At 69.3% G+C, this 57,671-nt stretch carries 52 protein-coding genes and 1 tRNA gene (2 of these 53 cut by a window edge); 40 read left to right on the plus strand and 13 right to left on the minus strand.

What is annotated here, in order from left to right; translation table 11 throughout:
• From carB to pyk, 16 genes are all read left to right on the plus strand, one after another.
• Positions 1-8 carry the 3' end of a carbamoyl-phosphate synthase large subunit gene (gene carB, locus R3I40_RS04505; protein WP_239374319.1) on the plus strand. Its footprint begins 3,337 nt before the window's first position, so only the last 8 of its 3,345 coding nucleotides appear in the window; its start codon lies beyond the left edge, outside the window; it ends in the stop codon at positions 6-8.
• Positions 5-844: an orotidine-5'-phosphate decarboxylase gene (gene pyrF / locus R3I40_RS04510; protein WP_183374287.1), complete on the plus strand. Its 840-nt coding sequence runs from the start codon at positions 5-7 to the stop codon at positions 842-844. The genes carB and pyrF overlap by 4 nt, the downstream gene beginning before the upstream one ends.
• A gap of 142 nt (positions 845-986) precedes the next feature.
• Positions 987-1,313: an integration host factor, actinobacterial type gene (gene mihF / locus R3I40_RS04515; RefSeq protein WP_183374289.1), complete on the plus strand. Its 327-nt coding sequence runs from the start codon at positions 987-989 to the stop codon at positions 1,311-1,313.
• A gap of 80 nt (positions 1,314-1,393) precedes the next feature.
• Positions 1,394-1,951, plus strand: coding sequence for a guanylate kinase (gmk, locus tag R3I40_RS04520; RefSeq protein WP_239374316.1), 558 nt, complete (start codon positions 1,394-1,396; stop codon positions 1,949-1,951).
• Between the two features lie 80 nt (positions 1,952-2,031).
• Positions 2,032-2,373 (plus strand): DNA-directed RNA polymerase subunit omega, encoded by a 342-nt coding sequence (gene rpoZ, locus R3I40_RS04525; RefSeq protein ID WP_285261572.1) that lies wholly within the window; start codon positions 2,032-2,034, stop codon positions 2,371-2,373.
• A 17-nt stretch (positions 2,374-2,390) separates the two neighbouring features.
• Complete coding sequence (gene coaBC, locus R3I40_RS04530; protein ID WP_285261573.1) at positions 2,391-3,722, plus strand: bifunctional phosphopantothenoylcysteine decarboxylase/phosphopantothenate--cysteine ligase CoaBC; 1,332 nt, start codon at positions 2,391-2,393, stop codon at positions 3,720-3,722.
• On the plus strand, positions 3,719-4,921 hold the full coding sequence (metK, locus tag R3I40_RS04535; protein WP_183374297.1) for a methionine adenosyltransferase: 1,203 nt from the start codon (positions 3,719-3,721) through the stop codon (positions 4,919-4,921). Before coaBC ends, metK begins: the two co-directional genes overlap by 4 nt.
• On the plus strand, positions 4,918-5,307 hold the full coding sequence (gene hisI / locus R3I40_RS04540; RefSeq protein ID WP_285261574.1) for a phosphoribosyl-AMP cyclohydrolase: 390 nt from the start codon (positions 4,918-4,920) through the stop codon (positions 5,305-5,307). The genes metK and hisI overlap by 4 nt, the downstream gene beginning before the upstream one ends.
• Positions 5,308-5,327: 20 nt before the next feature.
• Positions 5,328-6,947, plus strand: coding sequence for an anthranilate synthase component I (locus tag R3I40_RS04545; RefSeq protein ID WP_183375309.1), 1,620 nt, complete (start codon positions 5,328-5,330; stop codon positions 6,945-6,947).
• Positions 6,947-7,540 (plus strand): Trp biosynthesis-associated membrane protein, encoded by a 594-nt coding sequence (locus tag R3I40_RS04550; RefSeq protein ID WP_183374301.1) that lies wholly within the window; start codon positions 6,947-6,949, stop codon positions 7,538-7,540. The genes R3I40_RS04545 and R3I40_RS04550 overlap by 1 nt, the downstream gene beginning before the upstream one ends.
• A gap of 97 nt (positions 7,541-7,637) precedes the next feature.
• Positions 7,638-7,871, plus strand: a complete 234-nt coding sequence (locus tag R3I40_RS04555; protein WP_183374303.1) for an HGxxPAAW family protein — start codon at positions 7,638-7,640, stop codon at positions 7,869-7,871.
• A 76-nt stretch (positions 7,872-7,947) separates the two neighbouring features.
• Positions 7,948-8,772: an indole-3-glycerol phosphate synthase TrpC gene (trpC, locus tag R3I40_RS04560; protein WP_183374305.1), complete on the plus strand. Its 825-nt coding sequence runs from the start codon at positions 7,948-7,950 to the stop codon at positions 8,770-8,772.
• Positions 8,769-10,073 carry a tryptophan synthase subunit beta gene (trpB, locus tag R3I40_RS04565; RefSeq protein WP_239374310.1) on the plus strand — a complete coding sequence of 435 codons (1,305 nt, stop codon included), beginning with the start codon at positions 8,769-8,771 and terminating at the stop codon, positions 10,071-10,073. Before trpC ends, trpB begins: the two co-directional genes overlap by 4 nt.
• A gap of 1 nt (position 10,074) precedes the next feature.
• Complete coding sequence (gene trpA, locus R3I40_RS04570; protein ID WP_239374307.1) at positions 10,075-10,884, plus strand: tryptophan synthase subunit alpha; 810 nt, start codon at positions 10,075-10,077, stop codon at positions 10,882-10,884.
• Complete coding sequence (gene lgt, locus R3I40_RS04575; RefSeq protein WP_183374311.1) at positions 10,881-11,825, plus strand: prolipoprotein diacylglyceryl transferase; 945 nt, start codon at positions 10,881-10,883, stop codon at positions 11,823-11,825. The genes trpA and lgt overlap by 4 nt, the downstream gene beginning before the upstream one ends.
• A gap of 136 nt (positions 11,826-11,961) precedes the next feature.
• Positions 11,962-13,440, plus strand: coding sequence for a pyruvate kinase (gene pyk / locus R3I40_RS04580; protein ID WP_239374304.1), 1,479 nt, complete (start codon positions 11,962-11,964; stop codon positions 13,438-13,440).
• 122 nt (positions 13,441-13,562) lie between these two features.
• On the opposite strand, the gene R3I40_RS04585 is transcribed toward pyk, so the two are convergent.
• A tRNA-Leu gene (locus R3I40_RS04585) sits at positions 13,563-13,643 on the minus strand.
• A gap of 135 nt (positions 13,644-13,778) precedes the next feature.
• On the opposite strand from R3I40_RS04585, the gene R3I40_RS04590 reads away from it, so the two are divergent.
• A complete protein-coding gene (locus R3I40_RS04590) occupies positions 13,779-14,444 on the plus strand; it encodes an ANTAR domain-containing response regulator (protein ID WP_183374315.1) in 666 nt (221 codons plus the stop codon).
• A gap of 22 nt (positions 14,445-14,466) precedes the next feature.
• Here R3I40_RS04590 and R3I40_RS04595 read toward each other — a convergent pair whose 3' ends face one another.
• Complete coding sequence (locus R3I40_RS04595; protein ID WP_183374317.1) at positions 14,467-14,904, minus strand: PaaI family thioesterase; 438 nt, start codon at positions 14,902-14,904, stop codon at positions 14,467-14,469.
• A 26-nt stretch (positions 14,905-14,930) separates the two neighbouring features.
• Between R3I40_RS04595 and polA the strand changes: the two genes are divergently transcribed.
• The 6 genes from polA to aroD all read left to right on the plus strand — a co-directional run bounded on the left by polA (position 14,931) and on the right by aroD (position 23,172).
• Entirely contained in the window at positions 14,931-17,621 is a 2,691-nt protein-coding gene (gene polA, locus R3I40_RS04600; RefSeq protein ID WP_285261575.1) for a DNA polymerase I, read from the plus strand.
• Positions 17,622-17,829: 208 nt separating this feature from the next.
• Entirely contained in the window at positions 17,830-19,287 is a 1,458-nt protein-coding gene (gene rpsA / locus R3I40_RS04605) for a 30S ribosomal protein S1 (RefSeq protein WP_183374321.1), read from the plus strand.
• A gap of 156 nt (positions 19,288-19,443) precedes the next feature.
• Entirely contained in the window at positions 19,444-20,679 is a 1,236-nt protein-coding gene (gene aroC, locus R3I40_RS04610) for a chorismate synthase (RefSeq protein WP_285261576.1), read from the plus strand.
• Positions 20,676-21,236 (plus strand): shikimate kinase, encoded by a 561-nt coding sequence (locus R3I40_RS04615; RefSeq protein ID WP_239374296.1) that lies wholly within the window; start codon positions 20,676-20,678, stop codon positions 21,234-21,236. The genes aroC and R3I40_RS04615 overlap by 4 nt, the downstream gene beginning before the upstream one ends.
• Complete coding sequence (aroB, locus tag R3I40_RS04620; protein WP_183374327.1) at positions 21,233-22,321, plus strand: 3-dehydroquinate synthase; 1,089 nt, start codon at positions 21,233-21,235, stop codon at positions 22,319-22,321. Before R3I40_RS04615 ends, aroB begins: the two co-directional genes overlap by 4 nt.
• The gene (gene aroD / locus R3I40_RS04625; RefSeq protein WP_285261577.1) at positions 22,321-23,172 is read left to right on the plus strand and encodes a type I 3-dehydroquinate dehydratase; all 852 of its coding nucleotides are present in this window, start codon (positions 22,321-22,323) and stop codon (positions 23,170-23,172) included. Before aroB ends, aroD begins: the two co-directional genes overlap by 1 nt.
• On the opposite strand, the gene R3I40_RS04630 is transcribed toward aroD, so the two are convergent.
• On the minus strand, positions 23,143-24,099 hold the full coding sequence (locus R3I40_RS04630) for a trimeric intracellular cation channel family protein (RefSeq protein WP_259923028.1): 957 nt from the start codon (positions 24,097-24,099) through the stop codon (positions 23,143-23,145). The genes aroD and R3I40_RS04630 overlap by 30 nt on opposite strands.
• Before the next feature lie 17 nt (positions 24,100-24,116).
• Between R3I40_RS04630 and coaE the strand changes: the two genes are divergently transcribed.
• The 3 genes from coaE to R3I40_RS04645 are packed head-to-tail and all read left to right on the plus strand — an operon-like array spanning position 24,117 to position 27,348.
• Positions 24,117-24,746 (plus strand): dephospho-CoA kinase, encoded by a 630-nt coding sequence (gene coaE, locus R3I40_RS04635; RefSeq protein ID WP_259923027.1) that lies wholly within the window; start codon positions 24,117-24,119, stop codon positions 24,744-24,746.
• A gap of 9 nt (positions 24,747-24,755) precedes the next feature.
• Positions 24,756-26,849: an excinuclease ABC subunit UvrB gene (gene uvrB, locus R3I40_RS04640; protein WP_285261578.1), complete on the plus strand. Its 2,094-nt coding sequence runs from the start codon at positions 24,756-24,758 to the stop codon at positions 26,847-26,849.
• Between the two features lie 28 nt (positions 26,850-26,877).
• Complete coding sequence (locus tag R3I40_RS04645; RefSeq protein WP_285261579.1) at positions 26,878-27,348, plus strand: YbhB/YbcL family Raf kinase inhibitor-like protein; 471 nt, start codon at positions 26,878-26,880, stop codon at positions 27,346-27,348.
• A gap of 491 nt (positions 27,349-27,839) precedes the next feature.
• Here the strand turns inward: R3I40_RS04645 and R3I40_RS04650 are convergent, their stop codons facing one another.
• Entirely contained in the window at positions 27,840-28,550 is a 711-nt protein-coding gene (locus R3I40_RS04650; RefSeq protein WP_183375311.1) for an MBL fold metallo-hydrolase, read from the minus strand.
• A gap of 76 nt (positions 28,551-28,626) precedes the next feature.
• Here R3I40_RS04650 and uvrA point away from each other — a divergent pair, with 76 nt between their 5' ends.
• From uvrA to secG, 9 genes are all read left to right on the plus strand, one after another.
• Positions 28,627-31,464: an excinuclease ABC subunit UvrA gene (uvrA, locus tag R3I40_RS04655; protein WP_285261580.1), complete on the plus strand. Its 2,838-nt coding sequence runs from the start codon at positions 28,627-28,629 to the stop codon at positions 31,462-31,464.
• A complete protein-coding gene (gene uvrC, locus R3I40_RS04660) occupies positions 31,461-33,389 on the plus strand; it encodes an excinuclease ABC subunit UvrC (protein WP_285261581.1) in 1,929 nt (642 codons plus the stop codon). Before uvrA ends, uvrC begins: the two co-directional genes overlap by 4 nt.
• Before the next feature lie 48 nt (positions 33,390-33,437).
• Entirely contained in the window at positions 33,438-34,331 is an 894-nt protein-coding gene (rapZ, locus tag R3I40_RS04665; RefSeq protein ID WP_285261582.1) for an RNase adapter RapZ, read from the plus strand.
• A complete protein-coding gene (locus tag R3I40_RS04670) occupies positions 34,328-35,353 on the plus strand; it encodes a gluconeogenesis factor YvcK family protein (RefSeq protein ID WP_431834780.1) in 1,026 nt (341 codons plus the stop codon). Before rapZ ends, R3I40_RS04670 begins: the two co-directional genes overlap by 4 nt.
• Before the next feature lies 1 nt (position 35,354).
• The gene (gene whiA, locus R3I40_RS04675; protein WP_183374349.1) at positions 35,355-36,344 is read left to right on the plus strand and encodes a DNA-binding protein WhiA; all 990 of its coding nucleotides are present in this window, start codon (positions 35,355-35,357) and stop codon (positions 36,342-36,344) included.
• A 156-nt stretch (positions 36,345-36,500) separates the two neighbouring features.
• Positions 36,501-37,505: a type I glyceraldehyde-3-phosphate dehydrogenase gene (gap, locus tag R3I40_RS04680; RefSeq protein WP_239375394.1), complete on the plus strand. Its 1,005-nt coding sequence runs from the start codon at positions 36,501-36,503 to the stop codon at positions 37,503-37,505.
• Between the two features lie 98 nt (positions 37,506-37,603).
• Entirely contained in the window at positions 37,604-38,800 is a 1,197-nt protein-coding gene (locus tag R3I40_RS04685; protein ID WP_431834781.1) for a phosphoglycerate kinase, read from the plus strand.
• Position 38,801: 1 nt separating this feature from the next.
• Positions 38,802-39,572, plus strand: a complete 771-nt coding sequence (tpiA, locus tag R3I40_RS04690) for a triose-phosphate isomerase (RefSeq protein WP_183374353.1) — start codon at positions 38,802-38,804, stop codon at positions 39,570-39,572.
• Between the two features lie 112 nt (positions 39,573-39,684).
• Positions 39,685-39,933, plus strand: a complete 249-nt coding sequence (gene secG, locus R3I40_RS04695; RefSeq protein ID WP_183374355.1) for a preprotein translocase subunit SecG — start codon at positions 39,685-39,687, stop codon at positions 39,931-39,933.
• On the opposite strand, the gene R3I40_RS04700 is transcribed toward secG, so the two are convergent.
• The 5 genes from R3I40_RS04700 to R3I40_RS04720 form a co-directional block, all read right to left on the minus strand.
• Complete coding sequence (locus tag R3I40_RS04700; RefSeq protein ID WP_239375389.1) at positions 39,908-40,807, minus strand: MurR/RpiR family transcriptional regulator; 900 nt, start codon at positions 40,805-40,807, stop codon at positions 39,908-39,910. The genes secG and R3I40_RS04700 overlap by 26 nt on opposite strands.
• Positions 40,800-42,929 carry an N-acetylmuramic acid 6-phosphate etherase gene (locus R3I40_RS04705; RefSeq protein WP_285261583.1) on the minus strand — a complete coding sequence of 710 codons (2,130 nt, stop codon included), beginning with the start codon at positions 42,927-42,929 and terminating at the stop codon, positions 40,800-40,802. Before R3I40_RS04705 ends, R3I40_RS04700 begins: the two co-directional genes overlap by 8 nt.
• A gap of 7 nt (positions 42,930-42,936) precedes the next feature.
• On the minus strand, positions 42,937-43,764 hold the full coding sequence (locus tag R3I40_RS04710; RefSeq protein ID WP_239375384.1) for a carbohydrate ABC transporter permease: 828 nt from the start codon (positions 43,762-43,764) through the stop codon (positions 42,937-42,939).
• Positions 43,761-44,711 (minus strand): carbohydrate ABC transporter permease, encoded by a 951-nt coding sequence (locus tag R3I40_RS04715; RefSeq protein WP_239375381.1) that lies wholly within the window; start codon positions 44,709-44,711, stop codon positions 43,761-43,763. The genes R3I40_RS04710 and R3I40_RS04715 overlap by 4 nt, the downstream gene beginning before the upstream one ends.
• Before the next feature lie 65 nt (positions 44,712-44,776).
• Positions 44,777-46,069 (minus strand): sugar ABC transporter substrate-binding protein, encoded by a 1,293-nt coding sequence (locus R3I40_RS04720; RefSeq protein WP_285261584.1) that lies wholly within the window; start codon positions 46,067-46,069, stop codon positions 44,777-44,779.
• Positions 46,070-46,192: 123 nt separating this feature from the next.
• Between R3I40_RS04720 and R3I40_RS04725 the strand changes: the two genes are divergently transcribed.
• Entirely contained in the window at positions 46,193-47,158 is a 966-nt protein-coding gene (locus R3I40_RS04725) for an N-acetylglucosamine kinase (RefSeq protein ID WP_239375375.1), read from the plus strand.
• On the opposite strand, the gene pgl is transcribed toward R3I40_RS04725, so the two are convergent.
• From pgl to tkt, 4 genes are all read right to left on the minus strand, one after another.
• Complete coding sequence (pgl, locus tag R3I40_RS04730; protein ID WP_285261585.1) at positions 47,141-48,847, minus strand: 6-phosphogluconolactonase; 1,707 nt, start codon at positions 48,845-48,847, stop codon at positions 47,141-47,143. The genes R3I40_RS04725 and pgl overlap by 18 nt on opposite strands.
• A complete protein-coding gene (gene zwf / locus R3I40_RS04735) occupies positions 48,844-50,298 on the minus strand; it encodes a glucose-6-phosphate dehydrogenase (RefSeq protein ID WP_221187164.1) in 1,455 nt (484 codons plus the stop codon). The genes pgl and zwf overlap by 4 nt, the downstream gene beginning before the upstream one ends.
• A gap of 86 nt (positions 50,299-50,384) precedes the next feature.
• Complete coding sequence (tal, locus tag R3I40_RS04740) at positions 50,385-51,509, minus strand: transaldolase (RefSeq protein ID WP_183374367.1); 1,125 nt, start codon at positions 51,507-51,509, stop codon at positions 50,385-50,387.
• A 50-nt stretch (positions 51,510-51,559) separates the two neighbouring features.
• Positions 51,560-53,650: a transketolase gene (gene tkt, locus R3I40_RS04745; RefSeq protein WP_239375366.1), complete on the minus strand. Its 2,091-nt coding sequence runs from the start codon at positions 53,648-53,650 to the stop codon at positions 51,560-51,562.
• Between the two features lie 354 nt (positions 53,651-54,004).
• On the opposite strand from tkt, the gene R3I40_RS04750 reads away from it, so the two are divergent.
• The 4 genes in view from R3I40_RS04750 to R3I40_RS04765 are tightly spaced (at most 17 nt apart) and all read left to right on the plus strand, a layout consistent with a single transcriptional unit that may run on beyond the window.
• The gene (locus tag R3I40_RS04750) at positions 54,005-54,916 is read left to right on the plus strand and encodes a heme o synthase (protein ID WP_317700121.1); all 912 of its coding nucleotides are present in this window, start codon (positions 54,005-54,007) and stop codon (positions 54,914-54,916) included.
• 17 nt (positions 54,917-54,933) lie between these two features.
• Entirely contained in the window at positions 54,934-55,923 is a 990-nt protein-coding gene (locus R3I40_RS04755) for a site-specific tyrosine recombinase XerD (RefSeq protein WP_239375361.1), read from the plus strand.
• On the plus strand, positions 55,920-56,792 hold the full coding sequence (locus R3I40_RS04760) for a ParA family protein (RefSeq protein ID WP_239375359.1): 873 nt from the start codon (positions 55,920-55,922) through the stop codon (positions 56,790-56,792). The genes R3I40_RS04755 and R3I40_RS04760 overlap by 4 nt, the downstream gene beginning before the upstream one ends.
• Positions 56,793-57,671: the 5' portion of a pseudouridine synthase gene (locus R3I40_RS04765; protein ID WP_285261586.1), read on the plus strand. The gene runs 15 nt beyond the window's last position; only the first 879 of its 894 coding nucleotides appear in the window; it begins with the start codon at positions 56,793-56,795; the stop codon falls past the right edge of the window. It abuts the gene before it with no gap.

The following is a 57,671-nucleotide window of genomic DNA, read 5'->3' on the forward strand; positions in this document are numbered from 1 at the left end:
GCCGATGAGCTTCGGAACCGATCTGCAGGCGTCCGTCGCCGAACGCGGCCCGATCGTCGCCGGCATCGACCCCCACGCCTCCGTTCTGGAGCAGTGGGGCCTGCCGAACACCGCGGCCGGTGCCCGTGACCTGTCCCTGCGCATGCTCGAGGCGGTCCAGGGCCGGGTCAGCGCGATCAAGCCGCAGGCCGCGTTCTTCGAACGCTTCGGCGCCGACGGGTTCGCCGTCCTCGAGGAGCTGCTGCAGGCCGCCCGCGCCGCGGGCGTCCTCACGATCCTCGATGCGAAGCGCGGCGACATCGGCTCCACGATGGGTGCCTACGCTGAGGCGTTCCTCGCGCCCGGCGCACCGATGGAGGTCGACGCCCTGACCGTCTCCCCGTACCTCGGCTACGGCTCCCTCGAGCCCGCCGCCGAACGGGTGTGCTCAGCCGGCAAGGGCATGTTCGTCCTCTCCCTCACCTCCAACCCCGACGGCCCCGAAGTGCAGCACGCCCGCACCGCGGACGGCGTTCCGGTCGCCTCCGTGATGGCTCGCCACGCCGCCGAGGCGAACGCTCAGGCGCGCGCCGCGGGGGAGTGGGGGAGCGTCGGACTCGTCGTCGGTGCGACCATCGGCTCGGCCGCCGCGGACCTCGGCATCGATCTGGACGCCGTGGGCGGGCCGCTGCTCGCTCCCGGATTCGGTGCCCAGGGCGCCGGTCCCGCACAGCTGCGCAGCGTGTTCGGCTCTGCCGCGCCGCGCGTGCTGGTGTCGATGTCGCGTTCGCTGATGGCGGCCGGCCCCGATGCCGGTGCGATCAGCGCTGCCTGCGAGAGCACCCGCGCCGACTACGCGCTCTGACCGGCCACGCGCCTGTCTGGGGATTCATCCCCGAGAGGGTGGGTTCTGACCATATCGCTCCGCTATCCTCAGTCGTGAGCGGGATCGCAGGCACACCCGGTGCTGTGCACCCGTCGGCCATTGGAATGAAGAGGTGACGAAGATGGCTCTTCCGACACTGACCCCCGAGACGCGCGCCGCTGCGCTCGAGAAGGCGGCGCGGCTCCGTCAGGAGCGGGCCGCGGTCAAGGCGCGCCTGAAGTCCTCGACCGGCAGCCGAGCGGACGAGATCCGCCGCCTGCTCGGCGAGGTCGACGAGTCCGAGGCCGTAGCGCGGCTCAAGGTCTCCGCCATGCTCGAATCGCTGCCCGGCATCGGCAAGGTGAAGGCAGCGCAGATCATGGAGGAGATCGGCATATCGCCGTCCCGCAAAATGCGCGGCCTGGGACGCCACCAGGCGCAGAAGCTCCTTGACCACTTCGCCGACTGACTGACTGATTGAGACACGTGACGACCCCTTCCTCTCGAACCCCCCGTACGACCCCCTCGCCGGCGGCTGAACCAGCCCGCGTGACCGTTCTGGCCGGTCCCACAGCCGTCGGCAAGGGCACGGTCGTGAACCGCCTGCTGGAGAAGCAGCCGAACCTCCACCTGTCGGTCTCGGCGACCACCCGGCCGCCGCGCCCCGGTGAGAAGGACGGCGAGCACTACCACTTCGTCAGCGAGGACGAGTTCACCTCCCTCGTGGACGCAGGCGACATGCTGGAATGGGCCATCGTGCACGGCAAGCACCGCTACGGCACCCCGCGCGGCCCCGTCGTCGAACAGCTCCAGGCGGGCCGGCCCGTCCTGCTCGAGATCGACCTCGCCGGCGCCCGCCAGGTGCGCGCCTCAATGCCGGAGGCGCAGTTCGTGTTCCTCGCCCCGCCGTCCCGCGAAGAACTGGTCCGCCGCCTCATCGGCCGCGGCACCGAAACCGCTGAGGAGCGCGAACGCCGGCTGCTCACCGCTGAGACCGAGATGGCGGCCGAAAAGGAATTCGATCTGACGATCGTCAACGACGACCTCGACCGTGCCGTTGAGGAGCTCGCCCGCGTCATCGGCGTGGGAGACGTCACCGCCGCCTGAGGCGGCCGCTCCTTCCACCCGAACACCCCACCGCCTATGATGGTGGGTTGCAGTACGAACCGCTCGATGAAAGGACACCTGTGTCCGGAACAGTCGCACAGCCCGAAGGCGTCACGAATCCGCCGATCGACCGTCTCCTGGAGACCGTCGATTCGAAGTACGCTCTCGTGCTCTACTCGGCGAAGCGTGCTCGCCAGATCAACTCCTACTACTCGCAGATGGAGGGCGGCCTCCTCGAGCACGTGGGACCGCTGATCGACACTGATCCGCAGGAGAAGCCGTTGTCGATCGCGCTGCGCGAGATCGATGAAGGCCTGCTCACCGCCAAGGAGCATGATGACTCCGAGCCGGAGAAGCCAGCGCGTCAGCCGCTCAAGCTCGGCGATGACGCCCCCGAGGCACCGATCAGCTTCGAACTCTGAGCACCCCCGGACCCGGCATGACGCATCAGCCCCTGGCAGGTGAGCGCATCGTCGTCGGCGTCACTGCGGGAATCGCCGCGTACAAGGCCGCGCATATCGTGCGCGGCCTTGCCGCGTGGGGAGCGGACGTCCGCGTCATCCCCACCCCGTCCTCCCTCGAGTTCGTCGGCGCCGCCACCTGGGAGGCCCTCACCGGGCACCGCGTCCTCACCTCCGTGTTCGAGGACGTCGACCAGGTCGCGCACGTCGCCACCGGCCAGGACGCCGACGCGATCCTCATCGCCCCCGCCACTGCGGACTTCCTCGCCCGCGCCCGCATGGGCCGAGCCGACGACCTGATGACCGCCTCCCTCCTCGTGGCCCGCGGCCCCGTCATCATGGCGCCCGCCATGCACACCGAAATGTGGGAGCACCCCGCCACCCGCGACAACGTGACCGTCCTGCGCGAGCGGGGAATCGACGTGATGGAGCCCGCCGTCGGCCGCCTCACCGGCCCCGACTCCGGGCCCGGCCGCCTGCCCGAACCCGAGCAGATCCTCCACCGCGTCCTCGCGACCCTGCGCGCACCCCGCGCCGCCGCACCCACCGGCAGCGCCCGCGCTGCCGCTGCAGGCGCGCCCCTGCGCGACCTCGCCGGCCGACGGGTCCTCATCACCGCCGGCGGCACCCGCGAAGCGATCGACCCGGTCCGCTTCATCTCCAACCACTCCTCCGGCAAACAGGGCGTCGCCCTCGCCCATGCTGCCGCAGCCCGCGGCGCCGATGTCACCCTCATCCTCGCCGGCGCCGTCACCGAACCGCTGCCCACCGGCATCGCCGTGGAGCGCGTCGACTCCGCTGCCGAGCTCGCCGAGGCCGTCCACCGCCACGAAGCAGACCACGACGCCGTCGTCATGGCCGCCGCCGTCAGTGACTTCGCCCCGACCGGTGGGGGAGCGGGCAGCAAGCTGAAGAAGACCTCGCCGAAGGCCGGCCTCACCCTCCAGATGGAACAGACCGAGGACATCCTCCGCAGCCTTGTGACGAATCGTGAACGCGCCGGCAGCGGGCCTACTGTCATCGTCGGCTTCGCCGCCGAAACCGGTGACGAGCACGCCACCGCGCTGGACCATGCGCGCGACAAGGCCCGCCGCAAGGGCGCGGACCTCCTCGCATTCAACAACGTTGCGGAGCACGCATTCGGCTCCGCGGACAACGCCGTCGTACTGTTGGACGGCTCCGGCAGCGAGATCGACCGTGCTGACGGCACCAAAACGGATGTCGCCCACGCCATCCTCACCGCCATAGCCCGCCTGCTCACCCCGAGCGGCGGAGCCTCTGACCCCGAACGAAAAGGACGCCGAGAATGACCCAGGGACTGCGCTACTTCACCTCCGAGTCGGTCACCGGCGGCCACCCGGACAAGATCTGCGACCAGATCTCCGACGCCATCCTCGACGACATGCTCGCCCAGGACCCCAGCTCCCGGGTCGCCGTCGAAACCCTCGTCACCACCGGCCTCGTCCACATCGCCGGCGAAGTTCGGACCGAAGGCTACTCGGACGTCAACCGCATCGTCCGCGACACCATCCGGAAGATCGGCTACGACTCCTCCGAGAAGGGCTTCGACGCCGACTCCTGCGGCATCGAAGTGTCCATCGGCAACCAGTCCGAGGACATCGCCCTCGGCGTGGACACCTCCCACGAGCACAAGTCCGGCCTCACCGAGACCGGCAACCTTCAGGGCGCCGGCGACCAGGGCCTCATGTTCGGCTACGCCTGCAACGACACCCCCGAACTGATGCCGCTGCCGATCCACAGTGCGCACCGCCTCGCCCTCAACCTCACCACCGCCCGCGAAGACGGCATCCTGCCGTTCCTCCGCCCCGACGGCAAGACTCAGGTGACCATCGGCTACGACGACGACAACATCGCCCGCAGCGTCGAGGCGATCGTCGTCTCCAGCCAGCACGCCGCCGACGTCGACCTCGCCGACCAGCTCACCCCCGGCATCCGCCAGGTGGTCATCCAGCCCGTCCTCGACGAGCTGGCCGAGCTCGGCCTCGACACCTCCCAGACCCGCCTCCACATCAACCCCACCGGCCGCTTCATCATCGGCGGTCCAAAGGGGGACGCCGGCCTGACCGGCCGCAAGATCATCGTCGACACCTACGGCGGCATGGCCCGCCACGGCGGCGGCGCATTCTCCGGCAAGGACCCGTCGAAGGTGGACCGCTCCGCCGCGTACGCGCTGCGCTGGGTGGCGAAGAACGTCGTCGCCGCTGGGCTCGCTGAGCGCTGCGAAGTGCAGGTCGCCTACGCCATCGGTGTGGCGGCGCCCGTCGGCCTGTACGTGGACACCTTCGGCACCGGCAAGGTCGCCGACTCCGCCCTCGCCTCCGCCATCACGAAGGTGTTCGATCTGCGACCCGATGCCATCATCGAGCAGCTCGACCTGCTGCGCCCGATCTTCTCCCAGACCTCCGTGGGCGGCCACTTCGGCCGCGAGCTGCCGGACTTCGAGTGGGAGAAGACCACCCGCATCGACGAGCTCACCCGCGCCCTGTGAGCGCCGAGGCCGCCTCCATCCGCTGGGGGGCCGACGGGCTCATCCCCGCCGTCGTGCAGGACCACACCAGCCGTGAGGTGCTCATGCTCGGCTACATGGACGCCGAAGCGCTGCGCCGCACCCTCGAGGAGGGCCGCGTCACCTTCTGGTCCCGCTCCCGCCGCGAATACTGGCGCAAGGGCGACACCTCCGGCCACGCCCAGTACGTGCGCCGCGCCCGCCTCGACTGCGACGCCGACACCATCCTCATTGAGGTGGAACAGATCGGCGCGGCCTGCCACACCGGCACCCGCACCTGCTTCGAGGAGGAGGGCGCCGACGGGTCCGTGCGCGGCCGGGACCTGCCCGCAACCATCGACGCTTCCCCAGAGGAGACCACGCAGTGAGCACCGAGCAGTCCCGCACTATGCAGAGCGCCCAGATCTACCCCGAGCAGATCCAGGGCCTCACCAGTGAACGCCTCGGCGAGGTCTGGCCGGACCGCGAACAGTTCCGGGTCCTCGCCGCGCAGCAGCGTGTGGTGCCGGTGGTGCACCGCGTCCTCGCTGACCAGGACACCCCCATCAGCGTGTACCGCAAACTCACCGCCGCCACCGGCACCGACGGCACGTTCCTGCTGGAATCCGGTGGCGAAGGGGAGGACGCCCGCTGGTCGTTCATCGGCACCCGCGCCCGCGCTTCTCTCACCGAGAAGGACGGCGCCGCCCGCTGGTTCGGCGACGTCCCCGCCTCCGTCCCCACCGACGGGGACCCCCTGGAGGCACTGCGCGCCACCGCGGATGAGTTCCGTGCGGCGCGCCTGCCGAACCTGCCGCCGTTCACCGGTGGCCTCGTCGGCTTCATCGCGTACGACGCCGTCCGCCGCTGGGAGCGACTCGGCGAGAAGCCCGCCGACGAGATCGGCACCCCCGATCTGTGCATGCTGCTCGCCGAAGACGTCGCCGTGTACGACCACGTCGACTCCACCGTGCTGCTCGTCGCCAACGCCCTCAACATCAACGCCCTCGACACCGGGGTCGACGCCGCCTACGACGCCGCCCTGCAGCGCCTCGAGGTGATGCGCCGGGCTCTCGCCGCCCCTGTGGACACCGCGCCCGTGGTGTACGAGAACCGCGACGGCGACGGCGGCACCTCCCACCTCGACCAGGCCCTCTTCGAAGAGATCGTCCGCACCGCTGTGGACCGCATCCGCGACGGCGACATCTTCCAGGTGGTGCCGTCCCGCCGCGTCTCCCACGACAGTGCCGCCGACCCCCTGGACGTGTACCGGGTGCTGCGCCGCCTCAACCCCAGCCCGTACATGATGCTGGTGCGCGCGCACGACGGCGACGGGAACCCGATCGACATCGTCGGCGCCAGCCCCGAAACCCTCGTCCGCGTCCGCGCCGGCGAAGCGATGACCTACCCCATCGCCGGGTCCCGCCCGCGCGGCCGCACCGCGGAGGAGGACGCCCACCTGCGTGACGACCTCCTCGCCGACCCGAAGGACGCCAGCGAGCACGTCATGCTCGTGGACCTGTCCCGCAATGACCTGCAGAAGGTGTGCGAACCCGGCAGTGTGGTGGTGCGCGAATTCAAGCACGTGGTGAAGTACTCCCACGTCATGCACATGGTCTCCACCGTCACCGGCCGCCTCCGGGACGGAGCCACCAGCTTCGACGCTCTGCGCGCCACCTTCCCCGCCGGCACCCTGTCCGGCGCGCCGAAGCCCAGCGCCATGCAGATCATCGACGAAGTGGAGCCGGTTTCCCGCGGCATCTACGGCGGCACCGTCGGCTACCTCGACTTCGCCGGCGACATGGACATGGCGATCGCGATCCGCACCACCGTCATGAAGGACGGCCGCGCCCACGTGCAGGCCGGCGGGGGAGTGGTCGCCGACTCCAACCCCACCATGGAGTTCCGCGAATCCGAGCAGAAGGCTGCCGCCGCGGTCCGCGCCGTCGCCTCCGCCGCCACGCTCCGCCCCGACACGCCCGCGCCGCGCACGGAGCCGGGGGCCGACGGGTCCCGAGGGGACGCCTGATGCGCTCACTGAAGCTCCTGCCGCTGCTCGGCATCGCCCTCGGCGCCGGCACCCTCGGCCTCACCCGCACCGTGTGGCTGCACGCCACCGCTATGGACCTGACCGGCACCGCTGTCGCGCAGAACGTCGTCGGCTCCTCCGCCGCACCCGCCGCCGCAGCCCTCGCCGTGGTCGTCATCGCGGCGTTCCTCGCCTCCGCGCTGGCCCGCGGTACCGCCCGCACCGTCATCGCCGGGATCGCGGTCCTCGCCGGGGTCAGCGCCGCCGTCGCCTCCCTGCTGGTGCTGCTCGACCCGGAGGCAGCGGCCGCAGGCGCCGTCTCCGAAGCAACCGGTGTGCTCGGTGGTGAGGTGGTCGCCCGCACCACCACCATGCCGATCCTCGCCGCTCTCGCGGCCTTCGCCGCCGCAGCGGTCGCCAGTGCGCTGACCGTGACGAGCCGCCGCGCCGCACGCGCGGACGGGCAGGACCCGTCGGCCCCCACCGCCAGCCGCTACAGCCGCTCCGCCGACCGCTCCGCCACCGGCGCGAAGACCGCCCGGTCCGACGCCTCCGATTGGGACGCCCTCAGCCGCGGTGACGACCCCACGTGAGCGTGCGCGGCCGAGTCCCTGGCACATGGCACAATAGGGGAGGAGCAGCCCGCTCCTCCCGACCCCTTCCGATCCCGTTCGATGGAGAGATCACCTGATGTCGAAGACCTACATGGTTCCGCCGTCCCCGCCCGCGAACGAGGGCAAGACCCTCGCAGCCTGGGTGCTGTCCGTGCTGGTGGTCGTCGGTGCGATCGTGGCGGCCTTCGGCCTCGCCACCGCGTCGCAGCTGGTCATGATCATCGGCGCCGCCGTCATCGTGGTCGGCCTCATCGCCGGCTTCGGCCTTGCGAAGGCGGGCAAGGGCCAGCCGCGCGAGCACACGGCCTGAGCACTCCCACCTGCTGAACACCGGCGGCCCCGCACCCGGGGCCGCCCCTTTGGCGGCGCCCTGACGAAAGGTTCCCATGAGCACCACTGTTCTGGATTCGATCATCGACGGCGTGCGCGCCGACCTCGACACCCGCCGCGCCGCGACCCCCCTCGCGCGCATCCGCGACCTCGCCGCCGAGACCACCGCCCAGCGGCCCGCCGCCGACGTGTGCGCCCGGCTCGACGGCCGCGACACCGTCGGCCTCATCGCTGAGATCAAGCGCTCCTCACCCTCCAAGGGCGCCCTCGCCGACATTCCCGAACCCGCGGACCTCGCCCGCTCCTATGAGGCCGCCGGCGCCACCGCCATCTCCGTCCTCACCGAACAGCGACGCTTCGGCGGGTCCCTCCACGACCTCGACCGCGTCCGCACCGCAGTCGACATCCCGCTGCTGCGCAAGGACTTCACGGTCGAGGAGTACCAGATCTACGAGGCCCGCGCCCACGGCGCCGACATCGTTCTGCTGATCGTTGCCGCCCTCACTGACGCCCAGCTCGCCGAGCACCTGCAGCTCACCCACGAGCTCGGCATGCGGGCACTCGTCGAAGCGCACAGCGCCGACGAGCTCGAGCGCGCCCTCGCCACCGACGCCCGCCTCATCGGAGTCAACGCCCGCAATCTCAAGACCCTCGACCTCGACCTCGACGGCGCCGCCGCCCTGCTGCCCACCATCCCCGGTGACCGCTTCGCCATCGGCGAATCCGCGGTCCTGAAGAAGGCTCACGTCGAGACGTACGCCCGCCACGGTGCCGACGCGGTCCTCGTCGGCGAAGCCCTCGTCACCGACGGCGACCCGGAAGCGACCGCACGCGACTTCCTCAGCGTTCCCGCGCAGACCGACGAAAGAAGGAACCGATGAACATCACGGACGTCCAGGGACCCTACTTCGGCGAGTACGGCGGCCGCTGGCTCCCCGAAGCGCTCATCCCCGCACTCGACGAGCTCGCCGAAGCATGGGAGAAGGCGAAAGCCGATCCCACCTTCGATGCGGAGGTGCAGCGTCTGTTCCGTGACTACACCGGGCGCCCCTCTCTGCTGACCGAAGTGCCGCGCTTCTCCAGGATCGCCGGCGGTGCCCGCATCTTCCTCAAGCGCGAGGACCTCAACCACACCGGCAGCCACAAGATCAACAACGTTCTCGGCCAGGCCGTTCTCACCAAGCGGATGGGCAAGAAGCGCGTCATCGCGGAGACGGGCGCCGGTCAGCACGGCGTCGCCACCGCCACCGCCGCCGCCCTGCTCGGTCTCGACTGCACCGTCTACATGGGCAGGGTCGACACCGAACGCCAGGCCCTCAACGTGGCCCGCATGCGCCTGCTCGGCGCCGAAGTGATCTCCGTGGAGCAGGGCTCCGCCACCCTCAAGGACGCCATCAACGAGGCGTTCCGCGACTGGGTCGCGAACGTGGAGACCACCCACTACCTGCTCGGCACCGTCACCGGCCCCCACCCGTACCCCACGATGGTGCGGGAGTTCCACTGCTGCATCGGTGAGGAGGCGCGCGACCAGATCCAGGAGCAGATCGGCCGCCTCCCGGACGCGGTCGTCGCCTGCGTCGGCGGCGGTTCCAACGCCATCGGCCTGTTCCACGCGTTCCTCGACGACGAGGACGTCCGAATCATCGGCTGCGAAGCCGGCGGCTCCGGCATCGAATCCGGTGAGCACTCCGCCACCATCAACGCCGGCTCCCCGGGCGTCCTCCACGGCGCTCGCTCCTACGTGATGCAGGACGAGGACGGCCAGACCATCGAATCGCACTCCGTCTCCGCCGGCCTCGACTACCCGAGCGTCGGCCCCGAGCACTCGTTCCTGCACGACATCGGCCGGGTCGACTACCGAGCCGTCAACGACACCGAGGCGATGGAGGCGTTCGCGTACCTCTCCATGACCGAAGGCATCATGCCGGCCATCGAATCGGCGCACGCCCTCGCCGGCGCCATCGATCTCGGCCGCGAGATGGGGGAGGACGCGGTCATCATCGTGAACCTCTCCGGCCGCGGCGACAAGGACGTGCACACCGCCTCCGCCTGGTTCGGCCTCGTCGGCGACGACGGACGCGCCGATCTCGCCGAGATCCGCCGCACCGTCGCCGACGCTCTCGAGAACGCACCCGTCGGCCCCGCTGCGCCGGCCGCACCCGCCGGAAAGGACGAGAACTGACATGACCCGCCTCCGCTCCGCCGACGTCATCGACCGGGCCCGTGCCGAGGGCCGCAGCGCCCTCATCGCCTACCTGCCCGTCGGCTTCCCCACCCTCGACCGCTCCATCGACGCCGCCCACGTCCTCACCCAGTCCGGTGTCGACGCCATCGAATTCGGCGTGCCCTACACCGATCCGGTGATGGACGGCCCCGTCATCCAGCAGGCCGCCGACATCGCCCTGAAGAACGGCACCCGCCCGCGCGACGTCATCGCCGCCATCGATGAGCTCTCCGGCCGCGACTGCGACGCCGCTCTGCTCGTCATGAGCTACTACAACCCGATCCTCGCCTACGGACCCGACGCGTTCGCCCGCGACCTCGCCGCCGCAGGCGGCGCCGGCGTCATCACCCCGGACCTCGTGCCCGACGAAGGCGCCGAATGGATCGACGCCGCAGCGAAGCATGAGGTGGACCGCGTTTTCCTCGTCGCCCCCAGCTCCGACGCGCAGCGCCTGGAGTACGTGGTGCGCAGCGCCAGCGGCTTCATCTACGCCGCCTCCACGATGGGCGTGACGGGCATGCGCGCCTCCGTCGGCTCCCGTGCCCGTGACCTTGTGGACCGCACCCGCCGCGCCGGCGCTGAACGGGTCTGTGTGGGCCTCGGCGTCTCCACCGGCGCACAGGCGGCCGACATCGCCTCCTACGCCGACGGCGTCATCGTGGGCAGCGCGTTCGTCCGCGCCATCCTCGAAGCCGACGACCGCGCCGATGCCCATCGCCGCCTCGAGGCCCTCGCAACGGAGCTGCGCCGCGGCGTGGAGGGCGCATGAGCCTCGCCACCATCCCCAGCCCGACGGTCAACGCGATCTCCCTCGGACCGCTGACGATCCACTTCTACGCCCTCTGCATCCTCACCGGCATCGGTGTGGGTCTGTTCTGGGCGACGAAGCGGTGGCAGAAGCGCGGCGGCACCTCCGACAGCATCTTCGACATCTGCTTCGTCGCGATCATCGCCGGCATCATCGGCGCCCGCCTCTACCACGTGCTGATCACCGACCCGGCCACCTACTTCGGTCCTGGCGGCAACCCGATCGAGATCCTGCAGATCTGGAAGGGCGGCCTCGGCATCGGCGGCGCCGTCGTGGTGGGCGGGCTCGCCGCCTGGGTGATGTGCCGCATGAAGGGCGTGAGCATCGCCGTGCTCGCTGACTCGATCGCACCGGCGCTGTTCGTGTCGCAGGCGATCGGCCGCATCGGCAACTGGTTCAACCAGGAGCTGTACGGCGGCCCCACCGACCTGCCGTGGGGTCTGGACATCACCTGCGAGCAGAACGGCCAGATCATCGCCGGCTGCGTCGCCGGCGCATACCACCCCACCTTCCTGTACGAAGCGCTGTGGAACCTCACCATGTGCGTGCTCGTGCTCGTCATCTCCGAGCGTCTGCGCATCGGCGGCGGCCGCGTCTTCTGGATGTACGTGATGGGCTACTCACTCGGCCGCTCCTGGATGGAGACGATCCGGATCGACGACGCCCCGATCATCGCGGGCCTGCGCATCCACTTGTGGGTGTATCTGATCGTGTTTTTGATCGGCGCGCTCGTGTTCGCGGCCCTGACGGCCCGGTATCGTCGGCGCAGCTGGGAGGCCCGACGGGTGCACGACATCCACGGCCCCACCGCCAGCGCTGCCGGCCCCGACAGCGACGATGAGGACGTCCCGGCGATCGCACGCGCTGTCGACGAGCGCGCCGAGCGCACCGATCAGGACTGATCTCCTGGCACATGCGCGCAATGTGACCTAGACTCGAGACAAGGATCTCGGCGTCGCGACCTGTATGGCTCTAGACCCGATCCCGCATCCGTCCACCCATGCTGGTCCGGCCCGACAAGCAACGAATTGGGTTGAGATGCGCAAAGCGAAGATTGTCTGCACACTTGGTCCGGCGACCAACACCTACGACCAGATCAGGACTCTGATCGAGTCGGGGATGAACGTGGCCCGGATGAACTTCAGCCACGGCACGCACGAGGACCATCGCCAGGTCTACGAGAACATCCGCGCTGCGGCTGACGACCTCGGTCGGTCCGTTGCCGTCCTCATGGACCTGCAGGGCCCGAAGATCCGCCTCGGCAAGTTCGAGAACGGACCTTATGAGCTGAACGTGGGCGACACCTTCACCATCACCACCGATGACATCCTCGGCACGGCCGAGCGCGTCTCCACCACCTTCTCGGGTCTCCCCGGGGACTGCCGCCCCGGCGACATCCTCCTCATCGACGACGGAAAGGTCTCCGTCCGCGTCCTCGAAGTCTCCGACACCGACGTGAAGACCGTGGTCGAGGTCCCCGGCCCCGTCTCCGACAACAAGGGCATCAACCTGCCCGGTGTCGCCGTGTCCGTGCCGGCGCTCAGCGAGAAGGACATCGAGGACCTCCGCTGGGGCCTGGAGCTCGGTGCCGACATGGTCGCCCTGTCCTTCGTGCGGGACGCCCACGACATCGACGGGGTGCACCGCATCATGGACGAGGTCGGCATCCGTCGGCCCGTGATCGCGAAGATCGAGAAGCCCCAGGCGGTGCGCTCCCTGCGCGCCATCGTGTCCGCATTCGACGGCATCATGGTCGCCCGCGGCGACCTCGGCGTGGAACTGCCGCTGGAGCAGGTGCCGCTGGTGCAGAAGCGCACCATCGAGCTGGCGCGCCGCAACGCGAAGCCGGTCATCGTCGCCACCCAGGTGCTGGAGTCGATGATCGAGAATCCCCGCCCCACCCGGGCCGAAGCATCCGACTGCGCCAACGCCATTCTCGACGGCGCCGACGCCGTCATGCTGTCCGGTGAGACCTCCGTGGGCAGCTACCCGTTCGAAGCGGTCCGCACGATGGCCCGCATCATCTCCAACACGGAGCAGAACGGTGCGGACCGCATCATGGAGCTCGGCACCATCCCGCACACCCGCGGCGGCGCCATCACCCGCGCGGCCGCCGAGATCGGCGACCAGCTCTCCGCCCAGTACCTGGTGACATTCACCGAATCCGGTGACACGGCGCGCCGACTGTCCCGGCTGCGCCCCACCATCCCCCTGCTCGCGATCACCCCGTACGACCATGTCGCGAACCAGCTCGGCCTGTCCTGGGGCATCGAGGCCTTCCTGGTGTCGATGCAGAAGAACACCGACGAGATGATCGAGGGCGTGGACCGGCTGCTGCGGGAGAAGAAGGGCCTGCAGCCCGGCGACCTCGTGGTGATCGCCGCCGGTTCGCCCCCGGGCCAGCGCGGCTCCACCAATACGCTGCGCGTGCACCGCATCGGCGACTTCGACGGCACCGCCGCGGCGCGCGTCGAGGCAGAGGCGATCGCGCGCGGCGAGTCCCCGACCCACCGCTGACCCGCGCGGCCGCTCGGCGGCGACTGCCGCGCGGCCCCGTCCGCAGCAGAAGAGCCCCGGAGCGATCCAGGGCTCTTCTGCTGAAACGGTTCTCCCGGGACTGCTGCCCGGGAGGGATGCGGTGCCGGATGCGGGACTCGAACCCGCACGCCCGAAGACAAGGCATTTTGAGTGCCCCGCGTCTACCATTCCGCCAATCCGGCGAATCCGCTGACTGTCCAGCCAGCGGGCCGCTCTAGGATACAGTTGACGGCTTCGCCTCCCACCCGGCCCCGCCGGATCGGTGGTGAACCTCGCACAACCATCCGCGCACGATCGCGAGATCCCAAGGAGGGACCATGACCGACGTCCACGACCCCATCGAGCCGGACACCGCCGCCGAGGCGGACGCCCTCGAGGACACCGCAGCTGATGAGACCGCATCCCGTCAGCGCACCGCCGTGGTCGCCGAAGATGAGTCCCTGATCCGCATGGACATCGTGGAGACCCTCTCCGAAGCGGGCTACGAGGTCCTCGCCGCCGTCGGCGACGGCGCCTCCGCCGTGGAGAAGGTGCGCGAACTGCGCCCCGACATCGTGGTGATGGACGTGAAGATGCCGCAGATGGACGGCGTCACCGCGGCCGAGAAGATCGGCGAGGAGAACCTCGCCCCCGTCGTGATGCTGACCGCCTTCAGCCAGAAGGAGCTGGTGGAGCGAGCCCGTGACGCCGGTGCGTTCGCGTACGTCGTCAAGCCGTTCACCCCGGCTGACCTGCTGCCCGCGATCGAGATCGCCGTCTCCCGCTTCCAGCAGATCACCGCTCTGAACGAAGAGATCAAGGATCTCGGGGATCGGTTCGAGACCCGCAAGCGGGTGGACCGGGCGAAGGGCCTGCTGCAGTCGAACATGAACCTGTCGGAGCCGGATGCGTTCCGCTGGATCCAGAAGACGTCCATGGATCGCCGCCTGACCATGCGCGAGGTCGCCGACGCGGTCATCGACCAGCTCGGCTCCGGCAAGTAGTCCCTGCCGCTCGGCGTGAGCCTCAGTCGCGCGGCGGCAGCATCTGCACGCTCATCATGACGGTGGACAGCAGGCGCTCGTCCTGGTCGCGCACATCCACCATGTAACTGGCGACGGTGCGGCCCAGGTGCCGCGCCGTCGCCGTTGCCGTCACCAGGCCGCTCCGCCCGGACCGGTAGTGGGTGGCGGACGCCGTCGTGCCGACGCCCTGAGCCGTTGGTCCGTAGAGGTTCCTGGCGCGCAGGATCCCCGCGAACGACGCCAGGGACTCCGCCAGCGCGATCGTCGCGCCGCCGTGCAGCAGGCCCGCGGGCTGCGTATTGCCCTGAACGGGCATCGTCATGACGCCGCCGTCCTCAGACAGCTCCGTCAGGCGCATTCCGAGTCGTTCGCAGAGGGTGCCGCGCAGCATGTCGTTGAGCTGGTCGAGTTCAGCGGGGGAGAGGCTGGTCGAAGTCATGGGCCCAGCGTGCCACACTTATGCTCATGAGTGAGCAGTCCTCCCACCAGCGCATCATCCTGATCGACGGCCACGCCATGGCGTTCCGCGCGTTCTTCGCGCTGCCGCCGGAGTCGTTCAAGAACGGTCAGGGCCAGGCCACGAACTCCGTCTACGGGTTCGCCCGCATGGTCTTCAACGTCATCAAGAACGAACAGCCCACTCATATCGCGGTCGCGTTCGACCTCGCCGGCGGCACCTTCCGCGACCGCATCTATGACCAGTACAAGGGCGGGCGCGACGCCACCCCGGAGGAGTTCAAGGGCCAGGTCGAACTGACCCAGAAGATGCTCGACGCCTTCGGCATCACCTGGTACACGGTCGAGGACTACGAAGCGGACGACATCGTCGCCACGCTCGCCACCACCGCGGAGAAGGCGGGGGTGGAGCCGCTGCTGCTCACCAGCGACCGCGACGCGATCCAGCTCGTCACCGACAGGACCACGCTCCTGCAGCCCGTCAAGGGCGTCACGGAGCTGCGGCGCATGGACCCGTCGGCCGTTCAGGAGAAGTACCTGGTGCCGCCCCACCTGTACCCCGACCTCGCGGCCCTGGTGGGGGAGAGCGCCGACAACCTGCCCGGCGTGCCGGGCGTGGGCCCCAAGACCGCCGCGAAGTGGATCGGCCTGTACGGCGACCTCGACGGCATCCTCGAACATGCGGAGGAGATCAAGGGCAAGGCGGGGCAGAGCCTCCGCGACAACCTGGAGGCGGTGCGGCGCAACCGGCAGCTGAACGAAGCGGTCCGTGACCTCGACCTGCCGGGCGACCTCGACACCTGCAGGCTCGGCCGCGGCGACCTGGTCGCCATCAACTCCGTGTTCGACGAACTCTCGTTCGGCCCCACCATCCGCCGCGACATCCCCACCGCCCTCCTCAGTGAATCCTCCCAGAAGGAGGAGCGGGTGATCGTGGCGAACCCCGAACTGCCCGTCATCGAACCGGCCGACGGGGAGCTGAACGCCGTCCTCGGGGAGCACGCCGTCGTCGGCGCCGTGGTGCAGGCCTACGGGACCTGGGCGGAGGGCCAGGCGGACCTCCGCGCCCTGGTGCTGTCCAGCGACACCGCGTCGATCGTGCTGCAGCCCAACGAGCTCGGCGGCGACGACCGCGCCGCCCTCGAGCGCTGGCTGCGCAACAGCGTCATCCCGAAGCGGGCGTTCTCCACGAAGCTGACCGGACACCTCCTGTCCGGCGCGGACCTCCAGGTGCGCGGCTGGGAGTTCGACCTCGCGCTGGCGGAGTTCCTCTGCCGCCCCGATCAGCGGCCGACGGACGAGGCCGGTCTGGCTATGCGCCACCTGCAGGAGGACATTGCGCAGGCCGCGGACTCGGGCGCGCAGCAGTCGCTGGACCTCGACGGTGTGGATTCGCAGGCGCTGGTGCGGCGCGCCTCCGCGGTCCGCCGCATGGTGCCGATGCTGCGCGCCGAACTGGAGGAGCGCGGCGCGCTCGGTCTGCTGCGGGACCTGGAGCTGCCGCTGGCGGTGATCCTGCGGGAGATGGAATCCGTCGGCATCGCCGTGGACCGCGAGAAGCTTGATGAGCTGGATGCTGAGCATGAGCGTCAGCAGGCGCAGGTGGCGGAGGAGGCGTTCAGCCACATCGGTGGCGAGCAGATCAACCTCGGCTCCCCGAAGCAGCTGCAGAGCGTCCTGTTCGACCGCCTCAACATGCCGCCCACCCGGAAGACGAAGACCGGCTACTCCACCGATGCGGAGTCGCTGAACACTCTGTTCGCGCAGACCCAGCATCCGTTCCTGGAGGCGCTGCTGAAGCACCGCGACGTCACGAAGCTGCGCCAGATCATTGAAACGCTGCGGAAGGCCGTGACGCCGGAGGGCCGCATCCACACCACCTTCTCGCAGAACGCCGCCGCGACGGGCCGCCTCGCCTCGTCCGCACCGAACCTGCAGAACATTCCGGCGCGCTCCGAAGCGGGCCGGCAGATCCGCTCCGCGTTCCGCGCGTCCGACGGATTCGCGAGCCTCATGACCGCGGACTATTCGCAGATCGAGATGCGGATCATGGCGCACCTCTCCGAGGACGAGGGGCTCATCTCGGCGTTCCGTTCGGGCGAGGACCTGCACAGCTTCGTCGCCTCCCAGGTGTTCGGAGTGGAGGCCGACGAGGTCGACACCGCCATGCGGTCGAAGACGAAGGCAGTGTCCTACGGCCTCGCGTACGGCCTGTCCGCGTTCGGTCTGGGCCGCCAGCTCGGCATCCCGCAGTCGGAGGCGACGGCGCTGCGCGACCAGTACTTCGAACGCTTCGGCGGGGTCCGCGACTACCTGCGCGAATCCGTGGAGGAGGCGCGCGAGCGCGGCTACACCGAGACGATCCTCGGCCGCCGCCGCTACCTGCCGGACCTCACCAGCGACCGCCGCCAGGCCCGCGACAACGCGGAGCGGGTGGCGCTGAACTCCCCGATCCAAGGCAGTGCCGCGGACATCATCAAACTCGCCATGCTGCGGGTCCGTGAGGGCCTCGAGCAGGCGGACCTGCGCAGCCGTCTGCTGCTGCAGGTGCATGACGAGCTGGTCCTGGATGTCGCCGAGGGCGAGGAGGAGCAGGTCATGCAGGTGGTGAAGGACGGCATGGAGGGCGCGTACGAGCTCTCGGTGCCGCTGGATGTGTCGGTGGGCACGGGTCGCACCTGGCTGGAGGCCGCGCACTGACGCCCGAGGCGGCCGCAGCGCCGCCCTGCTCCGCGGTCGCAGGTCAGGGCACTCACAATTCGCCGACAATTAACCGAAAAGGGTTGGCTGGGGCCTGTTCGGAAGGTTAGGCTGGAGCCTGTCTGCTTTCCCGCCTGCTCGAAGGGCGGCAGCGGGCATCGCAAGCAAGTATCCCTACGACTTTTGTCCCGACGGAGTTCCTACCTACATGACCACCACCAGCAATGCACCTCAGGTCGCTATCAACGACATCGGCAGCGAAGAAGAGCTGCTCGCAGCGATCGATGAAACCATCAAGTACTTCAACGATGGCGACATCGTCGAGGGCACCGTCGTCAAGGTAGACCGGGACGAGGTCCTGCTTGACATCGGCTACAAGACCGAGGGTGTCATCCCCTCCCGTGAGCTCTCCATCAAGCACGATGTGGATCCGGACGAGGTCGTCGAGGTCGGCGACGAGGTCGAGGCCCTGGTCCTCCAGAAGGAGGACAAGGAAGGTCGCCTGATCCTGTCCAAGAAGCGCGCACAGTACGAGCGCGCCTGGGGCTCGATCGAGGAGATCAAGGAGAACGAGGGCGTCGTCACCGGCACCGTCATCGAGGTGGTCAAGGGCGGCCTCATCGTGGACATCGGTCTGCGCGGCTTCCTCCCCGCCTCCCTCGTGGAGATGCGCCGCGTGCGCGACCTCCAGCCGTACATCGGCCAGGAGCTCGAAGCGAAGATCATCGAGCTGGACAAGAACCGCAACAACGTGGTCCTGTCCCGCCGCGCCTACCTGGAGGAGACCCAGGCGTCGGTCCGCAGCGACTTCCTGCAGACCCTGCAGAAGGGCCAGGTCCGCGACGGCCACGTGTCCTCCATCGTCAACTTCGGTGCCTTCGTGGACCTCGGCGGTGTGGACGGCCTCGTCCACGTCTCCGAGCTGTCCTGGAAGCACATCGACCACCCGTCCGAGGTCGTCGAGGTCGGTCAGCCGGTCACCGTCGAGGTCCTCTCCGTCGAGATGGATCGCGAGCGCGTCTCCCTGTCGCTGAAGGCGACCCAGGAGGACCCGTGGCAGGCATTCGCCCGCACCCACGCCATCGGCCAGGTTGTGCCGGGCAAGGTCACCAAGCTCGTTCCGTTCGGTGCGTTCGTCCGTGTTGAGGACGGCATCGAGGGCCTCGTGCACATCTCCGAGCTCGCGCAGCGCCACGTGGATCTGCCGGAGCAGGTCGTGACCGTGGACCAGGAGGTCTTCGTCAAGGTCATCGACATCGACCTGGAGCGTCGCCGCATCTCCCTGTCGCTGAAGCAGGCCAACGAGGGCGTGGACCCGGAGGGCGACGACTCGACCTTCGATCCGGCTCTGTACGGCATGGCCGCCGAGTACGACGAGAACGGCGAGTACAAGTACCCCGAGGGCTTCGACCCGGAGACCAACGAGTGGCTCGAGGGCTACGACGAGCAGCGTCAGGCCTGGGAGGCCGACTACGCTCGCGCCTACGAGCGCTGGACCCAGCACAAGGCGCAGGTCGCCGAGGCTCTCAAGGCCGATGCTGACGCCGCCGCCACCGCCGCTGTGGGCGAGGCACCGGCCTCCTACCAGTCCGCACCGACCGACGAGGGCACCCTCGCATCGGACGAAGCACTGGCAGCCCTCCGCGAGAAGCTCACCGGCAACTGATCACCTGATCACACGCTGAACCGGCACGGCGCCGTTCCCACACTGTGGGGGCGGCGCCGTCCGCGTCCCGGCGCCGAGTACCATGGAGCGCACCGCGGACCCCACCGTCCCGCATCCACCACCGCCGACCCCCGTCGGCCTGACCGAAGGAGCCCAGTGCTCACCTGGCTCACCGCTGGCGAATCCCACGGACCCTCGCTGACCGCCCTGATCGACGGCTTCCCCGCCGGCGTCACCATCACCTCCGATGACGTCCGCCGCCACCTCGCGCGTCGCCGCCTCGGCTACGGCCGCGGCTCCCGCCAGAAGTTCGAACAGGACGCCCTGCGCATCCTCGGCGGTGTCCGCCACGGCACCACCCTCGGCTCCCCGATCGCCATGGAGATCGGCAACAGCGAATGGCCGAAATGGGAGAAGGTGATGAGCCCCGACCCCGTTGACCCGGCCGACCTCCTCATCGACGCCGGCACCGGCGATGAACGCGAAATCGCCCGCAACCGCGCCCTCACCCGCCCCCGCCCGGGTCACGCCGACCTCGCCGGCATGGCGAAGTACGGGTTCGAGGAGGCCCGTCCCGTTCTGGAGCGCGCATCGGCCCGCGAAACCGCCGCCCGCGTCGCCATCGGCGCATTCTGCGCCGCCCTCCTGGAACAGGCGGCCGGCATCCGCCTGGTCTCCCATGTCCGCTCTGTCGGCACCGCCGCCATCGCCGCGGACGCACCCGTTCCCACCCCGGATGACGAGCAGCGCCTCAACGACGATCCCGTCCGCTGCCTCGACCCCGAAGCCTCCGCCCGCATGGTCGCGGAGATCGACGCCGCGAAGAAGGACGGCGACACCCTTGGCGGTGTTGTGGAGGTCCTCGCCTACGGCGTCCCCGTCGGCCTCGGCTCCCACACCCAGTGGGACCGCCGCCTCGACGGCCGCCTCGCCCAGGCGATCATGTCCATCCAGGCGTTCAAGGGCGTGGAGATCGGCGACGGATTCGCCACTGCCGCCCGCCGCGGCTCCGCCGCCCACGATGAGATCCTCACCGGCGGTGACGGCCCCGCCGCCACCAGCCGCGCCACGAACCGCGCCGGCGGTCTCGAAGGCGGCATCTCCAACGGCCAGGTCATCGCCGTGCGCGGCGCCCTGAAGCCGATCTCGACCGTGCCCCGCGCTCTGCGCACCATCGATGTCGCCACCGGTGAGGAGTCCACCGCCAACCACCAGCGGTCCGATGTCGCCGCGGTCGCTCCCGCCGCCGTCATCGCCGAAGCGATGGTGGCGATCACCCTCGCTGATGCGCTGCTGGAGAAGGCCGGCGGCGACAGCGTCGCAGAGATCCGCCGCCACCTCGAGGCCACCGCCGCGCTGCAGGCCGACGCCCTCTGCCCGCGCGAGGCATGACCGACACGTCCCGCACCACCGCCCCCGCCCCGAGCAGAGGACCGGTCGCTGTTCTGATCGGGCCGATGGGCTCCGGGAAGACGACCGTGGGCCGCGCCCTCGCCCGGCTCCTCGGCGTGCCCTTCGCGGATTCGGACGCCGCCATTGTGGAGGCCGACGGGCGCACCATCCCGGTCATCTTCGAGCAGGACGGCGAGACCGGTTTCCGCACTGTCGAGCAGCGCGTCATCGCGCGGCTCCTCACAGACCACCGGGGGGTGCTCGCCCTCGGTGGGGGAGCCGTCACCACCGGCGCCACCCGCGAGGCCCTGACCGGCCACACGGTGATCCTGCTCGACGTCGACGAGGACGCCGTCGGTCCCCGCATCGGCACGGGGGAGGGGCGTCCCCTGCTGGCAGGCGGGCCCGACCCCCTGGCCGCGTGGCGGGAGCGCACCGCCTCACGCGCACCCCTGTTCGCCGCCTGCGCAACCCACACCGTTGACACCACCGGGCGCACCCCGGACCAGATCGCCCGCACCATCGCCGACATCACCGGCACGAAGGAGCAGCCATGACTACCACGATTCCCGTCGGCTCCGGCCAGGCGGCCTACGACGTCCACGTGGGCCGCTCCATCCTGCCGCGCGTTCCCGCCGCCCTCCCGGATCGGTGCGAACGCGTCATGATCATCCACCAGCCGTCCACCCGCGTCCTCGCCGATGAGCTCCGCGGCGCCATCGCCGACACCGGGCGCGAGGCGTACCTCGCCGAAGTGCCCGATGGCGAAGAGGCGAAGACCGCGCAGGTCGCCGGGTTCCTCTGGCAGGCCCTCGGCCAGGCCGACCTCACCCGCACCGACATCGTCATCGGCTTCGGCGGCGGCGCCGTCACCGACCTCGCCGGGTTCGCCGCCGCCACCTGGCTGCGCGGCATCGACATCATCCAGCTGCCCACCACTGTCCTCGGCATGGTGGACGCCGCAGTCGGCGGCAAGACCGGCATCAACACGGCGGAGGGCAAGAACCTCGTGGGCGCGTTCCACACGCCCCGCGCCGTGTTCGCCGACCTCGACACGCTGCGCACCCTCCCGCCGAACGACGTCGCCGCCGGCCTCGCCGAGGTCGTCAAATGCGGGTTCATCCGCGACCCGCAGATCCTGGACATCATCGAGGACGACCCCGCCGCTGCCCTGGACGTCACCTCCGAGCCGTTCGCCGACATCGTCGCCCGTGCCATCCGCGTGAAGGCCGACGTGGTCAGCAGCGACCTGCGCGAGGTAGGGGAGCGGGAGATCCTCAACTACGGCCACACGTTCGGCCACGCGATCGAACACAATGAGCGCTACCAGTGGCGCCACGGCGCCGCCGTCGCCATCGGCATGGTGTTCGCCGCCGAACTCGCCCACCTCGCCGGCCGCATGGACGAAGCCCTGCTCGACCGCCACCGGTCCATCCTCACCTCGCTCGGCCTGCCGGTCGCGTACCGGGGCCGCCAGTGGCCCCGCCTGGCCGATGCGATGAAGCGCGACAAGAAGACCCGCGGCAGCATGCTCCGCTTCGTGGTGCTGGACGCCCTCGCCTCCCCGGGCCGCCTCGAAGGCCCGGACCCGCAGCTGCTGCTCGCCGCGTACGCCGCCGTCACCGACGAGGCGCAGCCCTGATGCTGCCGCAGGTGATCGTCCCGATCATGCCCGCCGGCCCCACCGCAGCCGCCGCTGCGGCCGCTGCCGCGGACCAGGCCAGCGCAGCCGTCGCGGCGGGGGCCGACGTCATCGAATGGCGCGTCGATGCGCTCGGAGAGGCCGCGCTCGACCCAGCGGTGCGGGCGGAGGCTGCGGACGCGATCTCCCGCGCTCTCGCCGCGCACGCCGACCCGGCGGCACAGGCAGGCGCAGCATCGCACCCCGGCCGGACGTTGCAGGCCCGACGGGTCCCGCTGCTCGCTGCGGTTCGCACCGTCGCCGAAGGCGACGGCATCGCCCTCGGCGACGACGCCTACGCCGATTTGCTGCTCGACCTCGCCGCTCGCTCCGGCATCGACGCGATCGACGTGGAGGCCGCCCGGCTCGATCCCGCCTCTGCCCGTGACCTCGTCACCGGCATCGCACAGACCGGCGCCGCGGTCATCGGCTCCAGTCACGACTTTCGGCGGACCCCGTCGGTCCCCGAGATCCACGCCCTTCTCGACGCTCTCCACGCCGCCGGCTGCCGCACGCTGAAGATCGCCGTGATGCCGACCAGCCGCGCCGACGTCCTCACCCTTATGCAGGCCGTTGAGTCGTATCAGTCCGCGCAGCCCGCCCCGAGCCGGAAACCGGTGATCGCCATGTCGATGGGTCCGCTCGGCGCCGTCACCCGGATCGCCCCGCAGGCGTTCGCATCCGCCGCCACGTTCGCCGCCGTCGGCCGCGCCAGCGCCCCCGGGCAGATCCCGATCGACCAGGTCCGCGCCGCCCTCCCGCTCAGCGGTGAGCTGCCGGGCTCAGCGGCCGCGGTGGTGCTGCGGGCCTGACTCGAACGGCGCCTCATCGTCGTCATCATCATCGACGTGCATCGCGCCGTCATGATCGTGCTCGCGCCGCAGTGACGGGAAATGGATCTGGAACGGCGGCGCAGTCGCCCCGGAGTCCGGCTCCTCAGGTGTTCCCTCCACGTTGAAGAAGGAGTCGTGCACGAGGTCCTGCGGGTCCAGCACCGGGATCTGCCCGGTCTCCGCCGCCACCCGCTGCCGCTCCTCGCGCCGCACCCGCCGCACGAACGCCCGCATCTGCACCGGTGACAGGGTCACGGCGAGATCGGGGGCCGTCGGCAGGGACCAGCGGCGCCACTGCGCCAGGATCGCCACCGCCGTGCCCGCGAGCGCCGCCAGCACCACGATCCAGCTCGGCAGGTTGAGGGCATCCACACCCCAGGTGAGGACCGCGGTCAGCAGTGCGGCCGTCGCATACAGAGGGCCGCCGGTGAAGATCCCAGGGATACGGCCCACCATGACGTCGCGGATCACACCGCCGCCCACCGCCGTCGTGAGCCCCAGCAGGATCGACGGCAGCGGTGACAGGCCCGCCCCGAGCGACTTCGCGCACCCGATCGCGGCCCACACGCCGAGAGCGACCGCGTCCAGCACCGTGGTGGAGTGCCTCCAGATCCTGGCGTCCACGGAGATGAGGAACGCGATGAGGACGCCGGCGAGGCTCGCCGCGAGGTACCACGGGGTGGAGAAGGCGGCCGGCACGCCCTGGGCGAGGATGAGGTCGCGGATGATGCCGCCGCCGAGACCGGACACGATGCCGATGAATGCGAAGCCGACCGCGTCGAACTGGAGGCGCCGGGCGAGCGCACCGCCGACGATCCCCATCACGAACACGCCGATGAGGTCCATCGCGCGCATCATGTCGTTCGTCAGCAGGAACGTCTCGGGGGTCGCGGCAGAGCTGGGCATATCAGTAGCCTACGTCTATGCGTCACCACCTTCAGCGCGTCGGTCTGACCGGCGGGATCGGTTCCGGAAAGACGACCGTGGCGGACCGGTTCCGCGAGACCGGCATCACGGTCATCGACCTCGATGAGCTGTCCCGCGCCGTCCTCGACCAGCCCGGCGAAGGCGTCGATGATATGGTCGCCCGCTTCGGCGCCGAGTACCTCAACAGGGCCGGCACTGCGGACCGGGCGAAGCTCGGCGACCTCGTATTCTCCGAGGCCGCCGCCCGCGCCGACCTCGAACGCATCGTCCTCACCCGCGTCGCCGAACAGGTCAGCGCCCTCGATGAGGCGGCCGCGGCGGCGGGGGAGGAGTTCATCGTGCACGACTCGCCGCTGCTGCTGGAGAAGGGGCACGACGCCGACTTCGCCGTCATCATCGGTGTCCTCGCCCCCGTCGAGGAGCGCATCCGTCGGGTCATGCAGCGCTCGAACAAGACCCGCGAGTGGGTGGAGCGCGTCATCGCCGCGCAGACCACCGATGATCAGCGCCGCCGCCGCTGCCACATCCTCATCGACAACACCGGCACCCGTGAGGACCTCGCCGCCGCCGCGGACGCTGCGGTGGGGGAGGTCCGACGGATGCTCGCTCCCAGTGATCCCCACTAGTGTGGCCGCATGCGTCCCGTCACTGATCTGGTCCGAGCCCGGCACCCCTTCGAGGTCGTCAGCGAGTACGAACCCGCCGGTGACCAGCCGAAGGCGATCGACGAACTGGCGCGCCGCATCAACGACGGCGAACAGGACGTGGTCTTGCTCGGCGCGACCGGCACCGGCAAGTCCGCGACCGCGGCGTGGCTGATTGAGAAGGTGCAGCGCCCCACCCTGGTGATGGCGCACAACAAGACCCTGGCCGCGCAGCTCGCCAGTGAGTTCCGAGAACTGCTGCCGAACAACGCGGTCGAATACTTCGTCTCCTACTACGACTACTACCAGCCGGAGGCGTACGTCCCGCAGTCGGACACGTACATCGACAAGGACTCCTCGATCAACGCGGAGGTGGAGCGGCTGCGCCACTCCGCCACGAACTCCCTGCTCACCCGTCGCGACGTGGTCGTGGTGTCGTCCGTGTCCTGCATCTACGGCCTCGGCACCCCGCAGGAGTACGTGGACCGGATGGTGCGCCTGTCCGTCGGCGAGGAACTGGACCGCGACGACCTGCTGCGCCGGTTCGTGGACATGCAGTACGACCGCAACGACGTCTCCTTCGTCCGCGGCACCTTCCGGGTGCGGGGCGACACGGTCGAGATCATCCCGATGTACGAGGAGCTCGCCCTGCGCATCGAGTTCTTCGGCGACGAGATCGACGCCCTGTACACCCTCCACCCCGTCACCGGTGAGGTGATCCGCGAGGAGGAGCAGGTCCACATCTTCCCCGCCTCCCACTACGTGGCGGGCCCCGAGCGACTCCAGCGCGCCATCGGCGACATCGAGAAGGAGCTCGCCTGGCGGCTCGAGGAGCTCGAAGGGCAGAACAAGCTCCTGGAGGCGCAGCGGCTGCGGATGCGCACCACCCACGACATCGAAATGCTCCGCCAGACCGGCTCCACCAACGGTGTGGAGAACTACTCCCGCCACTTCGACGGGCGCGGACCCGGCACCCCGCCGAACACCCTCATGGACTACTTCCCGGAGGACTTCCTGCTGATCATCGACGAGTCGCACGTGACCGTCCCGCAGATCGGCGCCATGTACGAGGGGGACCGTTCCCGCAAGCGGACGCTCGTGGACTACGGGTTCCGGCTCCCGTCGGCCCTCGACAACCGGCCCCTGAAGTTCGAGGAGTTCATCAAGCGGACCGGACAGACCGTGTACCTCTCGGCGACCCCGGCGCAGTATGAGCTGGAGCGGGCGAACGGGTACGTGGAGCAGATCATCCGCCCCACCGGTCTCGTGGACCCCGAAGTGATCGTGAAACCGGTCAAGGGGCAGATCGACGACCTGCGCGCAGAGATCGAGAAGCGCGTGGAGAAGGACGAGCGCATCCTCGTCACCACGCTGACGAAGCGGATGGCGGAGGACCTCACCGACTACCTCCTGGAGAACGGGGTGCGGGTCCAATACCTCCACTCCGATGTGGACACGCTGCGCCGCGTGGAGCTGCTGCGGTCCCTGCGCATGGGTGAGTTCGACGTCCTCGTGGGCATCAACCTGCTGCGTGAGGGTCTGGACCTCCCCGAAGTGTCCCTCGTGGCGATCCTCGACGCCGACAAGGAGGGATTCCTGCGTTCGCGCACCTCCCTGATCCAGACGATCGGCCGTGCCGCCCGCAACGTGTCCGGACAGGTGCACATGTACGCGGACACGATCACCGAGTCGATGCGCGAAGCGATCGACGAGACCACGCGCCGCCGCGAGAAGCAGATCGCGTTCAACAAGGAGAACGGCATCGACCCGCGGCCGCTGCGGAAGAAGATCGCGGACGTCACCGACATGCTCGCCCGCGAGGACGTCGACACCGAAACCCTCCTGGCCACCGACTACCGCGCCGGGAAGGAGAGGGTGGCGAGCCGCCACGGCCGCGGCGACTCCGTGCTCAACAACCGCTCGCTGGACCTGGGCGATGACCCGGTGGCGACGCTGAAGGACATGATCACGGAGATGACCACCTCGATGCACGCGGCAGCGGAGGCGCTCCAGTTCGAGGAAGCCGCCCGCATCCGCGACGAAGTGTCCGAGCTGAAGAAGGAGCTGCGGCAGTTCGAAGGCTGACCGGAGCGACAGGAAAGGAAGAGCACTCATGCAGCTGACATCGCAGGCACTCAACGACGGCGAAGCGATCCCCCTGGAGTTCGCCGAACCCTCCAGCGGCGGCGAGAACACCATCCCCGACCTCGCATGGAGCGGCGCCCCGGACGGCACGAAGTCCTACGCCCTCACCGTGTACGACCCGGACGCGCCGACGGGCTCCGGCTTCTGGCACTGGGTCGCGTTCGACATCCCCACGTCCGTCACGTCCATCGAGAAGGGGGGTGCCCTCGAGTCCCCGGCGCGCGAATGGGAGAACGACTACGGCTACAAGGGCTACGGCGGTGCAGCCCCGCCGGCCGGCCGCACCCACCGCTACATCCACACGGTGCACGCTCTGAACGTGGAGAAGCTGGAGGTGCCGGAGGGCGCGACCCAGACCCAGGCGCGGTTCATGCTGATGGCCGCACAGATCGACTCAGCATCCATCACCCCGGTGTTCTCGCAGCCCGAGGAGGACTGACCGGACGCGCTCCGACGGGGCCCGGGGATCAGTCGATCTCATGAACGGAGCCCTCGAGGACGGTGTGCTCGGGGGGCTGAGAAGCAGTAGCCCTCCGCCAGGTTCCTGACGATGCCCTGGCGGGTCGTCATGCTCCGGTTCTGCGGTGGGACGGGTTTCGGAGCGATCTGTTCGTTCCGATGCGTCGGCCCGGTCGTCGGCTGCGCGGCGGCCCGGTCACGATCCACGGGTATGGCATCGCCCCGCTGGAGGACGTCACGGACATGATCCGCGACCATCATCAGCACATGTGGATCCGTCGGCTGTTCACCCACGGCCGACGGGGCCGGCATCATCTGGTGCACCACCAGCGGCCACGAAACCACCACCCATCACCACGACTTCCGCACCGCAGCAGAACAGGAAGCAGCAGACCCGCCTGAGCCGGCCGAACCGCCGCCAGCTCGGGAGGGTCGAGCCTCCCCACCGATACCCCGCCGCCGGCACGCTGCTCACCAGCCGCGTTCGCGCCACTCCTCCAAGTGGGGGCGCTCGGTCCCGATCGTCGTGTCTGCTCCGTGACCGGGGTAGACGTGCGCCGAATCATCCAGCACACCGAACAGGCGCTGCTCCACATCCGTGATCAGAGACTCGAAGCGGGCAGCATCACCCTGCGTGGCGCCCACACCGCCTGGGAACAGGGAATCACCGGTGAAGACGTGGTCCCCGTCGGCCCCCTCCCCGCGGAAGATCAGCGCGATCGAGCCCGGAGTGTGGCCCCGCAGCCCCACCACCTCCAGATCGTTCACACCCACGCGGATCACGTCGCCGTGCGACACCGTCTGCGTCGTCGGGGTGGGGATGTCCGGGGCGTCGGCCGCGCCCGCCACGGTGCGCGCATCCGTGCTCGCCACCATCGCCGACAGCGCTCCCACATGATCATGATGCGCATGCGTGGTGACGATCGTGTCGAGCCGGCCCGTGGCGGAGCCCTCCCGCACCAGTTCCATCAGGCGCGGAAAATCGGCAGCCGCGTCGATCAGCAGCTGCGCGCCCGAGACCCGGCAGGTCAGCAGATAAGCATTGTTGTCCATATCGCCGACGGCGGCCTTGCGGACCGTCAGGGTGCGCAGCTCACGCACATCACTCGGGCCGCCGACCGTCACATCGCCCGTGTACTGGTGGTTGTTCGCGAAAGGGGCGGGGGAGGAGTCCGTGTTCATCATGCCGCGCAGTCTAGCCAGCGGGGGTGCATCACACCTCCGAATCGCCGACGCTGCCGGGCGATACGATGGCTCGGTGAGTGAAGAGCTGATCGTTCGCGGAGCGCGCGAACACAACCTGAAGAACGTCGACCTCGAGATCCCCCGCAACAAGCTGGTGGTGTTCTCCGGCCTGTCCGGCTCCGGCAAGTCGTCCCTGGCGTTCGACACCATCTTCGCCGAAGGGCAGCGCCGCTACGTCGAATCCCTCTCCTCCTACGCCCGCCAGTTCCTCGGGCAGATGGAGAAGCCGCGCGTCGACTTCATCGAGGGCCTCTCACCAGCCGTCTCCATCGACCAGAAGTCCACCAACCGAAACCCGCGCTCCACCGTCGGAACGATCACGGAGATCTACGACTACCTGCGCCTGCTGTTCGCCCGCATCGGCACCCAGCACTGCCCCGTCTGCGACGCCCCCATCGAATCGCAGAGCGCCGAACAGATGGTCGACGCGCTGCTCGACCTCGAGGACGGCACTCGCTTCCAGCTGCTGGCACCCGTGGTGAAGGGCCGCAAGGGCGAACATGCGGACCTGCTGAGCTCCCTGCAGTCCCAGGGCTTCTCCCGTGCCCGCATCGACGGCGACACCATGCGCTTGAACAGCGAGATCAGCCTCGCGAAGACGAAGAAGCACACCATCGACGTGGTGGTGGACCGCCTCGCCGTCAAACCCGACGCCCGGACCCGCCTCACCGACTCCGTGGAGACCGCGCTGCGCCTGTCCGGCGGCACCCTCATCGTCGACTTCGTCGACCGTGCCGAGGACGACCCCGACCGCACCCGCCGCTTCTCCGAGCACCGCTCCTGCCCCAACGAGCACAAGCTCGAACTCGAAGAGATCGAACCGCGGTCCTTCTCCTTCAACGCCCCCTACGGCGCCTGCCCGGAATGCGACGGCATCGGCTCCCGGCTCGTGGTGGACCCCGAGCTCGTCATTCCCGACGACGCCCTCTCGCTCAAGGACGGCGCGATCGCCCCGTGGACCCTTGGTTCCGCCGACCACCATCAGCAGATCATGACGGCCCTGTCCGAGGAGATGAAGTTCTCCATGGACACCCCGTACCGGGACCTGCCTGCCGAGGTGCAGGACGCGCTGATGAACGGGCACAACTTCTCCGTGCACGTCCGCTACAAGAACCGGTTCGGCCGCGAGCGCCGCTACTCCACCGGCTTCGAAGGCGTGATGCACTTCCTGCACCGTCGGCACGAGGACACCGAATCGAATTGGGCGCGCGAACGCTACGAACAGTTCATGCGCACCTCGCCCTGCCCCGTCTGCAAGGGTGCGCGGCTGCGCCCCGAAGTGCTCGCCGTGCGGATCGGCGGGAAGTCGATCGCGGAGCTGTCCGAGCTGCCGATCGATGAGGCGAAGGCGTTCCTCGACGAGCTCAGCTTCACCGACCGCGAACTCGCCATCGCCGACGAAGTCCTGCGCGAAGTCCACGCCCGTCTCGGCTTCCTCATCGACGTCGGTCTGACCTATCTGAACCTGTCGCGCAGCGCCGGCACCCTTTCCGGCGGCGAGGCGCAGCGCATCCGCCTCGCCACCCAGATCGGATCCGGGCTTGTCGGAGTGCTGTACGTGCTCGATGAACCCTCGATCGGTCTGCACCAGCGGGACAACAACCGCCTCATCGCGACCCTGACGCGGCTGCGGGACCTCGGCAACACCCTGATCGTCGTGGAGCACGACGAGGACACCCTCAAGGCCGCCGACTGGATCGTCGACATCGGACCGCTCGCCGGCGAGTACGGCGGCCACATCGTCCACTCCGGCAGCCTCGCCGCCATGAAGCGGAACCCCGAGTCGCTGACCGGCCAGTACCTCGCCGGCAAGCGGGAGATCCCGGTGCCGCCGGTGCGCCGGCCCATCGACCGGACCCGTCGGCTCACCGTGGTCAACCCGCGGGAGAACAACCTCAAGGGCATGGACGTGTCGTTCCCGCTCGGCACTCTCACCGCCGTCACCGGCGTGTCCGGGTCCGGCAAGTCCACCCTCGTCAACGACATCCTGTACAAGGTGCTCGCCAAGCACCTGAACCGGGCACGCGTGGTCCCCGGCCGGCACACCCGAGTGACGGGACTGCAGCACCTCGACAAGGTGGTGCATGTGGACCAGTCGCCGATCGGCCGCACTCCCCGCTCCAACCCCGCCACGTACACGGGCGTGTGGGACCGCATCCGCACCCTGTTCGCGCAGACCCAGGAGGCGAAGGTGCGCGGCTACAAGGCGGGCCGGTTCTCGTTCAACGTGAAGGGCGGCCGCTGCGAGAACTGCTCCGGTGACGGCACCATCAAGATCGAGATGAACTTCCTGCCGGACGTCTACGTCACCTGCGAAGTCTGCAAGGGCGCCCGCTACAACCGCGAAACCCTGGAAGTCCACTTCAAGGGCAAGAACGTCTCCGAGGTGCTGAACATGCCGATCGAGGAGGGCGTCGAGTTCTTCGACGCCGTCCCCGCGATCCGCCGCCAGCTGCAGACCCTCGTGGACGTCGGCCTCGGCTACGTCCGCCTCGGGCAGGCGGCCACCACCCTGTCCGGTGGTGAAGCGCAGCGCGTGAAGCTCGCCTCCGAGCTGCACAAGCGCTCCAACGGCCGCAGCATCTACGTGCTGGACGAACCGACCACGGGCCTGCACTTCGAGGACGTCAACAAGCTGCTGAAGGTGCTGCAGGGCCTGGTGGACAAGGGCAACACGGTCATCGTCATCGAGCACAACCTCGACGTCATCAAGAGCGCCGACCACCTCATCGACCTCGGCCCCGAGGGCGGCAGCGGCGGCGGTCAGGTCATCGCCGAAGGAACACCGGAGGAGGTCGCCGAGAACCCGGATTCGTTCACGGGGCAGTTCCTGAAGGAGATGCTTCCGTGACGGATCCGTCGAGCTACCGTCCCGCCCGGGGGTCGATCCCGACGGATCCCGGGGTGTACCGGTTCTCCGACCCGGACGGCCGGGTCGTGTACGTCGGCAAGGCGAAGAACCTCCGCCAGCGCCTCTCCTCCTACTTCCAGGATCTGGCGGGTCTGCACCCCCGCACCCAGCGGATGGTGACCACGGCATCCAGTGTGCAGTGGACCGTGGTGTCCTCCGATGTGGAGGCGCTGACGCTGGAGTACACGTGGATCAAGGAGTTCGAGCCGCGGTTCAACGTGAAGTTCCGCGATGACAAGTCCTACCCGTTCCTCGTGGTGACGATGGGGGAGAAGGTGCCGCGGGCGCTGATCACCCGCCGGGAGCGCTCGAAGAGCGACCGGTCGTTCGGGCCGTACGCGCACGTGTGGGCGATCCGCGAAACCCTCGACCTGCTGCTGCGGGTGTTCCCGATCCGCACCTGCTCCCCGGGCGTGTACCGGCGGGCTGAGCGGTCGGGCAGGCCGTGCCTGCTCGGCTTCATCGACAAATGCTCCGCGCCCTGCATCGGGAGGGTCAGCGAGGAGAGGCACCGGCAGCTGGCCGACGGGTTCGTCGACTTCATGGACGGCAACACCGGCAAGTGGGTCGCCGATCTGAAGAGCCGCATGGCGAACGCCGCCGCCGAAATGGACTACGAATCGGCGGCGCGGTTCCGCGACGACATTCAGGCGCTGGACACCGTGATGTCGAAGAACTCGGTGGTGCTGTCGGAGGCGACCGACGCGGACCTGGTGGCGCTCGCGTTCGACGACCTGGAAGTGTCGGTGCAGGTGTTCCACGTGCGCGGCGGCCGCATCCGAGGTCAGCGCGGCTGGGTGGCGGAACTGCTGGACGACTCCACCCCCGGTGACATCATGGAGCGGGCGCTGGCCGCCCTGTATGAGGGGACGGATACGCGGGCGCCTCAGGAGATCCTCGTCAGCCACCAGCCGACGGATCCCGATGCGATCCGCGACCTGACCGGCCGACGCACCACCTCGATCCGCATCCCCGTGCGGGGCGAGAAGAAGGACCTGCTGGAGACGGTGACCGCCAACGCGGTGGAGGCGCTGCGGCTCGGGAAGCTGAAGCGCTCCGGTGATCTCACCTCCCGCTCGAAGGCCCTGGAGGATCTGGGGGAGGCACTGGAGATGCAGGATGCGCCGCTGCGCATCGAATGCTTCGACATCTCCCATTCACAGGGCACCAATGTGGTCGGCTCCATGGTGGTGTTCGAGGACGGGCTGCCGCGCAAGAGCGAGTACCGCCGCTTCTCCGTGACCGGTGACGCCGCCCGCGACGACACCGCCTCCATGCACGACGTCATGACCCGCCGGCTCAAGCACCACCTGAAGGTGAAGGAGCAGAGGGCCAGCGGGGAGCTGCCGACGGATCCCGAGACCGGCGAGAAGGCGCGGTTCGCGTACCCGCCGCAGCTGATCGTGGTCGACGGCGGCCAGCCGCAGGTCGCGGCCGCGCAGCGCGCGTTCGATGAGCTCGGCATCACCGACATCGCACTGGTCGGCATCGCCAAGCGGCTCGAGGAGCTGTGGCTGCCGGACGAGGACTATCCCCTCATCCTGCCGCGCACCTCCGAAGCGCTGTTCCTCATCCAGCGGCTTCGCGACGAAGCCCACCGGTTCGCGATCTCCTACCACCGCTCCAAACGGGGCCGCTCCGTGCAGGAGAGCGCTCTGGACGCCGTGCCGGGGCTCGGCCCGGCGCGGAAGCGGGCGCTGCTGGAGCACTTCGTGACTGTGGACCGCATCCGCAAGGCGGGGGAGGACGAGCTGGCGCAGGTGAAGGGGATCGGCCGCACCCTCGCCCAGACCATCATGGCGACCCTCGCCGCGGATCAGCCCGGACCGGCCGTGAACATGACCACCGGTGAGATCCTCGAGTGATGGAGCCGGTACCATCAGGACATCCATCCCTCACGTGAAGGAGCGCCCGTGACCCCGACGCCAGCGTCCCCGCCGGAAGCCGAAGCACCGGAGATCATCATCATCACCGGCATCGCCGGCGCCGGCCGTGAGACCGCCGCCCATGCCCTGGAGGACATCGGCTGGTACGTCGTCTACAACATCGCGCCGCAGCTGATCCGCCGCCTGTATGACCTGCAGGCGTCCACCTCCGGCCGCGACACCCGGTTCGCGGTCGTCACCGATCCCCGCTCAGGACCGTTCTTCGGTGAGCTGCCGGAGATCATCCGGCAGCTGAAGAAGCAGGAGCTGGATGTGCGCCTCGTCTTCCTCGACGCCAGTGAGGACGTCCTGGTGCGCCGCTTCGACTCCGTTCGTCGGCCCCACCCGCTGCAGGGCGAAGAGGGCGTCATCGAAGGGCTGCGCCGCGAAGCGGACCAGCTGGAGCCGCTGCGCCGCATGGCGGACGTGGTCATCGACACCTCGAACCTCAACGTGCACCAGCTGGCGATCCGCATGCGGGAGACGTTCGGCACGAACGAGGACCGCACCGTCACCGTGAACCTGCTGAGCTTCGGCTTCAAGTACGGCGTGCCCATCGAAGCGGACCAGATGGCCGATGTGCGCTTCCTGCCGAACCCGTACTGGGTGCCGGAGCTGCGGGAGAAGCGCGGTGTCGACAAGGAGGTGTCCGACTTCGTGCTGAACGCCCCGAACGCGCGGGAGTTCGTCGACAAGTACGTGGACGCCCTGCTGCCGGTGCTGCGCGGATACAGCGAGGAGAACAAGCAGTTCGCCACCGTTGCGATCGGCTGCACCGGCGGGAAGCACCGCAGCGTCGCCGTCAGCGAGGAGGTCGCGGCGCAGCTGCGGCGACTGGGCCATTCCGTGCGGGTCCGCCACCGGGATCTGGGGCGCGAGTGACCCACCAGAACCAGCGCCGGCAGACCAGCCTGATCCTCGAGCACTCCAAGCCGCGCAGCCGCATGGTCGAAGGGGAGACCCGCGTGGTCGCCCTCGGCGGCGGCCACGGCCTCGCCGCGAACCTGCGGGCCCTGCGGCACGTCGCCCATGACATCACCGCTGTCGTCACCGTCGCCGACAACGGCGGCTCCTCCGGCCGCATCCGCAAGGAGCTGCCGATCCTGCCGCCAGGCGACCTCCGCATGGCGCTGTCCGCCCTGTGCGAGGACTCCGACTGGGGGATCGTGTGGCGGGACGTCGTCCAGCACCGCTTCGAGTCCGACGGCGAACTGAACGGCCACGCCCTCGGCAACCTCCTGATCGCCGCCCTCTGGCAGATGTTCGGCGACCCCATCCAGGCGCTGGACCACGTCGGCGCGCTCCTCGGGGTGCGGGGCCGGGTACTGCCGATGGCTCTGGAACCGCTGGACATCGAAGCGACGGTGACGGACCGCACCGGCACCAGCCGCATGGTGCGCGGCCAGGCCGAGGTGGCGTCCCTGGAAGGGCATGTGGATGAGCTGCGCCTGATCCCGTCGGCCCCCGAGGTGCCCACCGAAGTGCTGGAGGCGATCGCGCAGGCCGACTGGATCATCCTCGGCCCCGGCTCCTGGTTCTCCTCCGTGCTGCCGCACCTGCTGATCCCCGAGATCGTGGAGGCGATCCGCTCCTCGAAGGCGAAGCGGCTGATCACCATGAACCTCACCTCCGACCCCACGGAGACCGAAGGCATGACCAGCACCGACCACCTGCAGGTGCTGATGGACACCGCACCGGACCTCGGCATCGATGCGATCGTCGCCGACCCGACCATGCTGGACGACTCCCTGGAGCTGGTGGAGTTCGCCCAGCAGCACGGCATCTCCTCGATCCTGCGCCAGGTGAGCGTGGGCCGGGGCATTCCGGTGCATGACCCCGTGCGGCTCGCCGCCGCCTACCGCGATGTGTTCGACGGCGTGATCGCCGACGTAAGGGAGGACTGAGATGGCACTGACCCCCGATGTCCGCCGTGAACTGGCCGGTGTCGCCGTCACCCGCTCCAGCGCGAAGAAGGCCGAGATCGCGGCCATGCTGCGGTTCGCCGGCGGGCTCCACATGGAGGGCGGCCGCGTCGTCATCGAAGCGGACCTCGACTCCGAGCGCACGGCCCGCCGCCTGCAGGCCCTCGTCTTCGACCAGTACGGCTTGGCGTCCACCGTCACCATCGTGCAGCCCTCCGGGATCCGGCGCTCCGCCCGCCACCAGGTGCGGTTCGCCGGTGACGGGGCCGTGTTCGCCAAGCAGACCGGCATCCTCGACTCCCGCGGCCGGCCCGTGCGGGGCCTGCCGCCCACGGTGGTCGGCGGCTCGGGGGCCGACGCGGCTGCCGCGTGGCGCGGTGCGTTCCTCGCCCAGGGAGCGCTGAGTGAACCCGGACGCGGCGCCGCCCTCGAACTCGCCTGCCCCGGCAGCGAAGCCGCCCTCGCCATGGTGGGCGCCGCCCGCCGGCTCGGGGTGGCTGCGAAGTCCCGCGAAGTGCGCGGCGCCGATCGCGTCGTGCTGCGGGACGGGGAAGCGATCTCCCAGCTGCTGCGCGCCATGGGGGCGGAACAGGTGGTGAAGGAATGGGACCGCAAGCGGGTGCACCGGGAGGAGCGCGCAGCCGCGAACCGCCTCGCGAACTTCGACGACGCAAACCTGCGGCGCTCCGCCCGCGCCGCCGTCGCAGCGAGCGCGCGCGTGCAGCGGGCCCTGGAGATCCTGGAGGGCCAGGCTCCCGACCACCTCCTCGCCGCGGGCGCGCTGCGCCTGCAGCACCGCCAGGCCAGCCTGGAGGAACTCGGGCGGCTGTCGGACCCGCCGATGACGAAGGACGCGGTTGCGGGAAGGATCCGTCGGCTGCTCGCCCTGGCGGACAGAAGGGCCGCTGAGCTGGGGGTTGAGCCGACGGATGCACACCTAAGTCCTGAAATGTTGAACGGAACGGGCCACTGACCGAACCGGGCCTTCTCATGGGTTGATTCCTGCAGAACTGCGCAGGTCACACTTGGTAGGGTGAGGTCAATCCCTCATCTGGGACGTCAATGCGTACAACGGCGTGCGTGCCACTCCACTTCTTCGCAGCACCACTGCGACTACCTAGGAGGAAACGTGACCATCAAGGTTGGAATCAACGGCTTCGGACGCATCGGACGCGGCTTCCTGCGAGCAGTCATCGCACACGGCGCTGACGTCGACATCGTCGGTGTCAACGACCTCACGGACAACACGACGCTCGCCCATCTCTTCAAGTACGACTCGGTCATGGGGCGCTTCCAGGGCGAGGTCTCCCACACCGACGACACCATGACCGTCAACGGCGACACCTTCAAGGTGTTCGCTGAGAAGGACCCGAAGAACATCCCGTGGGCCGAGGTCGGTGCTGACATCGTGCTGGAGTCCACCGGTCTGTTCACCAAGGCGGAGGACGCCCGCGCACACATCGAGGCCGGTGCGAAGAAGGTCATCGTGTCCGCTCCCGCCAAGGGCGAGGACGCCACCTTCGTGGTCGGCGTCAACGACAAGGACTACGACCCGGAGAACCACCACATCATCTCCAACGCGTCCTGCACCACCAACTGCCTGGCTCCCCTGGCGAAGGTGCTGAACGACGAGTTCGGCATCGAAAAGGGCCTGATGACCACCATCCACGCCTACACCTCGGATCAGCGCCTGCTGGACGCCCCGCACAAGGACCTGCGCCGTGCCCGCGCCGCCGCCCTCAACATGATCCCGACCAAGACCGGCGCCGCCGCTGCTGTGGCGCTCGTCCTGCCGGAGCTCAAGGGCAAGTTCGACGGCTACGCCGTCCGCGTCCCGGTCCCGACCGGCTCCGTTGTGGACCTCACCTTCGAGGCCTCGCGCGAGGTCACCGTCGAGGAGATCAACGCTGCGGTCAAGAAGGCCGCGGAGGGTGACCTCAAGGGCGTCCTCGACTACACCGAGGATCCGATCGTGTCCTCCGACATCGTCGGCGACCCGCACTCCTCGATCTTCGATGCGCTCAGCACGAAGGTCATCGGCAACCAGGTCAAGGTCGTGACCTGGTACGACAACGAGGCCGGCTTCTCCAACCGCCTCGTCGACCTGGTCGAGATCGTCGGCGCCAAGCTCTGATCCGACCCCACTGACAACCGGCCCGTGCGTCTCATTCCGGCAGGAATCGGGCGCACGGGCCGTTGCATTCACCGCCCGCACCACCACAAGGAATACTCGTGCTGAAGACCATCGACTCCCTCGGCGACCTCGCCGGCAAGCGCGTCCTCGTCCGCGCCGACCTCAACGTTCCCCTGGACGGCGACCGCATCACCGATGACGGCCGCATCCGGGCCTGCCTGCCCACCGTCACCGCCCTGCGTGACAAGGGCGCTCGCGTCATTCTGGTGGCCCACCTCGGGCGGCCCAAGGGCGAAGCGGACCCCGCCTTCACCCTGAAGCCCGTCGTCGATCGCCTGTCCGAACTCCTCGGTGCGGACGTCGCGTTTGCTGAGGACACCGTCGGCGACAGCGCCCGCTCCGTGGTCGACTCCCTCGGTGACGGCGACGTCGCCGTGCTGGAGAACGTCCGCTTCAACGCGGGCGAGACCAGCAAGGACGAGGCCGAGCGGCAGGAGTTCGCCCGCCGCCTCGCCGACCTCGCCGACGTCTTCGTGTCCGACGGGTTCGGCGTCGTCCACCGCAAGCAGGCGTCCGTGTACGACGTTGCGCAGCTGCTGCCGGCAGCGGCGGGACTGCTGGTGCAGAAGGAAGTGGAGTCGCTGCGCCGCGTCACCGACGACCCGAAGCGCCCGTTCGTCGTGATCCTCGGCGGCGCGAAGGTGTCCGACAAGCTCGGCGTCATCGAGAACCTGCTGGACCGCGCCGACACCATCATCATCGGCGGCGGCATGTCCTACACCTTCCAGAAGGCGCTCGGCCACGAGGTCGGCAACTCCCTGCTCGAGGAGGAGCAGGTCGACACGGTGAAGGGCTACATGGAGCGCGCCCAGAAGAACGGCGTGGAGATCCTGCTGCCGGTGGACAACGTGGTCGCCCCCGCGTTCGGGCCCGACGGCCCCGCCACCACCGTCGGCTCCGACTCCATGCCCGAGGACCAGGAGGGCCTGGACATCGGTCCCGACTCCGCGAAGCAGTTCGGCGACGCCCTCAAGGACGCCGGCACCGTGTTCTGGAACGGCCCGATGGGCGTGTTCGAGTTCGACCTGTTCCAGGCCGGCACGAAGGCCGTCGCTGAAGCCCTCGCCGAATCGCCCGCGTACACCGTGGTCGGCGGCGGCGACTCCGCATCCGCCATCCGCAACCTCGGCTTCGACGAATCCCGCTATTCCCACATTTCGACCGGCGGCGGCGCATCCCTCGAACTGATCGAGGGCAAGCAGCTGCCCGGCATCGCCGTTCTGGAGGAGAACTGATATGACCCGCACCCCGCTCATCGCCGGCAACTGGAAGATGAACAAGACCCACCTCGAGGCGCAGGCCCTCGTGGAGGACCTGAACGACGCGCTCACGGACCACGACTTCGACGCGGTCGACGTCGCTGTGCTGCCGCCGTTCGTGGACATCCGCACCGTGCAGACCGTCCTGGACGCCGCGAAGTCGTCGATCGGTCTCGGCGCACAGGACATCTCCCAGCACGAGTCCGGTGCGTACACCGGTGAGGTGTCCGCCGCCATGCTGAAGGCCCTGAACGTCACCTTCGCCGCTATCGGCCACTCCGAGCGCCGCCAGTACCACGGTGAGGACGAAGCGATCACGAACGCCAAGGTGAAGGCCGCCCTCGGCGCCGGCATCACCCCGATCCTGTGCGTCGGCGAGCCCCTCGAGGTCCGCCAGGCCGGCACGCACGTGCAGCACACCCTCGACCAGGTGCGCGGCGGCCTCGAGGGCCTGAGCGGCGATCAGGTCGCCGACACGGTCATCGCCTACGAACCGGTGTGGGCGATCGGCACCGGCGAGGTCGCCACCCCGGAGGATGCGCAGGAGGTGTGCGGTGCGATCCGCGGCCTCCTCAGCGACCTGCACGGCGATGACGTGGCCTCCCGCGTCCGCGTCCTGTACGGCGGTTCGGTGAAGTCCTCGAACGTCGCCGACATCATGGCGAAGGACGACATCGACGGCGCCCTCGTGGGCGGCGCGAGCCTGAAGGCCGACGAGTTCGCCGCGCTCGCCGGCAACGCCGCCTGAGAGTCCCGCCTCACCCGCAGACCACGCCGCGCCCGATGCATGACACAGCACCGGGCGCGGCGTAGTCTTGGATGCGACTGTTCGACGTCGAGGAAAGAGTCACCTGCTGCCCATGGACACCCTGAAGATCGCCCTGTTCGTGGTGCTGGCCATCACCAGCATCCTGCTCATCCTGCTCGTGCTCATGCACAAGGGACGCGGCGGCGGCCTGTCCGACATGTTCGGGGGCGGCATCTCCGCGGGCGCCGGCTCGTCCGGCGTCGCCGAACGCAACCTCAACATCCTCACCGTGATCGTCGCCCTCATCTGGGTGGGCAGCATCATCGGCATCGGGGTCATCCAGCGCTTCTACCCCGGCTGATCGCAAGGTACGTCCGTGACAGGGCGCTGCGGGCCGATTCGATGTCCCGCTGCGCCGTCGCGATGAACAGCATGTCCACCACGCTCAGCTGAGCGATCCTGGACGCGGTCGCACCGGAGCGCATCTCCGATTCCTGCGCCGCGGTCAGCAGCACGACGCCGGCCCCCTCCGACAGCGGAGAGCGGCCTGCGTTCGTCACTCCCACGGTCCGCACTCCGGCGCGCTTCGCCGCGGCGAGCACATCGATCGCATCCGTCGTGAACCCCGAATGGGACACGATCACGGCGGCATCGTCGCCGTCGAGCAGCGCCACGCCCGGCAGCCCCTGATGGACGTCGGTGAACGCGACGGCGCTGCGGCCGATCCGCGCCAGCTTCTGCTGCAGGTCCAGGGCCGCGAACGCTGACGCCCCCACCCCGAACGTCACGATCCGCTGCGCGGAGGCGAGAGTGTCGACAGCCCGGCCCAGGGCGTCCAGGTCGAGCTGGTCGGCCGTGTCCTGGACGGCGCGGGCGTCGGCGAACGCGATCTTCGCGACCGTTTCGGCGAGCGTGTCCGAAGCGGACAGATCATTCCCCAGCATCTGCGCCTGCGCATCGCCGGCGAACGATGCGGTGCGGCCCTCATTGAACGCGATCTCGGTGCGCAGCATCGACCGCAGCTCCCGGTAGCCGGACAGGCGCAGTTCGCGGGCGAGGCGGACAGCGCTCGCCTCTGACGACCCGGCCTCGCGCGCCACCTCCGAGATCGTCATCGCGGCAGCAGCCGACGGGTCCGCCAGCAGCAGTCGCGCCACCCGGTCCACGGCCGGAGGCAGTGTGGGACGGGCGTCTCGGATCAGTCGCAGCACCGACGGCCGGTGCTGGTCATGCACGGCGCAGCTCCTCAGCGGCCGTGCGGATCCCGGAGGGGTCGCCGTCACGGGACGGGTCGGGCGGTGCCGCGGCGCGGGCGGCGCGGGCGGACTCGCGGACGGCGGGATCCGTCGGGTCCTCGCCTGCGAGCAGGATGACGAGGGCGGTGCGCAGCTCCCCGTCGCAGGCCCGAAGGGCGGCACGGGCGCCGTCGGCGTCGATGCCGGTGGCGGTGGCGAGGATGCGGGCTGTGCGCTCCACCAGCTTCTCGTTGGTGGCGCGCACGTCGATCATGAGGTTCTCGTAGGTGGTTCCCAGCCGCACCATGGTGGCGGTCGAGAGCGCGTTCAGCGCCATCTTCTGTGCCGTTCCCGCCTTCATCCGGGTGGAGCCGGCGATCGCCTCAGGGCCCGTCGGCAGCAGCACAGCCACATTCGCGAGGCCCGCCAGCGGGGCCGACGGGTTCGCGGAGATCAGCCCGGTGCGAAGGCGGCGGGCACGGGCCGCTTCGAGTGCGCCGCGCACGAACGGGGTGCGGCCGGAGGCGGCGAGTCCGATGACGGTGTCGCATCCACCGCAGTGCTCGGCGATCAGGGCGGCGCCGGCGGCGCTGGAGTCCTCAGCGCCCTCCACGGCGTGGAACATCGCGCTGGGTCCGCCGGCGAGGTGGGCGGCGAAGACGTCGGAGTCGGCGTTGAATGTGGGCAGCAGTTCGGCGGCGTCGAGCACGGCGAGGCGCCCGGACGTGCCGGCGCCGACGTAGTGCACCGTTCCGCCGCTGACGATGGTGTCCACACAGATCTCGGCGAGTTCGGCGATCTGCGCTGCCTGGGAACGGACGGCGTCCACCGAGGTCTGCTCCTCGGCGAGGATGAGGTCGACCGCGTCCGGGGTGCTGACCGTGTCGATGTGTCGGGTGCGCTCGTTGCGCTGCTCCGTGGGGACATCGGCCGCGCTGACTGACGATTCTCCGGCCGCACGTGCCTCATCACCCACCTGCCACAGGTGCGCCACCAGGGGCTCCAGATCGGACGAGGCGGGGCGGGTGGGCGCTGTGACGCGGCGGGCACGCTGGCAGCGCGCGGCGCGTTGGTGCGCGTCCCGCAGCTGCTCGCGGGTGAGGCGGCCGGAGCCGACGGCGCCCAGGATCGCATCATGCGCCGCCGTCAGCAGGTCATGTTCGCGGGCCTGCAGCGGGGAGCCCAGGCACAGAAGGTGCGCGCCCGCTTCCAGCGCCCGGATGCAGCCGTCGCCGAAGCCGGCGGCGTGGGTGACGGCCCCCATATCGAGCGCGTCGGTGACGATGACGCCGGTGAAGCCGATCTCATCCAGGAGGTCTGCGGACCAGCGGGAGAGGGAGGCAGGTCCGTCGCCGAGGGCGGGGACCTCCAGGTGGCCGGTCATGACGGCGTCGACGGCGGCGGCGCCGTCCATCTCCCCGGTCCAGAGCGCAGAGAACGGCTCGGCGTGGTCACTCAGCACCGTGGCGCGGTCCAGGCGGATGGTCGGCATGGACAGGTGGGAATCGGTGTCGGCGTCGCCGTGGCCGGGGAAGTGCTTCGCGCAGGCGGCGACCCCAGCCGAGTGCAGACCGCGGGTGAACGCCGCGGCGTGCCGCAGGGCAGCGGCCGGGTCGGAGGAGAACGCGCGGTGCCCGATCACCGGGTTCTCCGGGTTCGTGGCGACATCGGCGACGGGCGCGAAGTCCATGGTGATGCCGAGCTCTGCCAGCAGGGCGCCGAGGGCGGCACCGGCACGTGCGGTGAGGTCCTCATCGTCGGCGCGGCCGAAGACGGCAGCCGCGGGCAGCGGGCCCTCATGCCGGCTGGTCTCCGCCTGGGTCAGAGGTGCGGTATCCGTCGGCCGGCCGGGAGGCCCGCCGAATCCGTCACCGTGGCCGAACAGGCGAGTGACGCGCCCGCCCTCCTCGTCGATCGCGATGATGGGGTCTGCTCCGGCGTCCCGGATCTGCGCGCACAGGCGCTGCGTGGCGCCAAGGGTCGGGGTGTTCGGGGCGAACAGGGTGATGCCGCCGAGGCCGGAGGCGAGGGCTGAGCGCATGAAGTCGCTGAGTTTAGTGCCCTCCATCGGGGCGAGGAGGACGCCGAGGACATCAGGGTCCCAATCGGTGCGTGGGCTCATGGCGGGCTCACCCCTTCACGGCTCCGGCGGTGAGGCCGGACGCCAGGTTGCGCTGGACGAGGACGAAGAAGACCACCACCGGCAGGGCGATGATCGTGGAGGCCGCCATGACAGCGCCCCATTCCGCGGTGTTGGTGGTGAAGAAGGTCCGCAGTCCCACGCCGACGGGGTACTTCGAGGAGTCCGTCATGAACGTCAGGGCGAAGATGAACTCGTTCCACGCGGTGATGAAGCTGAACACTGAGGTCGCGACGAGGCCGGGCGCCACCAGTGGCAGCAGGACGGAGCGGAACATGCGCCACCAGGACGCGCCGTCCACGTAGGCCGCCTCCTCCAGCTCCTTGGGGACAGCAGCGACGAAGCCGCGCAGGTTCCAGATCGCGAACGGCAGTGAGAACGCCAGGTACACGATCACCAGCCCGAGCAGGGAGTTCAGCATGTTCAGCGACTTCGCCTGCAGGAAGAGGGGGATCACGAGCGCTTCGAGCGGCACCATCTGCACCACCAGCACCATGATCAGCACCACGGAGCGGAACCGGAACCGGAAGCGCGCCACCGCCACCGCCGCGAGCAGGGCGATGGCGCCGGAGGCGACGACGGTGCCGAGCGCCACCAGCAGGCTCACCTTCACGTACTGCAGGAAGTCCGCTTCCACCAGCACGCGATGGAAGTGGTCGAGGGTGAACCCGGATGGCAGCAGGCCGGCGCCGCGGGCGTCCGCATGGGGGTCCACGGCGGTGCTGAGCATCCAGTAGAACGGGAACAGGGCGTAGATCAGCACCACGGCGATGCCGAACCCGGTGAGGATGCGGCGTGCGGGGGAGGGGCCTCTCACAGGTCGTCCTCCTTCAGAAGAGTCCGCAGGTACACCACGGAGATGACGAGCAGAAGGGCGGTCAGGAGCACGGCGATGGCGGCGCCCATGCCGTAGTGGCCCTGCCCGGCGGCTTCGGTGTAGGACCAGACGCCGAGGTTCATGACGGATCGGTTCGAGCCGTCACCGCCGGGCATGAGGTAGATCTGGGTGAACACTTTGAAGTCCCAGATGGTGGAGAGGATGAGGCACACGGCGAAGATGGGCCGCATGGTCGGCACCGTGACGGAGGCGAAGCGCCGCCACGCGCCGGCGCCGTCCACGCGGGCCGCTTCGTACAGCTCCTTCGGGACCGTCATCAGGCCGGCGAGGATCGTCACCGCGATGAACGGGAACCCGTGGTAGACCACGTTGAGAGCGGCGATGCCGTAGAACGCCCACCGGTTGTTCCACCAGTTGACGGTGTCCGCCTCCAGCAGACCGAGCCACTCCAGCACACCGGCGACGAACCCGGAATGGGGATCGAACAGCCACACGAAGATGTACGTGCCGGTCAGCGCCGGCACCGCCCACGCCACCATGATCGCGGTGGTGCAGATGATGCGCCACGGCGTGGACAGGGTGTTGAGGAACAGAGCCACCACCGTTCCCACCAGCATGGTGGCGGCGACGCACACGGCGGCGAAGCCGATGGTGTTCGGCAGAACCGTCAGCCACAGGTGATCGTCGGTGAGGATCTTCTGGTAGTTCTCCAGACCGATGTACTCGCGTTCGCCGCGCAGGAGGTGGCGCAGCCGGAACTTCTGCAGGGACAGGTCCGCCACGCGGATCATCGGCCACAGCAGCAGCACGCCGAGGGTGATCAGGGCGGGCGCCAGCAGCAGCCAGGGCGGCAGGGCCCGCCGCAGGCGCGCGGCCCGGCTGGGGCGGCGCACCGACGGCGCGGCGGTGGAGGGGGCAGTGCTCAACGGGAACCTCGAGACGAGCGGAATCGGGCAGGGGGGGGAGAGTACGGGACGACTGGGCCGACGGGTCAGTCGGCGAAGATCTGGTCCATCTCCTTCGCGGCGTCCTGGCATGCGGTCGCCGCGTCCTTCCCTCCGGTCAGCACGGTGTTCAGAAGGTTCGGGATGGTCTTCTTGCCTTCGACCTGGCCCCACAGTGGGGTGACGGGCACGGACTTGCCGCCTTCGGTCATCTGCTTGGCGAATACGGCGGTGAGGTCATCACCGCTCGTGACGACCTCGTCGAGGGCGGACTGCTCACCGGGGAAGAAGTTGGTCTGCTTCGCCCAGTTCGCGGCGAACTCGCCGGTCGTCATCAGCTTGATCAGCTCGAACGCCAGCTCCGGCTCCTTCGTGCCGGTGAAGCGGCACAGGTGGGAGCCGCCGAGGAAGCTCGGGGCCACCTCGGAGTCCTTCGCGGGGATGGTGAACGCCATCAGCTTGTCGTACAGCTCCGGCGACTTCTCCTTGATGGTGGCGGGCACCCAGGAGCCCGTGATGAACATGCCCACATCGCCCTTCTGGAACGCGGCGAGGGCGTCGGTCTCCTTCCAGGTGGAAGCGGCGGGGGTGGACAGCTTGTGCTTCAGCGCGATGTCCGTGTACCAGGTGACGCCCTCCACGGCGGGGGAGTCGGCGATGGCGGCCTTCCAGGTGCCGCCGGACTGCTTCGCGATCTCGCCGCCGGCGCCCCAGATGAACGGCAGCAGGCCGAACGGGGAGCCGCCGGAGATGGGGAACGGGATGGTGGAGGGGTCCTTCTTCTTCAGGGCCTGGGCAGCGTCGAGCAGCTCCTCCCAGTTGCCGGGCTGCTTGTCGACACCGGCTGCGCTGAGCAGGTCCTTGTTGGCGAGGATGGAGCGGACACCGGCGTACCAGGGGGCGCCGAACACCTCGCCCTCAAGCGTGGCGGACTCTTCGAGGGCCTTGACGTACTTTCCGCTGAGCCCGGCCTCCTCGAGTTCGTCGCCGATGGGGTCGAGGCCGCCGGCGTCGGCGAACTCGGGGGTCCAGGTGGTGCCGACTTCGGCGACGTCCGGGGCGCTGTCCCCGCCCATGACGTTGACGAACTTGTCGTGGGCGCCGTCCCAGGGCTGCACTTCGACCGTGAGGTCCGCCTGGGTCGCCTCCTTGAACTTCTTCTTGAGGTCGGCGATGTAGGCGTCGGTGGAGGGGTTGGTGCCCTCCATGATCCAGAGGGTGAGGGTCTTGCCCTTGCCGTCGGTGCCGCTGCCCTTCGAGGAGTCGGAGCCGCAGGCCGCGAGGCCGAGGGCTGCGGCGCTGGCTGCGCCGCCTGCGAGGACTGTCCGCCGTGCAATCATGAGATCTCCTTTGACCCGACCGGTGCTGAGCTGTCACCGACCGCGAAGTGAAAATAAGTTTTATCGACTCGCGATGGACTGCAAGTTACCATGATCGGGTTGTGACGTCGAGAGGAGGATCACATGCCGCGCTTGATCCTGGGGGCCGACATCGGCGGCACCAGCACCCGCCTCCGCCTCACCCGCGGGGAAGTCCGCGTCGCCGAGCGCAACGGCGGCGGCTGCAACATCCGATCCTCCGGGACTGACGCCGCCGGGCGTGTCGCCGACCTCCTCACCGAACTCGCCGGGGACGCCCGCGCCGCGGGGGAGGACCTCGCGTCGGTGGAGGCGGCGGTGCTCGGTGTTGCGGGCGCCGGGCCGGCACGGCACGCGGAGGTCAGCGCGCTCCTGCTGCCCGCTCTCGCGCGGGCGGGCGTGCCGGCCGGGGTGGGCAGGGTGGTCGATGACCAGGTCACCGCGTTCACCGCGGGTGCCGGCCGGGTGGGGGCCGACGGGTTCCTGCTGCTCGCCGGCACCGGCGCCGCCGCGGCTCGGTTCGAACAGGGCCGGATGGTCGCCCGGGCGGACGGCATGGGCTGGCTGCTGGGGGACTGCGGCTCCGCCGTGGACATCGGCCGACGGGTGCTGCGCGCCGCCGCCGCCGATCTCGACCACCGAGGCCCCGCCACGGCGATGACTGCGCGGGTGCTGGAGGAGCTCGGCATCGCGGGCAGCACCAGGCCCGCGGGCAGCGGGGACGCGGTGGATGTGCGCCAGGCGCTGATCCAGGCGGCGGATCCGCTGACGCCCGCCCAGTGGGGCCGCTTCGCCCGCATCCCCGGCAGCTGCGCGGGGGATGTGGTCGCGCAGAGCATCATCGACGGCGCCGCGAGTGACCTCGTGGCGACGCTGGACGCGCTGGGTGCACCCGTCGGCGCCCTCGTGGTGCTGGCGGGCGCTCTGCTCGCCGCCGACACCCCGATCACGCGGAGGGTTGAGCAGGCGCTGGCGGCGCGGGGCCTGCAGACGACGCGAGCAGCAGAGCCCGTGGAGGGTGCGCTGCTGCTCGCGCAAGCGGATGAGGACGGGTCAGTGCTCGATCGCTGAGGCCGCCTCCGGATCAAGGAACCAGGTGGTGGAGACGGTGCCGCGCACGGCGGACGCCGGCAGGTTCACCGGGTCGATGTCGCCGTGGGCGCGGGCCGCGAACTCCGCCTTCTCCTCACCGGCCACGAGGAACACCACGTGGCGGGCCGCGTTCAGCATCGGCCACGTCAGCGAGATCCTCTCCGACGGCGGCTTCGGCGAGTTCCGCACCGACACCGCGGACCGGGTCGCATCGCCCGCGTCCTCATGATCGGGGAACAGGGACGCGATGTGCCCGTCCTCGCCCATGCCGAGCAGGACCACGTCGAAGAATGCGCGCTCCTCGTCGGTCTCCTCCGTGTGGGCGCTGTCCGCTCCCAGCAGGGACAGCTGCTGGCCGTACCAGGCGGCGGCGTCGTCCAGTTCCATGCCCATGTCGCTGGCCGGCATCGAGTGCACGTTGTACACGGGGATGCCAGCGGTCAGCGTCAGCGCGGACAGGGCCGGGCGGTCGTTGCGGTCGTCGGACTTCGTCTCCACGAACCGTTCATCGCCCCACCAGACGTGGACCTTCGAGGCGGCCACATCGGTGGAGTGCAGCAGTTCGCCGATGCGGCGCGCGACCTGCGTGCCGGTTCGGCCACCGGTCATCGCGATGTGGGCGATGCCGCGCTCACGGACCGCTTCGTCGATCATCTCCACGGAGAACTGCGCCGCATGCTCGATGAGGTCGTCCTTGTCCTTCACCCGGATGTCCGACGGCGCCGGCTTGCCGGTCGCGAAGTCCTTCACATCCACGTGGTGGGGGAACGCCGCGGTCAGGACCGTGCCGTAGATGTCGTCCGCATCGAGGCGACGCAGTTCCTCACTGAGGAGGTCGTGCATGGTCCGCACCGGCATCGTCACCGACTGGTCATCGGTCTCGCCGGGGGTGGACACGATCACCGTGTGCGGGGAGACGCGTCGCAGCGTGATGTCGCCGTCCTCACGGTGCAGGGTGATGGAGATCAGACCGAAGTCGCCGTCGGTGTCCTTCACCGTCACCGGCACGGACAGGAAGTCCGCGAGCCACTGCCGCATCAGGGTCACCGTCGGCTTATTCAGCTTCCCCTCGATGGTGACGGCGGTGGGGGCGCTGATCGGCGGCTGCTCGTATGCGGCTGCGAGCAGGCCCCGCCAGTTCGTCAGGCGGCTCCAGCACAGGTCCGTGTCGCCGGGATGGTAGTTGTGCGACAGGCGGCGGAACACCGCGTCCGGGTCGTCCGCGGCGAGCGCATCGGTGATGCGGCGGGTGGACAGCGCCCCCACCACGTCCTGGCTGGGGCACACCGGCGGAGCCGCCGACCACCAGGTGACGATCGGCGCATCCGGCAGCAGCAGCGGGGTGATCAGCGTGTCCATGCCGTTGACCACCAGGCCCGACGGGCGCAGCACGATCAGCTCACCGGCGCCGGCGTCGGCACCGACGCGGACCTCCGCGTCGAGCGCGTTGCGGTCGGTGTCGCCCTGCGGCACGATCACGATGATCCGCGCCGGATGCTCATGCGAAGCGTGGACGGCGACATCGATGCTGTCATCCAGGTGGTCCTCCGGGGAGATCACCACGAGAGTGGCGACCCGGCCGAGCGTGACCAGGCCCGTGTCCTCGCGCAGTTCGATCAGGACCCGGCTCACCTCGGACGTGGTGGTGTCCTTCATCGTGTGGATCATGGGCGCCTCCAATGCCGTCCGTCGCGGGCGAGCATGTCATGCGCCGTCTGGGGGCCCCAGGTGCCGGCGCGGTACGGGCTGGGCGGCATGCTCTCCGCCCAGAACTCGGTGACGGGATCGAGGATCGCCCAGGACAGCTCCACTTCCCGCTGGCGCGGGAAAAGTGGCGGGTCGCCCAGCAGCATGTCCAGGATCAGACGTTCGTACGCCTCCGGCGACTCCTCCGTGAAGCTGGAGCCGTACACGAAGTCCATCGAAACGTCCCGCACCTCCATCTGGGAACCCGGCACCTTCGAACCGAACCGCATCGTCACACCCTCATCCGGCTGGATGCGGATCACGATCGAGTTCTGCCCGAGGTCCTTTGTGTCCGTGTCGTTGAACGGGAGGAAGGGCGCAGACTTGAAGACCACGGCGATCTCCGTGACCCGTCGGCCCAGGCGCTTGCCGGCGCGCAGGTAGAACGGGACACCCGCCCAGCGGCGCGTGTTGACGTTCAGCTGCATCGCCGCGAACGTCTCCGTTTCGGAGTCCTCCGGGATGCCCTCCTCCTCCAGGTAGCCCTTCACCCACTGGCCGCCCTGCCAGCCGCCCACGTACTGGCCACGGGCCGTGGAGGTGGCGAGGTCACCGGGCAGTTCGACCGCGGCAAGAACCTTCTCCTTCTCGGCGCGCAGGTCCGCGGCTTCGAACGAGATCGGCTCCTCCATCGCGGTCAGCGCGAACAGCTGCAGGAGGTGGTTCTGGATGACGTCGCGGGCGGTGCCGATGCCGTCGTAGTAGCCGGCGCGCGACCCGATGCCGATGTCCTCAGCCATCGTGATCTGCACGTGGTCCACATAGTTGGCGTTCCACACCGGCTCGAACATCTGGTTGGCGAAGCGGAAGGCGAGGAGGTTCTGCACCGTCTCCTTGCCGAGGTAGTGGTCGATGCGGAAGACGTCCTCCTCATCGAACACCTTCTCCACCACGTCGTTCAGTTCGCGTGCGCTCTCGAGGTTGTGCCCGAAGGGCTTCTCGATGACGACGCGCCGCCACGACCCGTTCTCCGACGCGTTCAGGCCGGAGTTCGCGAGCTGCTCGCAGACCTGAGGGAACGCCTTCGGCGGGATCGACAGGTAGAACGCGTGGTTGCCGCCGGTGCCGCGGGTCTCATCGAGCTCCTTCACCACGTCGGTGAGGCGCTCGTACGCGGCGGTCTCATCGAACTCGCCGGTGACGAAGCGCAGGCCGCCGCGCAGCTGGTCCATCACGCTCTGGCGGAAGCCGGTGCGGGCGCCCTCCTTCACCGCCTCTTCGACATAGTCGGCGAAGTCCTCATGCGACCAGTCGCGGCGCCCGAAGCCGACCAGGCCGAAGCTCGGCGGCAGCAGGCTGCGGTTCGTGAGGTCGTAGATCGCCGGCAGCAGCTTCTTCTTCGCGAGGTCGCCGGTCACACCAAACATGACCATCGAACTCGGTCCCGCGATCAGCGGCAGGCGCCGGTCGCGGGGATCGCGCAGGGGGTTGTTCACTCGTGTCCTCCCGGTCGGCGCGCTCAGGCGTTCTCGGACGGCCGAGCGGAGCCGACGGTGTCCAGCAGCTCACCCCAGGCGTCGACGAACTTCGACACGCCTTCGGACTCCAGCTGTGCGAACACGTCCGCGAGGTCGATACCGGCCTCAGCGAGGCGGTCGAACAGCTCCTCCGCCTTCTCCTCCTCATCGGCGGCGCTTGCGACGGTGAGGCGGCCGGAGGCGTCGCCGTGGTCGGCGAACGCGTCCAGGGTCTTCTCCGGCATTGTGTTCACCGCCGGGTCGGTGACGAGCTCGTCCACGTAGAGGGTGTCGGAGTAGTCTTCGTTCTTCACACCGGTGGACGCCCACAGGGGACGCTGCACATTCGCGCCCTTCTCCTTCAGCGCACCGAAGCGCTCCGAGGAGAACTCGCGGGCGTACAGCCCGAACGCGGCGCGACCGTTCGCCACGGCCGCCTTGCCGAGCAGTTCGAGGGCGTCGCCGCCGATCTCCTCCAGGCGCTTGTCGATCTCCGTGTCCACGCGGGAGATGAAGAACGAGGCCACCGAATGGATAGTGGCGAGATCGCGGCCGGCCTCTGCCGCCTTCTCCAGGCCCTCCAGGTAGGCCTCGATGACCTCCTCGTAGCGGGCGACGGAGAAGATGAGAGTGACGTTGACGCTGATGCCGCGGGAGATCACTTCGGTGATCGCCGGCAGACCCTCGAGGGTCGCCGGGATCTTGATCATAACGTTCTCGCGGTCCACCAGGTCGTACAGGCGCTGCGCCTGCTCGATGGTGGCGTCGGTGTCGTTGGCGTGGCGCGGATCCACCTCGATGGAGACGCGGCCGTCGTACCCCTGGGTGGAGCGGTACAGGTCCATGAAGACGTCGCAGGCGTCGCGCACGTCATCGGTGGTGAGTGCTTCGATGATGCCGTCCACGTCGCGGCCGTCGGCGTAGAGGCCTGCGATCGCGTCGTCGTAGTCCTTCGAGCCGGAGATCGCGCCCTGGAAGATCGACGGGTTCGTGGTCACACCGACCACGTTCTTCGAGGCGATCAGGTCCTTCAGGCCGCCGCTGGTGAGGCGGTGGCGGGAGAGGTCGTCCAGCCAGATGGAAACGCCGGCATCGGACAGGGCCTGAGTGTTCGGGTTCTGAGCCATGGGTTCCCAGTCCTTTCGGGAGGGTCGTCGGGTGAGCGGGATGGTGCGGGTCAGTTGCCGGCAGCGGCGAGGGACTCCTTCGCCGCCTTCATCACGTTGTCGGCGGTGAAGCCGAACTCCTCGAACAGCAGGGCGCCGTCGGCGGACGCGCCGTAGTGCTCGAGGGAGACGGCGCGGCCGGCGTCGCCGAGGTAGCGGTGCCACGGCATCGCAATGCCCGCCTCGACGCTGACGCGCGCCTTCACGGAGCTCGGCAGAACCGATTCGCGGTACGCCTCGTCCTGCTCCTCGAACCACTCCATGCACGGCATGGACACGAGACGGGTGGGGATCCCGTCGGCCTCCAGCTTCTTCTGCGCGGCAGCGGCGTGCTGCACCTCGGAGCCGGTGGCGATGAGGATCAGCTGGGGCTCAGCCGACGCCTCCTTCATCACGTACGCGCCCTTGGCGAGACCGGCGGCGTCGGCGTACTCCTCGCGATCGAACGTCGGCACCGCCTGGCGGGTCAGAATGAGGCCGACGGGGCCGCGGTCCCGCTCCAAGAGGGCCTTCCACGCCTGAGCGGTCTCGGTCGCGTCAGCGGGCCGCACGATCGACAGGTTCGGGATCGCACGGTACGCGGCGAGGTGCTCGACCGGCTGGTGCGTGGGGCCGTCCTCACCGAGGCCGATGGAGTCGTGCGTCCACACGTAGGTGGAGGGCACGTTCATCAGGGAGGTGAGGCGGACAGCGCCGCGCATGTAGTCGGCGAACTGGAAGAAGGTGCCGCCGTACGGGCGGGTCAGGCCGTGCAGCGAGATGCCCGCGAGGATCGAGCCCATCGCGTGCTCACGGATGCCGAAGTGCAGGGTGCGGCCGAACGGATTGCCGGAGAAGTCCTCGGTCTGATGCTCGGTCGGGATGAACGACGGCTCCCCCTTCATCGTGGTGTTGTTGGAGCCGGCGAGGTCAGCGGAGCCGCCCCACAGCTCAGGAACCACATCGGCGAGGGCCTCAAGGATCTTCCCGGAGGCGGCGCGGGTGGCGATGCCCTTCTCATCGGCGTCGAAGGCGGGCAGGGCGTCGGTGAGGTCCGGCAGTTCACGCTTCTGCAGACGCTCAAGCAGCTCGGCCTTCTCAGGGTTCGCGCTCTTCCAGGCGTCGAACTTCTTCGCCCACTCATCGCGCTCGGCCTGGGTCTTCTCACCGCGGGCGCGGGTGTGCTCGAGCACCTCGGGGGCGACCTCGAAGTCCTTGTCGGGGTCGACCCCGATGTTCTCCTTCAGGCCGCGGATCGCTTCGGCACCGACGGCGGAGCCGTGGACGGACGCCTTGCCCTGCACGCCCGGCAGCGGCCAGCCGATCATGGTCTTCAGCTGGATGAAGGTCGGCTTGTCGGTGACCTTCTTGCCGTCCTCGATCGCCTGCTTGAGCGCGGCAACGTCCTCGCGGTACTGGCCACCGTTGCGCCAGTCCACGGTGCGCACATCCCAGCCGAGCGCTTCGTACCGGGCGGCGACGTCCTCGGTGAAGGCGATCTCGGTGTCACCCTCGATGGAGATCTCGTTGTCGTCCCAGATCACGACGAGGTTGCCGAGCTTCTGGGTGCCGGCGAGGGAGCTGGCCTCGTGGGAGACGCCCTCCTGCAGGTCGCCGTCGGAAGCGATGACGTAGGTGAAGTGGTCGAACGGGCTCTCACCGGCGGGAGCGTCCGGGTCGAGCAGGCCGCGCTCACGGCGCTGCGCCATCGCCAGGCCAACGCTCATGGCGACGCCCTGGCCGAGGGGACCGGTCGTCACCTCGACGCCGTCGGTCACGAAGTTCTCCGGGTGGCCGGGCGTCTTGGAACGGAAGGTGCGCAGCTGCTTGAGGTCCTCGAGCTCGAGGCCGACTCCGGCGAGGAACAGCTGGGCGTACTGGGTGATGCTGGAGTGGCCGGCGGAGAGCACGAAGCGGTCTCGGCCCAGCCAGTTCGGGTCCTTCGGGTCGTACGCCATGACGTCCTGGTAGAGGAGGTAGGCGGCCGGGGCGAGGCTGACGGCGGTGCCGGGGTGGCCGTTGCCGACCTTCTCGACGGCGTCCACAGCGAGGGTGCGGGCGGTGTCAACGGCGCGGCGGTCGAGGTCGGTCCAGCCCTCGGGAGCGATGAAGTCAGTGGTCATGAACAGTTTCCTTTCGGGAGTTTTTGGGCTCGGCCCGCTCGCGGCCGCCGATGCGGCGGGGGCGGAGGAGGAGCTCAGGCATCAGCGCATCCGAGCCTAACGCTTCCCACTCGGCTCACTCTGCGAGGTCCACGTCTCGCGCACCCTCTCATCACGGCAGGGCCGGGACCGAGTGGGCGTGACGTGCAACGCCCCTCAGATGCTGGCCCACCAGCGCAACCGCCGATACACTGGCCGGGCCCGTGGCCCTTGGAGCGCGGGTGTGTCGGACAGCGAGAAGACGAGGTCGGTGACGTGACGAAACCCGTGGACAGCCCAGTGCAGGCAGGGCCCGCCGCACCTGAAGCAGTGCAGGTGAGCGCGCCGCAGCGGCCCCGGTCCGTCAAGCGCACCGTGCTCAACTACGTGGCGCTGACCAAGCCGCGCATCATCGAGCTGCTGCTCATCACCACCGTGCCCACCATGTTCCTCGCGGCCGGTGGCTTCCCGCCGTTCCTGCTGATCCTCAACACGATCATCGGCGGCTACCTCGCCGCCGGCGGCGCCAACGTGCTCAACATGTTCTTCGACCGCGACATCGACGCGAAGATGAAGCGCACGAAGAACCGTCCCCTGGTGACCGGTGAGATCAGCCCCCGCGCCGCCGTCATCTTCGGCCTGGTGCTCTCGGCGCTGTCCACCGTGTACCTGTGGGTGCTGGTCAACGCCGTGTCGGCGATGCTCGCGCTCGGCGCCATCGTCCTGTACGTGGTGTTCTACACCCTGATCCTCAAGCGACGCACCAGCCAGAACATCGTGTGGGGCGGCGTCGCCGGCTGCATGCCCGTGCTGATCGGCTGGTCCTCGGTGACCGGGACCGTGTCCTGGACCGCGTTCCTGCTGTTCCTCGTCATCTTCTTCTGGACGCCGCCGCACTACTGGCCGCTCGCGGAGAAGTTCACCCGCGACTATGAACGCGCCGGTGTGCCGATGCTGCCGGTCGTGTCCTCCCGCCGGAACGTGGCGGTGCAGATGATCGCCCACACCGTCGCCATGGTCGCCTGCTCTCTCGCGATCATCCCTCTCGCACCGACCGGCCCGGTGTACGCCGTCGCCGCCATCGCCGTGGGCTCCTGGTTCCTCGCCCTGACCATCCGCTACGCCGTGCGGGTGTTCCAGGGCCGCACCGGCCGCGACCTCCACCCGATGGGGGTCTTCCACGCCTCCATCACCTACCTGACGCTGCTGTTCGTGGCGCTCGCGCTCGACCCGTTCCTGCGCTTCTGAGCCCCACCACCGGCCCCATGGACGAGCCCCTGCTCCGCGGATTCCTCACCCACATCCGCGTGGAGCGGGGGCTCGCCGCCAACACGGTCCGCGCCTACCAGCGCGACCTCACCCGCTACGCCCACTACCTCCGCAGCCAGGGCCTCGGCATCGCCGACGCCGGCAGCGAGCACATCACCGCCTTCCTCCAGGTCGTCCAGGAGGGGGCCGACGGAGGCCGTGCCCTCGCAGCGTCCTCAGCGAGCCGCATGCTCGCCTCCATCCGAGCCCTGCACCGGTTCGCGGAGGAGGACGGTGCGCGCAGCGATGACCCGTCGGCCCGTCTCACCGGTCCGGCGCGCCCCCTCGACCTCCCCGAAGCGCTCAGCATCGACGAGGTCGCCCGCATCATCGACGCCGGCTCCGGGCCGTTCACCGGCCGCCTCGCCGAGGAGCGGTCCCTGCGCAACCGGGCGCTGCTGGAGATCCTGTACGGCACCGGTGCCCGCATCAGCGAAGCGATCGGCATCGACCTCGACGACCTTCTGCTGGAGGAGAGGGTGCTGCGCCTGCACGGCAAGGGCGACAAGCAGCGCGCCGTCCCGCTGGGGTCCATGGCGATCGACGCCGTCACCGCCTACCAGGTGCGGGCCCGTCCCGTGTTCGCTCAGCGCGGCACCGGCGGCCCAGCCCTGTTCCTCGGCCACCGCGGCACCCGCCTCACCCGTCAGGCGGCGTTCACGATCGTGCACGACGCCGCTGAAGCAGCCAAGATCCCCGCGCAGGTCAGCCCGCACACGCTGAGGCACTCCTACGCCACCCACCTGCTGCAGGGCGGCGCCGATGTGCGCACCGTGCAGGAGCTGCTGGGGCACGCCTCGGTCACCACAACGCAGCTCTACACGCACGTGACACCGGACGCGCTGCGGGAGGTGCACGCCCTCGCCCATCCCCGGGCGCTGGACGCACCTTCGGCAGGTACGATGAACAACTGCACACCGACCGACGAGAATCAGGGAGCGACGTGAAGGACAGAAACGAACTCGAGCTCGAGCTCAGCTACGGCCCCACGGGACGCCCGCTGCCCGAGTTCCCCGAGCCGACTCCTCTGGACTCCCACGGACCCGCCCGCATCATCTCGATGGTCAACCAGAAGGGCGGGGTCGGCAAGACCACCAGCGTCATCAACCTGGGCGCCGCTCTCGCCGAGTACGGCCGACGGGTTCTGCTCGTGGACCTCGATCCGCAGGGTGCGCTGTCCGCCGGCACCGGCATCAACCCGTACGACCTCGACGTCACCGTCTACAACCTCCTGCTGGAGCGCGAGCACGACATCCGCGACGTGATCCAGGAGACCGGCACGGAGAACATGGACGTGCTGCCGGCGAACATCGACCTGTCCGCTGCGGAAGTGCAGCTGGTCAACGAGGTGGCCCGCGAGATGGCCCTCGCCCGCGTGCTGCGCCCCGTGGTCGACGACTACGACGTCATCATCATCGACTGTCAGCCGTCGCTCGGACTGCTCACCGTCAACGCCCTCGCCGCCAGCCGCGGCGTCATCATCCCGCTGGAAGCGGAGTACTTCGCACTGCGCGGCGTCGCACTGCTGGTGGAGACGATCGAGAAGGTGCAGGATCGCATCAACCCGGCGCTGGAGATCGACGGCATCCTGATCACCATGTTCGATCCGCGCACGCTGCACGCCCGCGAAGTGTGCGCCCGCGTGGTCGAAGCGTTCGACGACAAGGTGTTCCACTCCACCATCAACCGCACCGTGAAGTTCCCCGACGCCTCGGTCGCCGCCGAACCGATCATCTCCTTCGCCTCCTCCACGAAGGGCGCGGACGCCTACCGTCAGCTCGCCCGTGAACTCATCGCCCGGGGGAGCGCTGCCTGAATGACCCAGCCGAAGCGTCGCCGTCGCTCCAGCGACTTCACCGCCCCCAAGCAGATCCGCCTGCGCGACTCCGACGGCGCCGACCGTCCCGCTCCCGCGAAGGACGAGGACCTCGAGGACTTCGGCGGCTCCTGGGGCCCCGAGCCCGGTGACCAGGGGCCGACGGGGGAGCGGCTGCAGAAGATCCTCGCCCGCGCCGGCTTCGGGTCCCGCCGCGCCTGCGAAGCGCTCATCGCCACCGGCCGCGTCGCCGTCGACGGCGAAACGGTCACCACGCAGGGCGTCCGTGTGGACCCTGAGACACAGGTGGTGCACGTGGACGGTCGCCGCCTGCAGCTCGACGACACGAAGCTGACGATCGCGCTGCACAAGCCGCCGAAGGTGATGTCCACGATGGACGACCCGGAGGGCCGCCGAAGCCTCAACGAGTTCGTCGAGGAGTACCCGGTGCGGCTCTACCACGTGGGCCGGCTCGACTACGAGACCGAAGGGCTGCTGCTGCTCACCAACGACGGGGAGCTCGCCCACCGCCTGATGCACCCCAGCTTCGAAGTGTCCAAGACGTACGTCTGCCGCTTCGACCTTGACGCCCCGGAGTTCCCCCGCGGCATCCTCAAGCGGCTGCGCGACGGCATCGACCTGGAGGACGGCTCCGCGACCGCGGACCGCGCCGCCCTGCTCGCCCACAACGGCAGCGAAGCGCTCGTGGAGATCACCATCCACGAGGGACGCAACCGAATCGTTCGCCGCATGTTCGAGGCCCTCGGCCACCCGCTGACGGGCCTGGTGCGCACCCGCATCGGCCCCGTGCTGCTCAACGACCTGAAGTCGGGCCAGTCGCGTGAGCTCACCAACAAGGAGCTCGGCACCCTGATGGCG

Origin of the sequence: Helcobacillus massiliensis (genome assembly GCF_033106145.1) — a bacterium.
Classification (GTDB): domain Bacteria; phylum Actinomycetota; class Actinomycetes; order Actinomycetales; family Dermabacteraceae; genus Helcobacillus; species Helcobacillus massiliensis.

Coding starts and splice junctions, on each gene's coding strand:
- pyrF (WP_183374287.1), top strand. CDS start 5: ATGAGCTTCGGAACCGATCTGCAGGCGTCCGTCGCCGAACGCGGCCCG.
- mihF (WP_183374289.1), top strand. CDS start 987: ATGGCTCTTCCGACACTGACCCCCGAGACGCGCGCCGCTGCGCTCGAG.
- coaBC (WP_285261573.1), top strand. CDS start 2,391: ATGACGCATCAGCCCCTGGCAGGTGAGCGCATCGTCGTCGGCGTCACT.
- metK (WP_183374297.1), top strand. CDS start 3,719: ATGACCCAGGGACTGCGCTACTTCACCTCCGAGTCGGTCACCGGCGGC.
- R3I40_RS04545 (WP_183375309.1), top strand. CDS start 5,328: ATGCAGAGCGCCCAGATCTACCCCGAGCAGATCCAGGGCCTCACCAGT.
- R3I40_RS04550 (WP_183374301.1), top strand. CDS start 6,947: ATGCGCTCACTGAAGCTCCTGCCGCTGCTCGGCATCGCCCTCGGCGCC.
- R3I40_RS04555 (WP_183374303.1), top strand. CDS start 7,638: ATGTCGAAGACCTACATGGTTCCGCCGTCCCCGCCCGCGAACGAGGGC.
- trpC (WP_183374305.1), top strand. CDS start 7,948: ATGAGCACCACTGTTCTGGATTCGATCATCGACGGCGTGCGCGCCGAC.
- trpB (WP_239374310.1), top strand. CDS start 8,769: ATGAACATCACGGACGTCCAGGGACCCTACTTCGGCGAGTACGGCGGC.
- trpA (WP_239374307.1), top strand. CDS start 10,075: ATGACCCGCCTCCGCTCCGCCGACGTCATCGACCGGGCCCGTGCCGAG.
- lgt (WP_183374311.1), top strand. CDS start 10,881: ATGAGCCTCGCCACCATCCCCAGCCCGACGGTCAACGCGATCTCCCTC.
- pyk (WP_239374304.1), top strand. CDS start 11,962: ATGCGCAAAGCGAAGATTGTCTGCACACTTGGTCCGGCGACCAACACC.
- R3I40_RS04590 (WP_183374315.1), top strand. CDS start 13,779: ATGACCGACGTCCACGACCCCATCGAGCCGGACACCGCCGCCGAGGCG.
- R3I40_RS04595 (WP_183374317.1), bottom strand. CDS start 14,904: ATGACTTCGACCAGCCTCTCCCCCGCTGAACTCGACCAGCTCAACGAC.
- polA (WP_285261575.1), top strand. CDS start 14,931: ATGAGTGAGCAGTCCTCCCACCAGCGCATCATCCTGATCGACGGCCAC.
- rpsA (WP_183374321.1), top strand. CDS start 17,830: ATGACCACCACCAGCAATGCACCTCAGGTCGCTATCAACGACATCGGC.
- R3I40_RS04615 (WP_239374296.1), top strand. CDS start 20,676: ATGACCGACACGTCCCGCACCACCGCCCCCGCCCCGAGCAGAGGACCG.
- aroB (WP_183374327.1), top strand. CDS start 21,233: ATGACTACCACGATTCCCGTCGGCTCCGGCCAGGCGGCCTACGACGTC.
- aroD (WP_285261577.1), top strand. CDS start 22,321: ATGCTGCCGCAGGTGATCGTCCCGATCATGCCCGCCGGCCCCACCGCA.
- R3I40_RS04630 (WP_259923028.1), bottom strand. CDS start 24,099: ATGCCCAGCTCTGCCGCGACCCCCGAGACGTTCCTGCTGACGAACGAC.
- coaE (WP_259923027.1), top strand. CDS start 24,117: ATGCGTCACCACCTTCAGCGCGTCGGTCTGACCGGCGGGATCGGTTCC.
- uvrB (WP_285261578.1), top strand. CDS start 24,756: ATGCGTCCCGTCACTGATCTGGTCCGAGCCCGGCACCCCTTCGAGGTC.
- R3I40_RS04645 (WP_285261579.1), top strand. CDS start 26,878: ATGCAGCTGACATCGCAGGCACTCAACGACGGCGAAGCGATCCCCCTG.
- R3I40_RS04650 (WP_183375311.1), bottom strand. CDS start 28,550: ATGAACACGGACTCCTCCCCCGCCCCTTTCGCGAACAACCACCAGTAC.
- whiA (WP_183374349.1), top strand. CDS start 35,355: ATGGCACTGACCCCCGATGTCCGCCGTGAACTGGCCGGTGTCGCCGTC.
- tpiA (WP_183374353.1), top strand. CDS start 38,802: ATGACCCGCACCCCGCTCATCGCCGGCAACTGGAAGATGAACAAGACC.
- secG (WP_183374355.1), top strand. CDS start 39,685: ATGGACACCCTGAAGATCGCCCTGTTCGTGGTGCTGGCCATCACCAGC.
- R3I40_RS04705 (WP_285261583.1), bottom strand. CDS start 42,929: ATGAGCCCACGCACCGATTGGGACCCTGATGTCCTCGGCGTCCTCCTC.
- R3I40_RS04720 (WP_285261584.1), bottom strand. CDS start 46,069: ATGATTGCACGGCGGACAGTCCTCGCAGGCGGCGCAGCCAGCGCCGCA.
- R3I40_RS04725 (WP_239375375.1), top strand. CDS start 46,193: ATGCCGCGCTTGATCCTGGGGGCCGACATCGGCGGCACCAGCACCCGC.
- pgl (WP_285261585.1), bottom strand. CDS start 48,847: ATGATCCACACGATGAAGGACACCACCACGTCCGAGGTGAGCCGGGTC.
- zwf (WP_221187164.1), bottom strand. CDS start 50,298: ATGGTCATGTTTGGTGTGACCGGCGACCTCGCGAAGAAGAAGCTGCTG.
- tal (WP_183374367.1), bottom strand. CDS start 51,509: ATGGCTCAGAACCCGAACACTCAGGCCCTGTCCGATGCCGGCGTTTCC.
- tkt (WP_239375366.1), bottom strand. CDS start 53,650: ATGACCACTGACTTCATCGCTCCCGAGGGCTGGACCGACCTCGACCGC.
- R3I40_RS04755 (WP_239375361.1), top strand. CDS start 54,934: ATGGACGAGCCCCTGCTCCGCGGATTCCTCACCCACATCCGCGTGGAG.